The 41,613-nt window shown below is 63.2% G+C and carries 37 protein-coding genes, 1 pseudogene and 1 riboswitch (1 of these 39 only partly in view); of the genes and pseudogenes, 19 read left to right on the plus strand and 19 right to left on the minus strand.

All coding sequences use genetic code 11. The features are described from left to right. The 6 genes from ACSQ84_RS18150 to uvrC form a co-directional block, all read right to left on the minus strand. Nucleotides 1-567, minus strand: the start of a protein-coding gene (locus ACSQ84_RS18150; RefSeq protein WP_436213037.1) for an aspartate aminotransferase family protein. 780 nt of this gene lie to the left of the window's left edge; 567 of the gene's 1,347 nt are visible here — the first part of the coding sequence; it begins with the start codon at nucleotides 565-567; the stop codon falls past the left edge of the window. A 177-nt stretch (nucleotides 568-744) separates the two neighbouring features. Further along, nucleotides 745-1,725 carry a 50S ribosomal protein L3 N(5)-glutamine methyltransferase gene (gene prmB / locus ACSQ84_RS18155; protein ID WP_436213038.1) on the minus strand — a complete coding sequence of 327 codons (981 nt, stop codon included), beginning with the start codon at nucleotides 1,723-1,725 and terminating at the stop codon, nucleotides 745-747. Then, the gene (locus ACSQ84_RS18160; protein ID WP_436213039.1) at nucleotides 1,725-2,192 is read right to left on the minus strand and encodes a molybdenum cofactor biosynthesis protein MoaE; all 468 of its coding nucleotides are present in this window, start codon (nucleotides 2,190-2,192) and stop codon (nucleotides 1,725-1,727) included. The genes prmB and ACSQ84_RS18160 overlap by 1 nt, the downstream gene beginning before the upstream one ends. Nucleotides 2,193-2,300: 108 nt before the next feature. Further along, nucleotides 2,301-2,552, minus strand: a complete 252-nt coding sequence (gene moaD / locus ACSQ84_RS18165) for a molybdopterin converting factor subunit 1 (protein ID WP_436213040.1) — start codon at nucleotides 2,550-2,552, stop codon at nucleotides 2,301-2,303. Continuing rightward, the gene (gene pgsA / locus ACSQ84_RS18170; RefSeq protein ID WP_436213041.1) at nucleotides 2,549-3,163 is read right to left on the minus strand and encodes a CDP-diacylglycerol--glycerol-3-phosphate 3-phosphatidyltransferase; all 615 of its coding nucleotides are present in this window, start codon (nucleotides 3,161-3,163) and stop codon (nucleotides 2,549-2,551) included. Before pgsA ends, moaD begins: the two co-directional genes overlap by 4 nt. A gap of 102 nt (nucleotides 3,164-3,265) precedes the next feature. Then, nucleotides 3,266-5,374 (minus strand): excinuclease ABC subunit UvrC, encoded by a 2,109-nt coding sequence (gene uvrC / locus ACSQ84_RS18175; protein WP_436213042.1) that lies wholly within the window; start codon nucleotides 5,372-5,374, stop codon nucleotides 3,266-3,268. Nucleotides 5,375-5,592: 218 nt separating this feature from the next. Here uvrC and ACSQ84_RS18180 point away from each other — a divergent pair, with 218 nt between their 5' ends. Beyond that, complete coding sequence (locus ACSQ84_RS18180) at nucleotides 5,593-6,216, plus strand: outer membrane protein (RefSeq protein WP_436213043.1); 624 nt, start codon at nucleotides 5,593-5,595, stop codon at nucleotides 6,214-6,216. 252 nt (nucleotides 6,217-6,468) lie between these two features. Here ACSQ84_RS18180 and ACSQ84_RS18185 read toward each other — a convergent pair whose 3' ends face one another. The 4 genes from ACSQ84_RS18185 to ACSQ84_RS18200 form a co-directional block, all read right to left on the minus strand. Further along, nucleotides 6,469-6,684 carry a cold-shock protein gene (locus ACSQ84_RS18185; RefSeq protein WP_436213044.1) on the minus strand — a complete coding sequence of 72 codons (216 nt, stop codon included), beginning with the start codon at nucleotides 6,682-6,684 and terminating at the stop codon, nucleotides 6,469-6,471. Between the two features lie 302 nt (nucleotides 6,685-6,986). Further along, complete coding sequence (locus ACSQ84_RS18190; protein ID WP_436213045.1) at nucleotides 6,987-7,847, minus strand: 23S rRNA (adenine(2030)-N(6))-methyltransferase RlmJ; 861 nt, start codon at nucleotides 7,845-7,847, stop codon at nucleotides 6,987-6,989. A gap of 376 nt (nucleotides 7,848-8,223) precedes the next feature. Next, a complete protein-coding gene (locus tag ACSQ84_RS18195; protein WP_436213046.1) occupies nucleotides 8,224-8,907 on the minus strand; it encodes a ribonuclease T2 family protein in 684 nt (227 codons plus the stop codon). A gap of 164 nt (nucleotides 8,908-9,071) precedes the next feature. After that, nucleotides 9,072-9,530: a hypothetical protein gene (locus ACSQ84_RS18200; RefSeq protein WP_436213047.1), complete on the minus strand. Its 459-nt coding sequence runs from the start codon at nucleotides 9,528-9,530 to the stop codon at nucleotides 9,072-9,074. 163 nt (nucleotides 9,531-9,693) lie between these two features. Between ACSQ84_RS18200 and ACSQ84_RS18205 the strand changes: the two genes are divergently transcribed. Together ACSQ84_RS18205 and ACSQ84_RS18210 are read left to right on the plus strand one after the other, a co-directional pair. After that, nucleotides 9,694-9,984 (plus strand): hypothetical protein, encoded by a 291-nt coding sequence (locus ACSQ84_RS18205; protein WP_436213048.1) that lies wholly within the window; start codon nucleotides 9,694-9,696, stop codon nucleotides 9,982-9,984. Between the two features lie 41 nt (nucleotides 9,985-10,025). After that, nucleotides 10,026-10,571, plus strand: coding sequence for a DUF3617 domain-containing protein (locus ACSQ84_RS18210; RefSeq protein WP_436213049.1), 546 nt, complete (start codon nucleotides 10,026-10,028; stop codon nucleotides 10,569-10,571). A 159-nt stretch (nucleotides 10,572-10,730) separates the two neighbouring features. Here ACSQ84_RS18210 and ACSQ84_RS18215 read toward each other — a convergent pair whose 3' ends face one another. The 3 genes from ACSQ84_RS18215 to ACSQ84_RS18225 are packed head-to-tail and all read right to left on the minus strand — an operon-like array spanning nucleotide 10,731 to nucleotide 13,406. Next, nucleotides 10,731-12,116: an ATP-binding protein gene (locus ACSQ84_RS18215; RefSeq protein ID WP_436213050.1), complete on the minus strand. Its 1,386-nt coding sequence runs from the start codon at nucleotides 12,114-12,116 to the stop codon at nucleotides 10,731-10,733. 1 nt (nucleotide 12,117) lies between these two features. Then, nucleotides 12,118-12,801 carry a response regulator gene (locus ACSQ84_RS18220; protein ID WP_436213116.1) on the minus strand — a complete coding sequence of 228 codons (684 nt, stop codon included), beginning with the start codon at nucleotides 12,799-12,801 and terminating at the stop codon, nucleotides 12,118-12,120. Nucleotides 12,802-12,854: 53 nt separating this feature from the next. Further along, complete coding sequence (locus ACSQ84_RS18225; protein WP_436213051.1) at nucleotides 12,855-13,406, minus strand: MarR family winged helix-turn-helix transcriptional regulator; 552 nt, start codon at nucleotides 13,404-13,406, stop codon at nucleotides 12,855-12,857. A gap of 341 nt (nucleotides 13,407-13,747) precedes the next feature. On the opposite strand from ACSQ84_RS18225, the gene ACSQ84_RS18230 reads away from it, so the two are divergent. The 6 genes and pseudogenes from ACSQ84_RS18230 to ACSQ84_RS18255 all read left to right on the plus strand — a co-directional run bounded on the left by ACSQ84_RS18230 (nucleotide 13,748) and on the right by ACSQ84_RS18255 (nucleotide 19,243). Beyond that, complete coding sequence (locus ACSQ84_RS18230) at nucleotides 13,748-14,824, plus strand: branched-chain amino acid aminotransferase (protein ID WP_436213052.1); 1,077 nt, start codon at nucleotides 13,748-13,750, stop codon at nucleotides 14,822-14,824. Between the two features lie 113 nt (nucleotides 14,825-14,937). Then, on the plus strand, nucleotides 14,938-15,828 hold the full coding sequence (locus ACSQ84_RS18235) for a branched-chain amino acid aminotransferase (protein ID WP_436213053.1): 891 nt from the start codon (nucleotides 14,938-14,940) through the stop codon (nucleotides 15,826-15,828). A gap of 307 nt (nucleotides 15,829-16,135) precedes the next feature. Then, nucleotides 16,136-16,645, plus strand: a complete 510-nt coding sequence (locus ACSQ84_RS18240) for a YegJ family protein (protein ID WP_436213054.1) — start codon at nucleotides 16,136-16,138, stop codon at nucleotides 16,643-16,645. Between the two features lie 146 nt (nucleotides 16,646-16,791). Next, nucleotides 16,792-18,175, plus strand: a pseudogene (gene hisS, locus ACSQ84_RS18245) (histidine--tRNA ligase); the annotation flags it as partial. Nucleotides 18,176-18,482: 307 nt separating this feature from the next. Then, entirely contained in the window at nucleotides 18,483-18,686 is a 204-nt protein-coding gene (locus ACSQ84_RS18250; RefSeq protein ID WP_025590867.1) for a tautomerase family protein, read from the plus strand. Between the two features lie 164 nt (nucleotides 18,687-18,850). Next, nucleotides 18,851-19,243, plus strand: a complete 393-nt coding sequence (locus ACSQ84_RS18255) for a thioesterase family protein (protein ID WP_436213055.1) — start codon at nucleotides 18,851-18,853, stop codon at nucleotides 19,241-19,243. Between the two features lie 129 nt (nucleotides 19,244-19,372). On the opposite strand, the gene proC is transcribed toward ACSQ84_RS18255, so the two are convergent. From proC to ACSQ84_RS18270, 3 genes are all read right to left on the minus strand, one after another. After that, nucleotides 19,373-20,131, minus strand: coding sequence for a pyrroline-5-carboxylate reductase (gene proC, locus ACSQ84_RS18260; protein ID WP_436213117.1), 759 nt, complete (start codon nucleotides 20,129-20,131; stop codon nucleotides 19,373-19,375). A 268-nt stretch (nucleotides 20,132-20,399) separates the two neighbouring features. Then, complete coding sequence (locus ACSQ84_RS18265; RefSeq protein ID WP_436213056.1) at nucleotides 20,400-20,900, minus strand: YbjN domain-containing protein; 501 nt, start codon at nucleotides 20,898-20,900, stop codon at nucleotides 20,400-20,402. A gap of 286 nt (nucleotides 20,901-21,186) precedes the next feature. Then, nucleotides 21,187-21,528 (minus strand): hypothetical protein, encoded by a 342-nt coding sequence (locus tag ACSQ84_RS18270; RefSeq protein WP_436213057.1) that lies wholly within the window; start codon nucleotides 21,526-21,528, stop codon nucleotides 21,187-21,189. 10 nt (nucleotides 21,529-21,538) lie between these two features. After that, nucleotides 21,539-21,696, plus strand: a riboswitch (FMN riboswitch). A 74-nt stretch (nucleotides 21,697-21,770) separates the two neighbouring features. Here ACSQ84_RS18270 and ACSQ84_RS18275 point away from each other — a divergent pair. Beyond that, nucleotides 21,771-22,379 carry a 6,7-dimethyl-8-ribityllumazine synthase gene (locus ACSQ84_RS18275; RefSeq protein WP_436213058.1) on the plus strand — a complete coding sequence of 203 codons (609 nt, stop codon included), beginning with the start codon at nucleotides 21,771-21,773 and terminating at the stop codon, nucleotides 22,377-22,379. A 158-nt stretch (nucleotides 22,380-22,537) separates the two neighbouring features. Further along, nucleotides 22,538-23,347 carry an SDR family NAD(P)-dependent oxidoreductase gene (locus ACSQ84_RS18280; protein WP_436213059.1) on the plus strand — a complete coding sequence of 270 codons (810 nt, stop codon included), beginning with the start codon at nucleotides 22,538-22,540 and terminating at the stop codon, nucleotides 23,345-23,347. Nucleotides 23,348-23,382: 35 nt separating this feature from the next. Here ACSQ84_RS18280 and ACSQ84_RS18285 read toward each other — a convergent pair whose 3' ends face one another. Next, nucleotides 23,383-23,787: a VOC family protein gene (locus tag ACSQ84_RS18285; protein WP_436213060.1), complete on the minus strand. Its 405-nt coding sequence runs from the start codon at nucleotides 23,785-23,787 to the stop codon at nucleotides 23,383-23,385. After that, nucleotides 23,784-24,092 (minus strand): ArsR/SmtB family transcription factor, encoded by a 309-nt coding sequence (locus ACSQ84_RS18290; protein ID WP_436213118.1) that lies wholly within the window; start codon nucleotides 24,090-24,092, stop codon nucleotides 23,784-23,786. Before ACSQ84_RS18290 ends, ACSQ84_RS18285 begins: the two co-directional genes overlap by 4 nt. A 627-nt stretch (nucleotides 24,093-24,719) precedes the next feature. Here ACSQ84_RS18290 and ACSQ84_RS18295 point away from each other — a divergent pair. From ACSQ84_RS18295 to ACSQ84_RS18330, 8 genes are all read left to right on the plus strand, one after another. Next, complete coding sequence (locus tag ACSQ84_RS18295) at nucleotides 24,720-26,468, plus strand: pyrroloquinoline quinone-dependent dehydrogenase (RefSeq protein WP_436213061.1); 1,749 nt, start codon at nucleotides 24,720-24,722, stop codon at nucleotides 26,466-26,468. A 150-nt stretch (nucleotides 26,469-26,618) separates the two neighbouring features. Further along, nucleotides 26,619-26,972 (plus strand): c-type cytochrome, encoded by a 354-nt coding sequence (locus tag ACSQ84_RS18300; protein WP_436213062.1) that lies wholly within the window; start codon nucleotides 26,619-26,621, stop codon nucleotides 26,970-26,972. Then, a complete protein-coding gene (locus tag ACSQ84_RS18305; protein ID WP_436213063.1) occupies nucleotides 26,965-27,771 on the plus strand; it encodes a substrate-binding periplasmic protein in 807 nt (268 codons plus the stop codon). Before ACSQ84_RS18300 ends, ACSQ84_RS18305 begins: the two co-directional genes overlap by 8 nt. Before the next feature lie 501 nt (nucleotides 27,772-28,272). After that, the gene (locus ACSQ84_RS18310) at nucleotides 28,273-29,649 is read left to right on the plus strand and encodes an HlyD family secretion protein (RefSeq protein WP_436213064.1); all 1,377 of its coding nucleotides are present in this window, start codon (nucleotides 28,273-28,275) and stop codon (nucleotides 29,647-29,649) included. Continuing rightward, a complete protein-coding gene (locus tag ACSQ84_RS18315; RefSeq protein WP_436213065.1) occupies nucleotides 29,646-31,592 on the plus strand; it encodes a glycosyltransferase in 1,947 nt (648 codons plus the stop codon). The genes ACSQ84_RS18310 and ACSQ84_RS18315 overlap by 4 nt, the downstream gene beginning before the upstream one ends. Nucleotides 31,593-32,565: 973 nt before the next feature. Continuing rightward, nucleotides 32,566-33,723, plus strand: coding sequence for a helix-turn-helix transcriptional regulator (locus tag ACSQ84_RS18320; protein ID WP_436213066.1), 1,158 nt, complete (start codon nucleotides 32,566-32,568; stop codon nucleotides 33,721-33,723). A 327-nt stretch (nucleotides 33,724-34,050) separates the two neighbouring features. Continuing rightward, on the plus strand, nucleotides 34,051-37,470 hold the full coding sequence (locus tag ACSQ84_RS18325; RefSeq protein WP_436213067.1) for an autotransporter outer membrane beta-barrel domain-containing protein: 3,420 nt from the start codon (nucleotides 34,051-34,053) through the stop codon (nucleotides 37,468-37,470). 245 nt (nucleotides 37,471-37,715) lie between these two features. After that, the gene (locus tag ACSQ84_RS18330; protein WP_436213068.1) at nucleotides 37,716-41,273 is read left to right on the plus strand and encodes a cadherin-like domain-containing protein; all 3,558 of its coding nucleotides are present in this window, start codon (nucleotides 37,716-37,718) and stop codon (nucleotides 41,271-41,273) included. A gap of 142 nt (nucleotides 41,274-41,415) precedes the next feature. On the opposite strand, the gene ACSQ84_RS18335 is transcribed toward ACSQ84_RS18330, so the two are convergent. After that, a partial coding sequence (locus ACSQ84_RS18335; RefSeq protein WP_436213069.1) for a hypothetical protein occupies nucleotides 41,416-41,613 on the minus strand: 198 nt, incomplete at its 5' end.

The following is a 41,613-nucleotide window of genomic DNA, read 5'->3' on the forward strand; positions in this document are numbered from 1 at the left end:
GCGGTCGTAGGTATGGGAAATATGATCGACGCCCGATAGCAGCGAGCCGTAGATCTTGCGGTTGCCGACAATGCCGCCGACGGAGGTGCCGCCGAAGCCGACGCCGTGATAGCCGCGCTCGCGGCCGATCAGCCTGACACGGCCGCCCTGACCGCTGATCTGGTGATAGGCCAGCGCGATCTTGAGCGCGGTATCGGCCGCTTCCGAGCCAGAGTTGCAGAAGAACACATGGTCGAGGCCGGCGGGCGCCAGATCGGCGAGGCGGCTCGCCAGCTCAAAGGCCTGCGGGATGCCGAACTGGAACGGCGGCGCGTAGTCGAGATCGGCCGCCTGCTTGCTGATCGCCTCGGCAATCTGGCTGCGGCCGTGGCCGGCATTGCAGCACCACATGCCGGCGGCGGCATCGATGACCTTGCGGCCGTCGACCGTGAAGTAATGCATGTCCTTGGCGCCGGCGAGCAGCCGCGGGTTCTTCTTGAAGGCGCGGTTCGCGGTGAACGGCATCCAGTGCGCGGCGAGGTCGTTCGGAACGTTGACCTTGGGAGAGTTGGGGCTCTTGTCCAGCATGGCAGGCCTCGTTGGTTTTGAGGGCGCGGGATTGCCTGCCAAACTATCAGTTTTGCGCTGCGCCGGGAACGCCAATAGGCGTGATATTTCCGCGCAATCGAGCGGTTCAGAGCGTTTTCAAGCGAAGTGGAGACCGGTTCGCATAGCAATCAAGTTTACGCAGATTGCGTAGTAACGCTAGAGATCGTCGGCCGTAATGTAGAAGACTTCGGCTTCGGAATCCTCGGTGTCGAGCCACATCAGCGGCAATTGCGGATAGGCCGCTTCAAGCGCGGGCCGGCAACGGCCGATCTCGCAGAGCAGCCCGCCATCCGGTGTCAGATGCTGTTTGGCCTCGTCGAGGATCCGCCGGACGATGTCGATCCCGTCAGCGCCACCATCGAATGCGAGCTTCGGCTCGGCGCGGCATTCGCGCGGCAGCGAGGCCATGCCTTCGGAGTCGACATAGGGCGGATTTGAAATGATGAGATCGTAGCGTTTGTCGCCCAGCGGCTTGAACAGGTCGCCGCGGTGCAGCGTGAGGCGATGCTGCAGCCCGTAGTCGGCAACGTTGCGCGCGGCGACTTCGAGCGCGCCTTTTGAAATATCCACCGCGTCGATTTCGGCGTTGGGAAAACTCCGGCTCGCCAGGATCGCAAGGCAGCCCGAGCCGGTGCAGAGGTCGAGCACATTTTCCACCGCTTCCGGATCCGAGATCAGCGAACCGCCGGTCACGTCCTCGTCACCGCCGAAATGCGAATCGAGCAATTCGCCGATGAAGGAGCGCGGCACGATGGTGCGCTCGTCGACATAGAACGGCAGGCCGCGCATGTAGATCTTGTTGACGAGATAGGCGGTCGGCGTCCGCGTGGTGACGCGGCGCTCGATCAGGCTGAGGATCGCCTTGCCTTCGGCCACCGTGACCCGCGCGGTCGCAAACGCCTCGAACTGGTCGGGGTGAAGATGCAAGGATTCGCAGACCAGGAAGGCGGCCTCGGCGACCGGATCGGTGGTGCCGTGCGCGAATACCAGTTTGGCTTCGATGAAGCGGCTGACGGCATAGCGGACAAAATCCAGCAGCGTCAGCAATTCGCCGGCGCCGACCTTTGGAAATTTCGGCTTGGTTTGTTTCGGCAGAACGCGGCCGCGCTTGACGGTAGCCTTGCTGGGTTTGGCCATCAGGATTTGGTCCAGCGTGCCGCGGCATCGTCGTCGTGTTCGCGCGCGGCGATCCAGCTGGTTCCCTTCGCGCTTTCCTCACGCTTCCAGAACGGCGCATTGGCCTTCAGATAATCCATCAGGAACTCCGCCGCCTGAAACGCGGCCTGGCGGTGCTGCGACGCCGCCAGCACCAGCACGATGTTCTCGCCCGGCGTGATGCGCCCGACGCGATGCACCACGGTGAGGCCGGTCAGCGGCCAGCGCGACATTGCTTCATCGGTGTGCCGTTTGATTTCGGCCTCCGCCATGCCGGGATAATGTTCGAGCGTCAGGGCGGCGATCGGTTCGCCGTTCTCGCTGCCGCGGCAGATGCCGCTGAAGGTCACGACCGCGCCGACATCGTTGCGGCCCTTGGTCAGCGCCGCAATCTCCTGCGCGATGTCGAAATCGGCTTGCTGGATGCGGATGGTCGCGGCGGCGGTCATTGGGCTTTCTTCTTTTGACGCGTTTTTCTTAACGCAGATAAGTCTACGCAATCTGCGAAAACTTGATTGCCTTGCGAACCGGTAACCGTTTCGCTCGAAATCGCTATGCTAACCGCCGGTCATCGGCGGAAAGAACGCGATCTCACGGGCGCCTGATATCATCGCATCCGGCTTGACGTGGGTATGATCGATCGCTGCCCGGATCACCTTCGGCTTCTCGAACGCGTAGGCATAGGTCTCGCCGCGCGTGGAGAGCCACCCGATCAAATCGTCCACCGTGCGCACGCCGGCCGGCGGTTCGACCGTTTCCTCCGCGATGCCGATCCGTTCGCGCACCCAGGCGAAGTATTTGACCTTCATCCCTCATCCTCCTTGATGAGGTGGTGGATGCCGGCGCGGAAATAATCATAACCGGTGTAGATCGTGAAAATCGCCGACGTCCACAGCAGGAATATCCCGATCATGGTGGTGGGAGCAAAAATCTGCTCGCCCGCCTCGCCGGCGATCAGAAAGCCGATCGCGACCAGTTGAACGGTGGTCTTCCATTTCGCGAGCCTGGTTACGGGCACGCTGACGCGGAGCGCCGCAAGATATTCCCGCAAGCCCGAGACCAGGATTTCGCGGCACAGGATCACGATGGCGGCCCACAGGGTCCAGCCATGGATGCTGTTGTCGGCGGCCAGCATCAACAGGCAGGACGCCACCAGCAATTTATCGGCGATCGGGTCCAGCATGCGGCCGAAGGCGGACTGCTGATCCCACATCCGCGCATAATAGCCATCGAGAACGTCGGTCACGGCGGCGGCGATAAAGAGCGCCAATGCGACCCAGCGCAGCCAGAGCGGGCCGTCCATGATGGATTGGGCATAGACGCAGCCGACCACCACCGGGATGGCGGCGATACGGGCATAGGTCAGGATATTCGGCAGGGACAGGCTCTTGGACTGGCCCTTGGTGGTTGCGATGTTCATCCGTCTTACCAATACCGCTCAGGCGTGAAGGTCAACCGTGCAGGCCCAGATGATCTGTCGCAGGCGACGGCCAAATGAAACGCCCATGTGAATCGGCCCCCTTTACCCCGGTTGCGCGTGGAAAAACTCGAAAATCTTGCGGGCGCTTTCGGCGCTGACCCCTGGAACCTTGCCAAGGTCGGCGATCGAGGCCCGCTCGATTTCCTTCAGCGTTCCAAAGTGATGCAGCAAGGCACGTTTGCGTGACGGGCCGATGCCCGGGATCTCCTGCAGACCCGCTTCGCGGATGTCCTTTTTGCGCAGTTTGCGGTGCGATCCGATCACAAAACGATGCGCCTCGTCGCGCAGCCGCTGGATGAAATACAGCACGGGATCGCGCGGTTCGAGCTTGATCGCCTCGCGGTCCGGCATGAACAGCGTTTCGCGGCCGGCGTCGCGGTCCGGCCCCTTGGCCACCGCCAGCAGGGCGACCTGCGTCAGCCCCAGGGTCTGGAAGATCTCCCTGACGGCGTTGAGCTGGCCGCGGCCGCCGTCGATGATCACCAGATCCGGCCATTGCGGAAACGAGTCATCGTCGGCCTTGATCGGCGCCGCATCGCCCTCCGGCGGTTTCAACAACCGCTTGAAGCGCCGCTCCAGCACCTCGCGCATCATCGCGTAATCGTCGCCGGGCGTCAGCCCCTCCGACTTGATGTTGAACTTGCGATACTGGTTCTTGATGAAGCCATCCGGTCCCGCCACGATCATCGCGCCGACCGCGTTGGTGCCTTGGATGTGGCTGTTGTCGTAGACCTCGATGCGCTTGGGTGCATGCGGCAGTCCCAGCGTGGTGACCATGCCCTCCAGCAGGCGGCTTTGGGTCGCGGTATCGCTGAGCTTGCGGCCGAGCGCTTCGCGGGCATTGGTCAGCGCGTGCGCGACCAGCTCTTTCTTCTCGCCGCGCTTCGGCGTCGAGACTTCGACCTTATAGCCGGCCTTGACGGCGAGGGCATCCGCCAGCAACGCGCTTTCCTCGATCTCGTGCGACAGCAGGATCAGTTTCGGCGGCGGCTTGTCGTCGTAGAATTGCGCGAGGAACGAGGCCAGCACTTCCTCCGGCGTGTAGGATTTCTCCGCGCGCGGGAAATAGGCGCGGTTGCCCCAGTTCTGGCCGGTGCGGAAGAAGAACACCTCGACGCAGGAGTAACCGCCCTCCTGGTGGATGGCGAACACGTCGGCCTCTTCGACCGTGCGCGGATTGATGCCCTGCTGCGACTGGATCGCCGACAGTGCGGCGAGGCGGTCGCGGTAGAGGGCGGCGGTCTCGAATTCGAGTTCGGCGGACGCCTTCTCCATTTCGCCGGCCAGTTCCTGTTTGACCAGATGGCTGCGGCCGGACAGGAAGTCGTTGGCCTCGCGCACCAGCTCGGTATAGCCGGGGAAATCGATCTCGCGGGTGCAGGGGCCCGAGCAACGGCGGATTTGATAGAGCAGGCAGGGCCGGGTGCGGCTTTCAAAGAAGCCGTCGGTGCAGGAGCGGATCAGGAACGCACGCTGTAGCGCCGTAATGGTGCGGTTGACCGCGCCCGCGTTCGCGAAGGGGCCAAAATACCGCCCCGGCCGCGACTGCGCGCCGCGGTGCTTGAGAATCTGCGGCGCCCAGTGGTCGCCGGTGATCAGGATATAGGGAAACGACTTGTCGTCGCGCAGTTGCACGTTGAAGCGCGGCCGCAGCTGCTTGATCAGATTGGCCTCGAGCAGCAGCGCCTCGGTCTCCGTCGTGGTCGAGATGATCTCGACTGTCACGGTTGCCGCGATCATGCGCAGGATCCGCGCCGGCAGCGGCGCGTTGACGCGGGCGTAGGAGGCAAGCCGCTTGCGGACGTTCTTCGCCTTGCCGACGTACAGTACATCGTTGCCGGTGTTGAGCATGCGATAGACGCCGGGCGAGGTCGGCGCCAGCCGCACGGCGTTTTCGATCGCGGCATGGCCGACCGCGAGCGGGCCTTCGGCTATGGCCTCGGTGGTGTCCTCCGCGGCTTCCGGCAGGCGGGCCTCGTCCTCTTCCTCGGCCGCAGACGTCGCCGGATCGACGTCGGCGGAGCCAGGTTCCTGTGCAAGATCCTGTGCAAGGTCCTTTGCAGGCAAATCCGGCTGGGAACCCGGCCGCGGCTTGCCCGGGGCCTTTGGAAGGTCCCCGGAATCGGGATGGTTGCTAGAATCGTGATCCATGGGCCCAAATTAAGCGCTGGAAGGCAGCATCGCCAGCGTGCGACGGCGATCGAGGCCGCGCCTGTAACACATTCTTAAGAGTGATGATCGGCCGGTAACCGGGCTTAATGACCCTTTAACTTAAAACTCTCGATAAATCTTACGGGAAAAAACTGGAATTCCGTAACCAAACCGGCCTCGGCCGGAGGGTCACGGCTGTCGCGTGGTGGAGTGGTGTGATGGGCAGCTTGGTTTTGCGAGCGCTGGTGCTGGTTGCTGCAGCCTGGACGATGTCGGCGCAGGCAGCCGATGTGAATTACGGATCGCGCGCGCCCTATACCGTCAATCAGCCGCTCAACGCCTATAGCTGGGCCGGTCCTTATCTCGGCGGCAATCTCGGCTATGCCTGGGGCTCGGTCGACAACAACCCGACCAAGCCGTCGGGCTTCTCGGGCGGCGTCCAGGCCGGCTACAACTGGCAAAACGGGCCATGGGTGTTCGGCCTGGAAGGCGATATCAACGCGACCGGCGCAGCTGACACCTTCGCACCGTGGAAATTCTCCAACCCGTGGTTCGGCACGGTGCGTGGCCGGGTCGGCTACGCACTCAACAACGTGATGTTCTACGGCACCGGCGGCCTCGCCTTCGGCGAGCTGCGCGCCACCACGTTCGGCCTGTCGGAATCTCACACCACGGCGGGCTGGACCGCAGGCGTCGGCGCCGAAATGGGCTTTGCGCCGAACTGGAGCGCCAAGGTCGAATATCTCTATGTCGATCTGTCCAACACCAATTTCGTCATCACCGGAGCATCGAACGGCTATAGCTTCGGACTGGTACGCGCCGGCGTGAACTATCGCTTCTGAGAACAAGAAAACGAAAGAAAACGAAAGAAAACGTCAGATACAGCCTCCCGGCGGCCGCAAGTCGCCGGGATTTTTTTGTTACGCAATTTGTTTCGTAAGTGGCATGCAGCCAAGGCCTATGGGCGTGGCCTGAACGGCTAAATCGCACAGCGACACGATCCGAGGGCACGGGCTTTGCGCTCGGCTGGATTCCTTGCAGGCAAAAATTCAGTCCGCTTTCACCGCGACGTCAGCCCACGATCGAGCGTCAGCTCACGGTGAAATCACCAGGTTGACCGCCTTGGGGCCTTTGCCCTTCTTGTCCGGCTCGACCTCGAATGTAATGCGCTGTCCTTCTGTCAGATCCTTCAATCCGGCCCGCTCGACGGCGGTGATGTGCACGAATACATCGCGGCCGCCGTCATCGGGCTTGATGAAGCCGTAGCCGCGTTCTCCATTGAAGAACTTGACTGTACCAGTCGTGGCCATCGGGAAACTCCTCCCCCGTATTGCTCCGCCGCTACGCGCATGTCGCGTAGCAGCCGACCGGACTTTCGCTGCCGGAAGCTTGGCCACCTGAACCGACCGGGTCACGCCACCGATCAGCCTGGATTTTTTTAGGCCTTGATCACTCCGCCGCAACCATTCGCGGAAGCGGAACGTAAAGCCAGTCTCAACGGCCTGAGCATAATACGGTTTCGCGCAAATTGGCCATGGCTCAATCGCACTTTTCGCCCCCATGCACTGCCTTCAAGGCTTACCCCCAAAGGCTTCCGCTCAAGGCTTCCCGTTCAAGGCTTGGGAGTCTCGAGTCTGAAACGGCCGGCGCCGCCCTGGCCGAGCGGTTTTTCCAATTCGGGTAAAACGGTCTTCAACTCGCCCGCCAGCGTCCACGGCGGGTTGACGATCAGAAGCCCGGTGGAGGTGAGGGGGCCGCCGGCCTGCTGCGGCGCGACGCTGAATTCCAGCCGCAGACATTTCCCGGCCGGTTTGCTGGTTTCAGCCACGGCGGCGACATGTCGCGCCAGGCCGTCGGTGATGCGCCGGCTTTTCACCGGGTACCACAACAGATAGCTGCCGGTCGGCCATTTCGCGTAGGCCTCGGCAAAGCCGTCGGCCAGCTTCTCGAACTCGTTCTTTTCTTCGAACGACGGGTCGATCAGCACCAGGCCGCGCCGCTCGTTCGGCGGCACGAAGGCCGGCAACGCGGTCCAGCCGTCGAGGTCGACCACCCGCGCCTGGGTGTCGCGCCGCAGCGCATCGATCAATTGCTTGTGGGCTTTCGGCTCGATCTCGCAAGCCGTGAGACGGTCCTGCGGCCGCAGCAGCGCGCGTGCGATCAAGGGCGATCCGGGATAGGCTTTCAGCTCGGCTTGCGGGTTGAAAGCCCTGACGATGTCGAGATAGGGCGCCACCAGCGGCAGCGCATTTTCCGAGAACCGCGCCTGCATCACCCGTGCGATGCCGGTCAGCCATTCGCCGCTGCGGCGAGCCTCATCGCCGCTGAGATCGTAACGGCCGGCGCCGGCATGGGTGTCGATGACGCGAAAGGCCGCAGGCTTTTCCTGCAGATAGGTCAGCATCCGCACCAGCACGATGTGCTTGATGACGTCGGCAAAGCCGCCGGCATGAAAGGCGTGTCGGTAGTTCATTAAGAGGAGTTACGACATCGGGGCGAGGAAAGTAACCCATATCGTCGGTCGCGCGCGTGGGCGGAACAAAGATCATTCCCTCGTTGCTCGCAGCGACGGCAACGATGTCATCCGGGTCGGCGGCTTCGGCCGGTGACCGGCGGCACCGGTGAGGATGTCATCAGGGTAACGGGTGAGCTCCACGATCTATTTTGCCAAGGGCGACGGCGCGTGCCTGACGCAGCTTTGGCATAGAGGGGGTCCCGGCCATCCACGTACCCTGCAGACGACAATAAAGCCGTGGATGACCGGGAACGCAGACAACTCTGGACAGTCTGCGCAAGAGAATTGCTATGCCGGATTGCCATGCTTGGGCATGCATGACGGAAGCGGATCTTCAGCTGCCCCGCACCGGCGGCATCACCACTTCGTCGCGACGGCAGGCGCGGCGGTCGATTTCCTCGCAGGCGCGGAATTGCAGGTCCTTGCTCATGCAGACCCTGACTTCGCTGAGGCGCCGGCTGGTGCAGATCACTGATATCGCCGAACTGCTCAGGCCGGGATTGGACTTGATGAAGGCTTCCTCGAGCGCCTCCGGGGCGATCGTCTTCGATTCCGATAATTGCAGGAATTCCTCGGGGATCTTCACCGCCGCGCGCGCCTTGCGGATGTTCTCGAAATAGGCCCGCGCGCCAAGGCCGGAACAAGTGCCGTGCTTGTCCCATTCGTTGAAGATCAGCCCGGGCGCCGGCATCAGATCCAGCATCGACGACATGACGTTGCGGTCGAGCCGGGGCGAGGGCCGCTGGCAATATTCGGGAAAGCCGCGCTCATATTGCGGCCACAGGCCATGGACCACGAAGGAGAACGGCCGCCCGCACTGGATCTGCGCCGAACGTCCGTTGTTGCCGCGTTCGGTGGCCGCCTCGCAGAAGGACGGCGACCACGACAGCGCCAGCACGTAGAAATCGAACTCGCCGGGGGCGTTCTGGCGGCGGTCCTGCGCGGCGGCGTAGCCCGCGGTGATCAAAACAAGTGCCAGCGAAATGAGCAGCCGTGAAACAATGACCGATCGAAACATCAAACGCCCCCTTACTCGGCAAAACTTCGTTTACTCGATGGCGCGAGCCTAGCAGGGAGCCGGAACATTTCAAGAACAAAATTGGCAAGCGCCCCAAACCCGCGGGCCGGCGGCCTCGGCCGGGGATTTCAGGCGCGAATCACGCAGTCCCTTATCGCCGTGATTTAAGGCCGCGCGGCCTTGCAGCCGGGGTTATAGGCCCAGTTGCGGTCAAGCCCGGTGACGCACCACTCGACCCCCTGGCCAAAGCCGGCAAAGCCGCCATCCTCGAGGATCGAATAGTGCACGTGGCGCACCTTGCCGTCGCTCAGCATCACGTCGCCGCTGCAAAAGCGGCGCGGAATGTTGTCGGATTGCCAGGGCCGGAACGCGATTTCGTGGATCCGGCCATAGGCGGTGATGGTGAGGGCCGAATTCCAGAAGGTGCTTTCCTTCTCGCGAAACTGCGAAATGATGGTCGGCAGCGCCTTTTCGCACACCGCAACGCGGCCGTCATAGTCGGGACCGAACAGCCCGAAATTCAGCTCCAGCGGATTGGCCGCCTGCGCCGGTTGGCCGAACGCCAGGATGGCGAGGGCCGCAGCCAGGCCGAGTGCTTTCAACGAAGTGAAGAGGGTGCGCATGGGAATTCCGCCGGTCATCCAACCTGCGGGACCGTGCCGCGAAGCCCGGACAAGGTCAAGTGCAGCGCGGCAACACCTTGCAGACAAGTCGGGGTTCGGCCGCAACCATTCTTTTCACGGCCGCCGGCGCACTCTATGGTGTTGCCAGCGAATGGAGTCTGCGATGCAAAGAATTGGGGCCGCGTGCCTGGTTGCGATGTGCGGGTTGCTGGTGGCTGCGCCGGCGCAGGCCGGCTGGGTGCCGCCGTTCAAGGGCAATGATACCGGCGGCATTATTGCCTATTCGCTGGCGAGACAGGCGGATGCCCGCCAGCTCGCGGTCGATCACTGCGCCGGCTACGGCAAGGTGGTGAAATTCCTCGCGGTGCAGGCTTACGACGGCGGATATGTCTCCTTCGCCTGCCGCTGGGTGCCCTATGGGGCCAACGCCCGGCCGCTGCGCACGCTCTACTGAGCCGGACCACCACGACCGAACGAAATAAGGGGAGCGCGAGCATGGCGCGACAGCTTCATTCATTTTGTCTGGCGCTTGGCCTGCTCGCGTCGTGGCCTGCAAGCCATGCGGGTGCCGTCGAACTGCCGGTGCGCAAGGCCGGCCTGTGGGAAATGAAGGTGCTGAATCCCGGCACGCCCGCGCCCGAGATGACGATGCAGCAATGCACCGATGCGACCACCGACAAGGATATGAGCACCTCGTTCTCGCCGATGGCCAAGGACGTCTGTTCGAAACAGGACATCCAGAAGACCGCGACCGGCTATGTCACTGATTCCGTCTGCGGCATCGGCGGCATGTCGATCAAATCGCATGCGGAAATATCAGGCGACTTCAACTCCGCCTACACCGTGAAGTCGACCTCGAACAGCACGGGCGGTCCGGCCGGCGTGCCGCGCGATTCCACGGCCACGATCGAGGCAAAGTGGCTCGGCGCCTGCAAGCCGGATCAAAAGCCCGGCGACATCATGATGCCGGGTGGCTTCAAGATGAACATCAAGGACATCGAAAAGCTGAAGGGCCTGATGCCGAAGCAGTCGGGGAAGTGACGAAGTCTCGGTGAATCGTCGTCCTTGCGAACGCAGGGACCCATACGCCGTGCCGTACATTTTAAGAGGTCCTGTTCGACGGCTTTTGTTCGACAACCAAGCCCTATGGTTATGGGTCCCTGCGTTCGCAGGGACACGACAACACTGCTTCTGTCGTTCCTACACCGGCACCCTGACCGCCGCCCTTAATCCACCCATCGGACTGTCGCCGAGCGTGATGTCGCCGCCATGCGAGCGGGCGATGTCGCGGGCGATCGCAAGGCCGAGGCCGGTGCCGCCCTCGTCCTGGTTGCGGGCGTCGTCGAGCCGCAGGAACGGCTTGAACACTTCCTCGCGCATGTTGGCCGGAATGCCCGGTCCGTCGTCGTCGATGGTCACCGTCAGGTAGCGGTGGTCGCGATGGCCGGTGATCGAAATCGCGTTGGCGTGCCGCGCGGCGTTGGAGACGAGGTTGCCAAGGCAGCGCTTGAACGAGGCTGGTTTCACGGTCACCACCGGCAGGCCGCGGAACGCCACCGTCGCGGTATGGCCGTTGCGCTCGGCGTCGCTGCGCAATTCCTCCAGCGCCAAGCTCATGTCGGTCGGCTGCGCGACCTCGCCGCTGTCGCCGCGGGCAAAAGCGAGATAGGCCTCGAGCATCCCCGACATCTCGTCGACATCCTTGCGCATGCCGTCGACTTCGGGGCTGTCGCCGATCAGCGCGAGTTCGAGCTTGAAGCGGGTCAGGATGGTGCGCAGATCGTGGCTGACGCCGGCGAGCATCGCGGTGCGCTGCTCGATCGTGCGCTCGATGCGCGCTTTCATCTCGAGAAACGCCTGCGCCGCGCGCCGCACTTCGCGGGCGCCGCGGGGGCGGAAGTTCGGTGCCTCGCGGCCCTTGCCGAAACTTTCGGCGGCGTCGGCCAGCCGCAGGATCGGCCTGATCTGGTTGCGCAGGAACAACACGGCCACGATCAACAGGATCGAGGACGTCCCCAGCATCCAGAAGATAAAAATTTCCGAATTGGAGGCATAGGCCGCGCTGCGTTGGGCGAAGATGCGCATGACAGCGTCATCGAGCTGGATGCGGATTTCGACCAGGTTGGATTTGCCGACGGTATCGATCCAGAACGGCCGGCCGATCTGGCGCCCGATCTGGACCGAGAGCGTCTGGTCGAGCAGCGAGAAAAACGGCTTTGGCCCGGGCGGCGGCATGTCGCCGACGGGAAGAAAATCGACCACCAATTGCAGCCGTTGCCCGATGCGGCGCAGTTGCGCGCGTTCCTTGTCCTGCGGATAACCCTTGTAGACGTCGATCAGGCTCGCAATGTCCTGCACCACCGCGGCCGACAGCCGCCGCGTCACCGTGTTCCAGTGCCGCTCCATGAACACGAACGCGACCACGGTCTGCAGCACCACCATCGGCACGATCATGATCAGCAGCGCGCGGGCGTAGAGGCCGGTCGGCATCCAGCTTTTGAACGCGTTGCCCATCCAGCCATTGACCGCGGAGACGCGGCCCGCGGCGGTGCGGATCATCGTGAGGCCGGTGTCGAGCGTGCTCATTTCAGGGCGACGCCACCAGGCGATAGCCGATGCCGCGTACCGCCTGCAGGAACAGGGGATTGGCGGGATCTTTTTCGATCTTGCGGCGCAGCCGGTTGATCTGCACGTCGACGGCGCGCTCATTGACGGTGCCGCCGCCGGTCAGCGCCGCGCGCGGTACGGTCTCGCCCGGGCTGACGGCGAGAATGCGCAGCATCTCACGTTCGCGATCCGTCAAATGAATGATCTCGTCGCTCTGACGCAGTTCGCCGCGTTCGAGATGATAGACGTAGGGCCCGAACGCGATCTGCTCCAGCGCTTCCACCGGCGGCGGCGCGGTGCGCTTGAGAATATTGCCGATCCGCAACACCAGTTCGCGCGGCTCGAACGGCTTGGCCACATAATCGTCGGCGCCGATCTGCAGGCCCTCGATGCGGGCTTCGGCCTCATGGCGCGCCGTCAGCATGATGATCGGCACCGAGGAGGAGGTGCGGATGAAGCGGGCGAGGTCGAAGCCGGTTTCGCCGGGCATCATGACGTCGAGGATCAGGAGATCGAAATGCAGGCCGAGCAGCTTGGCGCGGGCGTCGGTGGCGCTGGCCGCGGTCGTGACGCGATAGCCCTCGCCGGACAGAAAGCGCGACAGCAAGTCGCGGATACGGCGGTCGTCGTCGACCAGCAGCAAATGCGGGGCGTCGTCGGCCATTTGCCGCGGCGTCCGCACGGTGGCTGCCGCGATGGTTGCTCCTTGCGCCACGGTCACTCCCTTGGTTTTTTGCCGCTGCCGAAGATCGTTTCCAGCACCTTGTCCGGATCGTCCCGATCGATCATCGCGCGCAGGAACTGGCGGACCACTTCCTGGCCGGCGGCATCGATGTCCTGCACGGCGCGGTTGATGCGATCGGTCTGCAGGCCTGCGAGCTTCGCCACCAGGGCCTCGCCCTTGGGCGTGGCATAAAGAAGGCGCTGCCTTCGGTCGTTATTGCCGGTCTTCTGCACGATATAGCCTTCGTCGAGCAATTGCTTGAGCACCCGGCCCAGCGACTGCTTGGTGATGCGCAGCACGTCCAGGAGATCGGCGACCTTGAGGCCGGGATAGCGGTGGACGAAATGCATCACCCGGTGATGGGCGCGGCCGAACCCGAACGCTTCGAGCTCATGGTCGGCATCGCCGACGAAGTCGCGGTAGGCGAAGAACAGCAGCTCGATGATATCCCAGCGCAATTCGCCCGCGCGCGGGCCAGCCGACACGGCGTCAGGTCCCCTCGAATCGGGGTCACCGGGAGACCTTGAGATATTTATGTCAGTCATATTGACATATCTTTGGTTCAATGTTACAAAACTGCCAGCCGCGGCGAAACTTTAAGTCGTTTCGGCCTTGGCTACGTTCAGGCGGCCAGAATAAGCCAGCGATGGCGGCAACGGCCGCAAATTGGACTACCGTGCGATTGTCGAGCGGCATTTCGACAAACATACTGGACTTCGGCATTCCGCAAAAGCATGTCCTTGGACGTGGTGGCGATGGAAACCGGCTGCATAGCAGGTGTAGCTGAGGTCCAGACCAATCAAGCCAGCGGCCCCCTAAGAAACAGGCCGGCCGCGGAAAAGCGCGCCGGTTCGGCCCGCGGCAAACAAGGGCGGGAAGCAAGGACATGAGTTTGAAATTCGAAATCCAGCCGACGCCCTGCCCGACGCCCGAAAAGGAGCGCGCGGCAAAGCTCGTGGACCCTGGCTTTGGCCGGATCTTCACCGATCACATGGCGATCGTCCGCTACAATCAGGCCAAGGGCTGGCATGGTGCGCGGATCGAAACCCGCGCCAATTTCCCGCTCGATCCGGCCGCGGCCGTGCTCCATTACGCGCAGGAGATTTTCGAAGGCCTCAAGGCCTACAAGCGCGACAACGGCGTGAACCTGTTCCGTCCCGACGCCAATGCGAGGCGCTTCAGGGATTCGGCCGAGCGCATGGCGATGGCGCCGCTCCCCGAGGATGTGTTCATCGAAGCGGTCGAACAGCTCGTGCGCATCGACAGCGCCTGGATACCCGGCGGCGAGGGCAGTCTCTATCTGCGGCCGTTCATGATCGCGAGCGAAACTTTTCTCGGCGTGAAGCCTTCTGCCGAATACATCTTCTCCGTCATCGCCTCGCCGGTCGGCTCCTATTTCAAGGGCGGACCAGCGCCGGTGTCGATCTGGGTATCGGAGAATTACACCCGCGCCGCGATCGGCGGTACCGGCGCCGTCAAATGCGGCGGCAATTACGCCGCCAGCCTGCGCGCGCAGGCCGAGGCGATCCAGCACGGCTGCGACCAGGTGGTTTTCCTCGATGCGATCGAGCGCCGCTACGTCGAGGAACTTGGCGGCATGAACGTGTTCTTCGTGTTCGACGACGGCTCGCTGCTGACGCCGCCGCTCGGCACCATCCTGCCGGGCATCACCCGCGATTCGATCATCGCGCTGGCAAAGGATTCCGGCACACCCGTGCGGGAAGAACTCTACACGATCGAGCAGTGGCGCACCGACGCCGCCAGCGGCAAGCTGAAGGAAGCCTTTGCCTGCGGCACCGCGGCCGTGATCTCGCCGATCGGCAAGGTGTGCTCGGCGAGCGGCGATTTTCTCATTAGCGGCGGCGTCGCCGGCCCCGTCGCCATGGGGATGCGCAAGAAGCTGGTCGACATCCAGTACGGCCGCGCGGAAGACCCGCACGCGTGGATCCGAAAGGTCCTGTAACCGGCGGCGGAAATTTTCCGCCGCCTCCTAAGGCAAGCAGCGTTTCATTGATCTGAGCACGGGGCGGCGCGCCTCGTGGAGTCGCGCGTCTGCGCCAACCGAGGAGAGAGGCCATGGGAGTTTCCTTCGATAAAATCGATGGCGTCATCTGGTACGACGGCAAGCTCGTGCCGTGGGCCGACGCCAACGTCCATCTGCTGACCCACGGGCTGCATTATGCGAGCTGCGTGTTCGAGGGCGAGCGCGCCTATGGCGGCAAGGTGTTCAAGAGCACCGAGCACTCCGAGCGGTTGAAGAACTCGGCCAACATCCTCGATTTCGAGATTCCGTATTCGGTGGCCGAGATCGACGCCGCCAAGCAGCTCGTGATCGACAGCAACAATCTGCCGAACGCCTATCTCCGCCCGATCGCCTGGCGCGGCTCGGAGATGATGGGTGTATCGGCACCGTCAAACACTATTCATCTGGCGATCGCCGCCTGGGACTGGCCGAGCTATTTCGATCCGGCCGTGAAGCTGAAGGGCATCCGCATGTGCCTTGCCGAATATAGACGCCCCGATCCGGCGACGATCCCGGCGATGGCGAAGGCCTCCGGCCTCTACATGATCTGCACCATCTCCAAGCACAAAGCCGAGCGCGCCGGCTATGCCGACGCCGTGATGCTGGACTGGCAGGGGCGGGTCGCCGAATGCACCGGCGCCAACATCTTCTTCATCGCCGACGGCAAGATCCACACTCCCGTAGCCGACTGCTTCCTCGCCGGCATCACCCGCGCCACCGCGATGGATCTCGCGCGGCGACGCGGCATTGAGGTGATCGAACGCCGCATCATGCCGGACGAACTCTCGGGCTTTACGGAGTGCTTCATCACCGGCACCGCCGCCGAAATCACCCCGGTGGCTGACATCGCCGAGTGGAAGTTCACGCCTGGCAAAATTTCGGCGCAACTGATGGCGGATTTTGCGGACGAAGTGCAGCCGAAGGGCAAGGCGGTTGCGGCGTAGGGCAGGCACTCGCTCTTTCCAACTACCTCGTCCCACTTGCTCGATGCCCTCTCCCCTTGTGGGAGCGAGACGAGCGAAGCTCGCTCTTGGGGTGGCTTCGCGAAGCGAAGACGGGTGAGGGGTTCTATCCTCACGTAAGATTTCGAGATGGGGATAGAGACCCCTCATCCGGCGCGCTGCGCGCGCCACCTTCTCCCACAAGGGGAGAAGGGAAGGCGGCGGCGCTCGCGACGCGGCCGTGAACTGTTTCGCTCCTTTGTGCGACCAACTCCGGACTTGCGGATAAATTGTTCGTGGAAGGCTCGCAATGCGCTCGGCTCCGTCAAAATGTTTTGATCGCATCAGGCTGGCCACCATCGTGGCGGCGTTCGCGGCTCTCTCGGCTACGGCCAGGGCCGAGGATCGCTCGCCCGTGATCGACTTTCGCAACGGCGACCCGGAGATCAATGCCGCGATCGCACAGGCGCGGACCACACTGCCGAAATTCTGGGCCTCCTATGAGGCGCCAAAACCGTCGGAGACCGGTCACTCCCTCAAGGCGCGGTTTCCCTATGGCAGCAATAGTGGCGAGCACATCTGGATGGCCGACGTGAAGAAGATTGGTGACGGCCGCTATTCGGGCAGGTTTGCCAACGCGCCGCGCCATTTACCCGGCAAGCGAGCCGGCGACACGGCCGAATTCAGGGAGGCCGACATTTCGGACTGGATGTACTTGCGGAACAGCAAGATCGTCGGCGGCGAGACCATCAAGCCGATGTTGAAATTAATGTCGAAGGCCGATGCCGATGCGCTTCGCGCGAGGATGGAGTCGCCTTGAGGCAAAGTAAGACGTTCTGGTCAAAACCGGCCCGGTGGGCTATGTGCGTGGGATGGGGCAAGCCAGGCTTGCCCGTCTGATTTTTTTCCGGTGAGTGCGGCGCCAGAAGCGGCGTTGCCCGCCCTACACAAGTTGCAAAGCCCGCTATGGCCGACAAATCCAAGAAACCCCAGAAGCTGAAGGCGCGCTTGCCGCGCGGGCTGGAAGACCGTGGTCCCGCCGCGATCTCGGCGACGCGGCAGATGGTCGAGAAAATCCGCGAGGTCTATGAGCGCTACGGTTTTGAGCCGGTGGAAACCCCGGCGATGGAATTCACCGACGCGCTCGGCAAATTCCTGCCCGACCAGGACCGGCCCAATGAAGGCGTGTTTTCGTTCCAGGACGATGACGAGCAGTGGATCTCGCTGCGCTACGATCTGACTGCACCGCTGGCGCGCTATGTCGCGGAAAATTTCGATTCCCTGCCAAAGCCCTATCGCAGCTACCGCGCCGGCTACGTCTACCGCAACGAAAAGCCCGGCCCCGGCCGCTTCCGCCAGTTCATGCAGTTCGATGCCGACACGGTCGGCTCGGGCTCGCCGGCGGCCGACGCCGAGATGTGCATGATGGCGGCGGACACCATGGAAGCGCTCGGCATTCCCCGCGGCAGCTATGTCGTGAAGGTGAATAACCGCAAAGTGCTCGACGGCGTGCTTGAGGCGATCGGTCTCGGTGGCGAGGAGAACGCGGGGCGTCGTCTTACGGTGCTGCGCGCAATCGACAAGCTCGACAAATTTCCCGCCGACGAAGTTCGCAAGTTGCTCGGTCCCGGACGATGGGACGGCGGCGAGGAAGGCAAGGGCGATTTTACCAAGGGAGCCGGCCTTGGCTCTGATGATGCCGACATCGTTTTGGCGGTCACGCAAAAGCGTGACGACTGGAAAGAGGCGATTGCAGCTGCGGATACCTATCTCGCCAAGAGCGCGGTTGGTCAGGCCGGCGTCAGCGAACTTGAAGAGATCGCCAAACTGGTCACGGCATCCGGCTATGCATCGGATCGCATCAGCATCGACCCCTCCGTGGTGCGCGGCCTCGAATATTACACCGGCCCGGTCTACGAGGTAGAACTCACGCTCGAAACCAGGGACGAGAAAGGCCGCCCGGTGCGCTTCGGCTCGGTCGGCGGCGGCGGCCGCTATGACGGTCTCGTCTCGCGTTTCCGCGGCGAGCCGGTGCCGGCGACCGGATTTTCCATCGGCGTGTCGCGGCTGCAGGCGGCGCTAACCATGCTCGGCAAGGTCGATACCAAGCCGGCCTTCGGACCTGTCGTGGTGACTGTGTTCGGCGGCGAAATCGCGGATTATCAAAAAATGGTCGCGACGCTGCGCAACGCGAACATCCGCGCCGAACTCTATCTTGGAAACCCGAAACACAGCCTCGGTCAGCAGATGAAATATGCCGACCGGCGCAACGCACCCTGCGCGATCATCCAGGGCTCGGACGAGCGGGCGAGCGGCAAGGTTCAGCTCAAGGACCTGATCCTCGGGGCGGGGCTCACTGAGATCAAGGACCGCGAGGAATATCTGAAGAAGCAATCCGAGGCCCAATATGAGGTTGATCAGACCAGGCTCGTCGACGCCGTGCGCGAAGTTCTGGCGCGCCATGACGTGAAGTGGAACTAAGCCCTCATGGTGAGGAGGCGCCCTTGCGCCGTCTCGAACCATGAGGACAATAGGCCCATCCTTCGAGAAGCGGCCAGGAGGCCGCTCCTCCAGCAATAACGGCGGAGCCGTTATGCAGGGATGAGGACTGAGTTTGTGGCGACAACGATTAGCAAGAGCAAAGGGAGAAGAAGAAAATGCCCGAGATCACCGTGAGCATGGCCGCCGGCCGCACCGACGAACAGAAGGCCGGCATGATGCGCGACATCACGCAGGCGCTGGTGAAAAACCTCGGCGTCGACGCCGATGCGGTCGTGATCCAGATCAACGAAGCGCCGCTGGCCCACAAGATGAAGGGCGGCAAGACCTTTGTGGAGCGTGCGGCGGCTGCGAAGAAGTAGCTCCATCCGTCGTCCCTGCGAACGCAGGGACCCATACCGCGTTGTGCTCTCGATTGAAGTAAGGTGGCTGACACCTTCAGCAACGACAACGTTCGGTGGCTATGGGTCCCGGATCGCGCTTCGCTTGTCCGGGACGACGGCTTGTTGTTTCAGGGGGACCACCCATGGACGCACGCGACTTCCTCACAATCGGCATGTCGGCCGAGCGCACGCTGGTGGTGCCGCCCGAGCGCACCGTCGGGCATTTCGTGCCCGGGATGCCGATGGTGTACGCGACGCCGATGATGATTCTGGAAATGGAGATGGCGTCGGGCGATGCGATCCGCGGTCACCTGCAGCCGGGCTGGGTCACGGTCGGCACCGAGGTCGACATCCGCCATATCGGAGCCTCGCTGGTTGGCTCATTGGTGCGCACCACGGCGAAAGTGATAGCTGTGGAACGCCGCGTGATCCGCTTCGAGGTTGAGGCGTTTGAGGGCGAGCGCAAGATCGGCGACGGCCGCCACGCCCGCGGCCTCGTCAATGTCGAGAGTTTTAACCGGCGGCTGGCGAAGTAGCCGCGAACTCAGACGTCATCCTGAGGTGCGCGCTCTTGCGCGCCTCGAAGGAGGGCCACGGGCCGTATCATCCTTCGAGGCTCGCCGAAGGCGGCGAGCACCTCAGGATGACGGAGAGAGTAAAACCTCCTACTTCGCCAGATCCTTCGAACGCTGCGTCGCCGCCGCGACCGCGCGCGTCATCAGCTTCTCCAAGCCGTCAGAACCCATCAGCACTTCGAGCGCCGCAGCCGTGGTACCGCCGGGCGAGGTGACGTTCTGGCGCAACGTCGCCGACGACAACTCGGAGCGATGCAGCAATTCGCCGGAGCCGGCGACGGTTTCGCGGGCGAGCCTGGTGGCAAGCTGCTCCGGCAGTCCGGCCGCCACACCGGCGCGCGCCAGTTCTTCGGCGAGCAGGAATACGTAAGCCGGGCCGGAGCCCGACACCGCCGTCACCGCGTCCATCAAGCTTTCCTTGTCGACCCATTCCACCGAGCCCGTCGCGCGCAGCAGCGCGTCGGCGATGCCGCGCTGGGTAGCGCTGACTTTTTTCGCCGCGACCGCGACCGTGATGCCGCGGCCGATCGCGGCCGGCGTGTTCGGCATCGCGCGAACCACGCTGCCGCCGACGACAGCGTATAACGCAGCGATCGGTATACCGGCCATGATCGAGACCACCAGCGTCGATGATCCCGCAAACGCCTTCAGCGCCGCGCCGGCTTCGCGGAACGATTGCGGCTTCACCGCGACCACCAGCGTGTCGACTTCGCCGGCATCCTTCGGCGTCGGGTTGAGGCGAATGCCTTGCAGCGCTTTGATCTCGTCGGAGGGATGCGGCTCGATCACCACGACGCGTTTGGGATCGAGTCCCTGCGCCAGCCAGCCGGTCAGCATCGCGCCGCCCATCTTGCCGGCGCCCGCCAGCGCGATGGTGCCGTGGAGGTTTTTCAGTGCGTTGGTTGTGCTCAAGTGATCACCACGAATTCGCTGTTGTCCCTGCCTAGTGCGCAATTGCGCACGGGCGCAGGGACCCATAACCACAGCCGGTTCTAGTGAAGCGAAGGACAGGCCACAAGCAGTTTACTTTGAGCCATGATGTCACGGCGGAGGGATATGTCGCTGCTGGTCTGGCTCAAGGCCGAGACGACACTGCGTATATGGAAGGAGCGCCGGCCTACGCCTCTCCCTCGGTGTCGAACATCGCCGCGCTCATGGCGTCCGCGGCGGTCTTGCCGGCCCAGACCACGAACTGGAACGCGGGGTAATAGCGTTCGCAGGCGTGGATGGCGCCGACCAGCATGGCCTCGCATTGCGCGGTCGAGGCGGTGAGGCCGTTCGGCAGCACCAGCGCCTGGCGGTACATGATCATGCCGGTATGGGTCCAGATGTCGAAATGGCCGACCCATAATTGCTCGTTGATCGCAGCGATCAGCCGCTGCACCTCGGGCCGTCGTGCGGCCGGAATTTTCATGTCGAAGGCGCAGGCCAGATGCAGCGCCTCGATCTCGGCCATCCAGGTGAAGGAGAGCTGATAGTCGGTCCAGTCGCCCTTGGAGACGATGGTCACCTCGTCTTCGCCGGAACGCTCAAACGCCCAGTTGTTATCGGTGGCGATGTCCTCGACAACCGCGAGCGGGTTGTTCGGGGAATCGATCATGCCTTCGAGGAGGGACATTCCGTCTCGACCTTGCCATTTCACGTGAGTTGATACGCACACGGGGACCGGCGCGCGCGGGAGGTGGTGCGTCGCTGCCGACTGCAATCCCCGGATTATTCCTGATCGTCTTTGGGGCTTGCCGGCTCAAGTGATGTGATTTGCGGAATCGGCGCAACCGACCGCGGAGTCCGTCCACAGCCAATGCGCAGGCCGTCCACAGCTCTTCGCCGCCATATCGATTAATTTGGAGAACAAACCGGAATCGGATTGGGCTCCGTCGGAGTCCTTTGCCTGTGGAAGGCCGCTAGCTCGCCACAATCGTTAATTTTCCAGACGAGACTGACAGCCAGACCGTGGTGACATTCTCGAAGCGTTTGCGATCTCCGCAAACATCGATGGCCTGCATCGCCGTCTCGCTTCGGTCGGAGACCGCTGGCAGGCAAGCCGGCAGGAGCATGATCCGGAAAAGGGAGCACCTGTTTTCCGAAAAGATCATGCTGACACAAAACGATAGGCCGGCATCGGGCACTGTACCGGGAAGCCGCCGCTGCCCTGTTCCGCCGTCATGGGCATCATGCAGATTCCCGGTGCGAAGGCGCTTGCTGACGCCGCCGGCTTTGGTCATATTTGCCGGCAGGTCGTCCATTCCGGGCGGCCGATGTTCTCAGGGCGGGGTGAAAATCCCCACCGGCGGTAAGGGTGACGTAGCCCAAGCCCGCGAGCGCCTTCTGACCGGAATTTCCGGGAAGAAGGGTCAGCAGATTCGGTGTGATTCCGAAGCCGACGGTTAAAGTCCGGATGAAAGAGAACGGTTGCGGCGGCCCGCGCTTTTGCGTGGGTCAATCGTCGTTCCGTGTGCCCTGATTCTGGTCCTGAAAGAGGAAAGCCATGAATCAGATGTTGCAAGAGCCTGAAGCCCAAACCCAGCTAGCGGAGCCCCAGGAAACCCAAGTGAGGGTTCCCGAACGCGACAGCGTTCCCGACACGCCCGAGCGTCCGCCGGAGCCCGCGCATCCGCGTTTCGTCAAGCCGCAGCGGATCGCCTTCGTGCAGGCGTCCTGGCACCGCGATGTGGTCGAGGAATGCCGCATCGCCTTCCTCGAAGAGATCGAGGCGCGGCATATTTCGCGTTCGCAGGTTGACCTGTTCGAGGTGCCGGGCTCGTTCGAGATACCTCTACACGCCCAATTGCTCGCCAAGACGCGGCGCTACACCGCGATCGTGGCGGCGGGGCTGGTGGTCGATGGTGGCATCTACCGCCATGAATTCGTCGCCGACACCGTGATCAAGGCGCTGATGGACGTGCAACTGAAGACCGAGGTGCCGGTGTTTTCGGCGGTGCTGACGCCGCAGCAATTCCATGAGAGCGCCGTGCACCACGATTTCTTCCGCAAGCATTTCGTCATCAAGGGCATCGAAGTCGCCGAAGCCTGCGCCAACACCTTGCACAGCCTGGAGCGATTGCGCGGCCAGGTCGCGGCGGGGATTACAGGGTAGCGATCGTGTAGGGTAGGCAAAGCGGCTTGTCTCGCCGTAGCTCGAAGAGCGAAGGCGGATAGCGTGCCCACCTCTTCTCTATCTTCAAGAATAGTGGTGGGCACGGCGCAAGTGCGCCTTTGCCCACCCGACATAACAAAAAACGAATGGGAGTCATCATGACCGGACAAAACCCAGACCATTGGCTTGGCCTGTCAGGCCGCGTCTGCGTGGTGACGGGCGGAGGCGGCGGCATCGGCCGCGCCACGGCGCTCAGCCTCGCGCAGGCCGGCGCCCGCGTCGCCGCGATCGACCTCGATGAGCGCGGCCTTGAAACCACCCGTGCGGAGCTGCGCGAACTCGGCGTCGAGCACTTCATCGGGCGCTGCGACACGGCGAATGCCGAGAGCGTGGCCGGAGTTGCCGAGGCGATCGAGCAATCGCTCGGGCCATGCGGCGTTCTCGTCAACACCGCCGCGGTGCTGCGGCCGGGCGGGCTGGAGAACCTGACACTGGCCGAATGGAATGCGGTGCTGGCGGTCAATCTCACCGGCTACTTCCTCTGCGCGCAGAGCTTTGGCCGGCAGATGCGTCAATTCGGGCGCGGCAGCCTCGTTCATGTGTCGTCGATCGCCGGCAGCCACGCGCAGGGCCAGAGCGGCGCTTACAGCGTCAGCAAGGCCGGCGTCATCATGCTGTCGCGCCAGCTCGCCAGCGAATGGGGACCGGCAGGCATCCGCAGCAACGTCGTCAGCCCCGGCATGGTGATCACGCCGATGAGCCAGTCGTTCTACGATACGCCCGGGGTTACCGAGCGCCGCTCTGCCGTGGTGCCGTTGCGGCGGGTCGGCATGCCGCAGGACATCGCGGACGTCATCCTCTTCCTCGCCAGCGACCGCTCGTCCTATGTCAATGGCGACGAGATCACCGTCGACGGCGGCTACGCCAACATGCTGATGAACCTGGTGCCGCGGCCGGGGTTTGACTGACGAAGAGAAGATCGGCTCCGGCGACTGACACGAAATTACGCGGCAACGGGTGCTTCGACCATTTCGACGAGCTGGATGAGATTTCCGCAGGTATCGTCAAGGACGGCCATTCTGACGGTACCTGCGTCCATCGGCGCCACGGTGAATTTGACATCCAGCTGGCGCAATCTCTCGAACTCCTTGTCGAGGTCATCCACTTTGAAGGAGGCGGCAGGAATGCCGTCGTTGACCAGCGCAGATTTGAACGGCCCGGCGGCAGGGTGCTCACTCGGCTCGAGCAGGAGTTCAGTTCCGTCCGGTGCCTCCTGCGACACGACGGTCAGCCAGCGATGCTCGCCCATCGGGATATCGTGCTTGACGACAAAGCCCAGCTTCAGCGTGTAGAAACCCAGGGCTTTGGCCTGGTCGTCGACCAAAACGCTCATGACATAGATCCTCATGTGGCATTCCCTTTTTTCAGATGCTTGTTGAGCCAGGCGGCCGCGGCCTTCTGCAGGGGCACATTGTCGAAGGCGTGCATCTTGGTGCGTCCACTCCAATGTGTCTGGATCAGTCCAGCCCGCTCCAGCATGTCGAGGTGCTGCGAGATCGTTTGCCGCGACAGGCTCTTGCCATCCTCTGCAAACGACGCAGCGCAGATCTCGAACAAGGACTGTCCCGGTCGCTTCGCCAGGCGGTCAAGGATGCGGCGGCGCAAGGGATCACCGAGCGCCTTGAAGATATTGTCGAGCTGGTCGTCGTCCACGTCGGTCAATATGCAGTAATTTTACTGCATGTCAATCTGCGCCGAAACCCGTGCGGTTCACTGACGTGAGATGGCGCGCCGGCGTGATAACCGCGCGCGCGAGCCAAATTTCCAAAGAAGCCGACAGGATATTTTTACGGCAGGCCCGTGCCTGGCGCGTTGTCGCCGGCCGCTCGTGCGCCGCTTGCCGGAGTGACCAGGCAATTCAGTCAGGGTTGCCAAGCCCAACGACGTTCCACAAAAAAACAACAATCCGGTCAGCTAATGGCGGTGCGCATCGAGGGACATGTCATGGTGCAGCGCACCGACGTCACTGGGGGCTGTTTGGGAAAGGCAAGCCCAGACGATGACCGCGTGTGCCGCCGGGCGCTGAAACGGCCCCCTTCTCAAGACCAATCTTTTACCCGGACGCAATCCTTCACCCGGACCTTGCCCGCCCGGTCCAGCGGCGTGAAATGCCATTGTCTGCTCGCGACGGCAGTCCCCGCAGTCCATGCCATCCAACTCGAACCACCGACCCTATGAGGCTTTGACACCAGAACATCCTGCAAAAGTCGCGGCGAAAATTTCGGCCCAATAAACAGAAAATTTCGACCCAATCAACAAACGACAAAAGGGAGGAAGCAGATGACGTTCCATGGACGATATCCTGGCTGCGCCGCGCTTGCGGTGGCGGTCCAAATCGCTGTCACGGTCGCGGTCTCGCCGGCGCGTGCGCAAGTGCCGACGCAGCCGCAAGACGCCGCGCTGAATGCCGAGGCGGCCATGAACGACTGGCCGACCTATCACGGCACTTACAAGTCCTACCATTATAGCGGCCTCGACCAGATCAATACCGGCAACGTCAAGAATCTCGAAGTCGCCTGGATGCATTTCCCGGAGCGCGCCACCCGCGGTCTGCAGTCGACGCCGCTGGCCCTTGATGGCGTGCTGTATTATTCGGGCTCCTACAGCCGCCTTTACGCGCTGGACGGCGCGACCGGCAAGACGATCTGGGCCTACGCGCCGGAGCTCGACGAAGAGCTGGTCGCCAAGCAGACCCACTCGCCGTACAACCGCGGCATCGCCATCGGACATGGCAATCTCTATGTCGGCACGGTCGACGGGCGCTTGATCGCCGTCAATCTGAAAACCGGCAAACCGGTGTGGGACACCAAGCTGCTGGATTCCAAGAAAGTGACGGTCGGCTTCACCGGCGCGCCGCTGGTGGTCAAGGACATGGTGATCATCGGTGCGCAAGGCGGCGAATGGACCGGTCGCGGACCGATCTTCGGCGTCGACGGCAAGACCGGCCAGAAGAAGTGGGAGTTCTTCACGGTGGCCGGTACCGAAGAGGCGATGAAGACCTGGGGCGGCGACTCCTGGCGGACCGGTGGCGGCGGCGGCTGGATGCCCGGAACCTATGATCCGGAAACCAATTCGGTGTGGTGGGGCACCGCCAACCCGGCGCCGCTGTACGACTGGTCGGGCGCCGACTGGAAGAAGAGCGGACCGCGGCCGGGCGACAATCTCTACACCACATCGGTCATCGCGCTCGATCCCGATACCGGCAAGCTCAAATTCTACCATCAGGAGCTGCCGCACGATGCCTGGGACTTCGACTCGTCCGTGGGCGAATTCGTCATGATCGAGCGTGGCGGCAAGAAGCTCGTCGTGCACGCCAACAAGAGCGGATACGTCTTCGTCTATGACCGTTCCAACGCCAAGGTCGAGAACGTCTGGCCGCTGGTGAAGAACATCAACTTCGTCAAGAGCATCGATCCGAAGACCGGCGAGCTGATCGGTCGCCGCGACCTTTCGGAAGGCAAGGTGGACCCGCCATTGTGCCCGGCCATCGCCGGCGGCATCAGCTGGAACTCCGGCGCCTACAGCCCCAAGAACGGGCTGTTCTACCGGATCGGGCAGGAATGGTGCATGGAGTTGACCGTCGAGAAGACCACGCCGATCCTGGAGCCGATGGCCCAACTCAACCTCGGCGCCACGTTCAAGATCGTGGCGCCGCCGGACGGACCGGCCCGTGGTCATCTTAGCGCCCGCGACCCGGTCACCGGCGCCAAGAAGTGGGAGGTCGCCTACAAGCAGCCGCCGCTCGCCAGCGTTCTCGCCACCGCCGGCAATCTGGTATTCGTGCCTGATGCCGAAGGCATCGTGCACGCCTACAATGCTGACACCGGCGAAGAGCTCTGGTCGCGCAACAACGGCATCGGGCACAACGCCGGCATCATCAGCTACATGGCCGGCGGCAAGCAGTACGTCGCCGTGCCGGCGGGCTGGGGCAGCCTGGTGGCCGACGAGTTCGTCGCGCTGTACGGCGAACCCTTCAAGAGCATGTCGAAGAATACCGGCGCTTTGATTGTCTACGCGCTCAGACAGTGAAGGATGGCGCGGGCGGCAGGGATTTCCCTTGCCGCCCTTGCCAGTTACTTTGCCGCCCTTGCGGTCAATACATTGCCGCCCTTGCGGTCAATACATTGCCGCTCTTGCGGTCAATACATTGCCGCTCTTGCGGCCAAGACGGATGCTGGAATGCGAGTACTGTTGCTGATTGTGTCGGCCATCATCTGGCCATTTCTGTCGACCGCCTCATTGGCCCAGCAATCCATCCCGGCGGGCGCGCCAAATCCGCTGCCGCAGGCCGAAGCCTCGCCTGATGACATCGAGGGCGGGAAAATGTTCGCCACCACCTGCGGCTTTTGTCACCAGGATGGCGGCCGACATGCGGGCAGGGGTCCGAAACTGTCGAAGTCCGAACGCAGCGACGAATACCTCGTCGAGCGCATCAAGAAGGGCAAGCCGGGCGCCATGCCCGCCTATGGTTCGGTGTTCAGCGACGGCCAGATCATCGCGATCCTCGCCTACATTCGAGGGCTGGATGACTAAAGCGTCTTCAGCGGCGCGGAAACTGCGCTATCGCCTCGGCCGATACGCAGCAAGCCTCGCGTTGCTGATGCTCTGGAATGCGCCAGCGGATGCCCGCTCGCTGGAAGCCGTCATCGAGCGCGGTGCGTTGACGCTGTGCGCCAGCCCCAATGCGTTGCCGTTTGCCAGCAAATTCGGGCCGGTCCCGGGATTTCAAATCGAACTCGGCGAGAAGATTGCCGAGCAACTCGGCGTCAAGCTGACGCGGGAGTGGGTGATCAGCGCGATCCAGTATCGCCGCGCCGATTGCGACCTCGTGCTCGACGTCATCGCCCGCACGGACACGCCGCCCGCCGGCGGCGTGCGAGCTTCGCGCCCCTACCATCGCAGCGGCGTCGTGCTCGCGGTGCGCGGCGATTCACAGGCCTCGTCGCTGGCCAGTCTAGGTCCCGATCAGCGGGTCGGGGTACCCGTGAATTCAGTTGTCTCCATGACGCTCGCCAAGGGCGGCGCCGCCACATCCCCGTTCGCGTTCGAGGACGATATCGTTGCAGCGCTCGCCAATCGCGAGATCGAGGCCGCCGCCGTCACGCCGATGACGGTCGGCTGGTTCAATCGGCAGCATGCCGACACGCCGTTGCGGTTGATTCCGGCGTTCGACAACGATCAGGATTTGAACTGGAATATTGCCGCGGGGCTGCTCCGCCCCGACGACAAACTGCGAGCGCGCGTCGATGCCGCGATCGAGGCGCTGCTGGCCGACGGCACCATCGCGCGGATCTATGCCCGCTACGGCATCGAGCTGCGAGCGCCGCAGTGAGGCGCGCTTTCGCGCGATATGCCCGCCGCTTGCCCGACGGGAAAACACTCGCGTGTTTTTACGTATGGAGAGTCAAACGACGCTGCGGAAAATGCCTTGCTTTGGCCGTCAGGCAAAACGTTTCTGGCACTTTTCGGACCTGGATTGCCGAGCCGATGATGTCCGTTTGCCGGGGTAAAGCGGACCACACAGATGCAGGCGCCGAGTTCCGAAAATGGACCCACACCGGGCGTGGACTATCCGGTTCCATCGCGTCGTGCCAATCGTGAAGTTCCAACTAATCAGCGCGCATCATTGGCGTCTCATTAACCTCTTCGGTCGTTAGCTGGATTGGTTCGGCTGACGACGGCGTGACAAGCGAGATGCTGTCGCCATCGAGGTTCCACCGTCGCGGGGGTCGCCTGCGACGATGCGTTAGTCCTGTTCAGTTCGGGATAGACCGCGCTGACTCGAAGGGCGGCAAGTCAGGTCCGCTCACTCACAGTATCGGAACTCGCTGCCATGAAGCGTGCGCAAAAGAACCAATTCACTAGTGGACACTTCCCCTCACCCGCTGCAGAGGGAGGTGTTCAATCCTTCGAGCTCGACCACGGCGCCAAAGGTCTGCAGCGCGATCTGGAAGACCGACTGAAGCCCGATGTCGACGAGCCGGTAAACCGCGGTTCGTCTGATCAGGAAACGCTCCCGCGCTCCTATCGAACCGTCCGGCGGGTGCTGAAGATCGCTGCCGGTCTCGCCATCGTTGCCGTGTTCGGATGGCTGCCAGTCAGAGCAATCTGGCAGACCTCCAGCGTCGAGGCGGTGGTCAACGCCAGGCTCGTGACGCTAAGGTCGCCGATCGATGGCGAAGTCAGATCGAGGCCTGACCAGACGACGGCGTCGAGCGCGGTGAATGAAGGTGGCGTCATCCTTCGCGTCGTGAACGCGCGGGGCGATCGATCCCGGCTGGATGACCTGAGACGACAGATGTCGCGACTGGACAACCAGCGTCCAAGTCTGGCGACCAAACTCGCCTCGGCTCAAGCCGCGCAGCAGGATCTCGCCCGACAGGCCGCCCAATTCAGGGAAGGCCGCATTCTCCAACTCGACGCACGCATCGCTGAAATACAGTCGGTGATCGAAGCTGCCGCGTCTCGACGGGAAGAGGCGACCGCGGCGGTAGAGCGGGCATCGTCGCTGATCAAGTCGGGCAGCGTTTCCACCGTGGAATTCGCCCGCTTGACCCGGGAACATTCGGTGGCCCAGCAAACCGAGATCGGCGCCCGGCGAAGACTTGATGCAGCCAGGGTCGAACTCACTGCCGCACAGAAGGGCACGTATCTGGGCGACAGCTACAATGACCGCCCAAGTTCGGTCCAGCGCGAAGAAGAGATGCGGCAACGCGCGAATGATCTTAAAGCCGATCTGGCGCATGCGGATGCCGAGATCGAGTGGCTCGCCAGCGAGATCGCGTCCGAGCAGTTGCAGTATATCAGTCGATCGGAAGCAGACATCAAGGCACCGGTTGCCGGCCGGATCTGGGAGATGATGACTTCGCCAGGCGAGGATGTCCGGGCCGGTCAGGCGCTGATGAAGCTGCTGGATTGCAGCGGCGCTGTCGTAACGGCGAATGCCACCGAAAGTGTCTATAACCGGCTCCAGCTCGGTAAGCAGGCGAGTTTTGAACCAAACGACGGCAGTCCGGCGATCAAGGGCGTGATCGTGAATCTCACTGGCGCGTCTGGTGCGCCCGCGAACCTGGCCATCAATCCCGACGCGCTTAGCAAAGAACCATATCGTGTGACGGTCTCGCTGCCCAGTTTCGAAGCCACCGCCAAAGACTGTGCAGTGGGGCGCACTGGACGGGTGGTGTTCGACCGCGGCGCTTCCAAGCCATGATCGACGCGCTCGCACCAGGCCTCGTTGCTCTCGGTGTCTGTCTCGCAATCCTGCCGATGCTGAGGCGCGACAGCACAATCGCCCGGTTGTTGATGACCGGAATGTGCGTTGCCTTGCTGATCCGATACCTCGTGTGGCGCGTCACGCAGACGCTGCCGCCGCCAGGCCTCACTGCCGACTCTCTCGTCGGATATCCGTTCATGCTGGCCGAGACGGCCTCGTTGCTTGCCGTCTGCCTGTCGCTATTGTTTCTCAGTCGAACGATCGATCGCTCGGCCGACGTGAAGGCTGGAATAAAGGGAGCCGCTGCTGCTGCGCCGGCTCCGCTCGTCGATGTCTTCATCTGCACGTACAATGAGGAGAAAGCGATCCTGGAGCGCACGATCATCGGTGCCACGGGATTGAAACACGGCAACTATCGTGTCTGGGTCCTGGATGACGGAAAGCGGCTGTGGCTCAAACGCCTTACCGAAGAACTGGGCTGTCACTACCTGACTCGTCCGGACAATCGGCACGCGAAAGCGGGTAACATCAATCACGCATTGCGCCACGTAGCTGGATTGCGCAACAAACCGGAGTTCGTTGCCATCCTGGATGCCGACTTCGTCCCCATGCCGGAGTTCCTCACGCGCACTACCGGATTGATGGCAGACAAGACCATTGGCGTGGTGCAGACCCCGCAGCACTTTATCAATGCGGATCCGATCCAGTCGAATTTGTCCGCCACAGAAGTGTGGCCCGATGAGCAGCGTTTCTTTTTTGATATTCTGATGCCGGCCAAGGACGCCTGGGGTGTCGCCTTCTGCTGCGGAACGTCATCGGTGATCCGCTATTCTGGGCTCATGGAAATTGGCGGATTCCCGACGGAATCGGTGACCGAGGACTATCTCGTCACTTTGCGCCTGAAGGAGCAGGGTTACCTCACGGTCTATCTGAACGAAAGGCTTACGCTCGGATTGGCACCCGAAGGCATCAAGGAGTACATCACCCAACGCAGCCGATGGTGCCTCGGCTTCATGCAAATCGTGAGAGGCCGCAGCGGTCCGTTTTCACAGCAATCAAAGCTCACCTTGATCGATCGGCTTTCGCTCGTCGACGCTTTCATGAGCTGGGCCGCGGGTTATGGAATGAAGGCGCTCGGCCTTGTCGTGCCGTGGCTCTATCTCATGTTCGGGATCAAGGCGGTTTACGCCGATCTCTTCGAGCTGCTGAAGTACTTCTTGCCTTTCTACGTCTGGCACGCATGCACGATGGGCTGGATTTCCCGGGGCCGCTCCCTGGCGATCATGACGGACGTCTCGCAGTACATCGCGGCCCCAGCGGTCCTGAAAGCCATTGTCGTGGGCCTGATCAGGCCAAAAGGCCACAAGTTTCAGGTCACAGCCAAAGGTGGCGATCGCAATCAGAAATTCATCGAGTGGCCACTGCTGCGGCTATACGGATCCGCGCTGCTGATGACTCTGCTGGCGATCGCTTACGCGTTCATTATTAATCCGCAGGGCGATAGCCTCGCTTACGGCGGACTGGCGCTTGCCTGGAGTTTGTACAACTGCGTCATCCTGGCGATCGTGTGCCTCATTTGCTTCGAGCAGCCCCGTCGTCGCAAGGCCGAGCGGTTTGACCGTAGTGAACCGGTTCTCATTCACGAGGCAAGCGAGCCGCGGCTGGTTCGCATGGCGGACATCTCGATAACCGGGGCCAGGTTCATCGATCCTTCACCACCCCCGGTGGGGACTATTCTCAAGTGCAATGTGTATGGACAAAACATGTCCGCTGCGGTGGTGCGACACACGACCGATGGCTTTGGCGTCCGGTTCGAAGAAAATGTCTCGACGCGGGTCGGCATAGTACGCGCCTTTTACGCAGGAGAGTATGTTCGCGCCTTTCACAGCGTTCGAGCAGTTCCTGTCGGTAAAGCCCTTCTGTTGCGGTTGTTTAATTGAATACAGAATTGGGAAAACGACTGGGCGACCATCGCAGCACCAGCCGCGGCCCAAGACTCAGGCGAGCATCGCAGCTGCTCAAACACGAACACGGGAAGGTTCGCGGATATCCATTTGGATTGAAAACGGAGGTGAGACTCTCCGGCCGACGGGCGGAGGAAATACTAATGATTAAGAACTGCGTCACATATACGCGATGGAGGCTCCATGACCGATCGCATCAAGTCATCTGCTCCAAATGCCGCAAGAATTTTCACGAGCGCGCGCAGCGACTGAAGCCAGGCTATCAGATCCAATGTCCTCATTGCATGAAGCTGATCACTTTCGACAGCGGTTCTGAAGACCCAGATATTCGACGTCCGCTGAAAGCTGCACGAGATTTCCGTGCTGGGGCCGAGGAGGCACTCGCACTGGCCCGAATGGCTACTCAGGGGCAGCGGCGCGATCCTGCATATTAGTTAAGCTCGGCGGGCGCCGTATGTCAGCCTTGCGCCCCCTACGCGACGCAAGCCTCTTCTCGTGACACGAAACGGGCGGCGGAATGGTCGCTGCCGGTAATCTCGCGGACGCCTCCGAAGCTATGTGTGGTGCTTAGGTGAGGTTCGATCAATGGGACACGACGGCACATTTCGGACCTCATGCCATGCCTGAACTGAGTCTGCAGTGCGCGGTAAAGCGGGCGTCCGGTGATCGCTTGAATTATGAGTCCACCCCGCAATCCACCGATGTCCTGCGAACTGCGTCGCCTCGTGCGCAACAACCATCTGGATCAACGGGCGCGACAGGCGCCAGCGCTGCAGCGGCGCACTATTTTGGCTGCGCATGAGCGAATTGCGCGCAATACCGTTTGACCCGGCTTCCCAAACCTGAAACGGTCGTTTCAGTTTGGAAACTCTATGAAGTGTAAAGCTATTTTGCTGCACGCGGTCCGTGCGCGGCGTCTTCGTGCAGCGAAGACAGCGGTTACCTCAACGTGATTGACCTTGAGGGCGTCTCCGCTCAAGCGCTGTCGGACACGATCGGCGCGATCTATGACTGCGCGCTCGATCCGCAGCTTTGGCCGGAGACCTGCCGGAAGATTGCCGATCTCTGTGAGAGCACGGGCGGCGGCATTTGCGTGCACGACATGCGGCACGTGCAGAATGATCAGCTGTTCGTGTTCGGATACCAGCCGGAATTCCTCGACAAACTCGGAAGCCAGTATGCGCAAAGCCCGATGGCGGCGGCGGATATCGTTGCCGGCATCGGCGACGTCAACATCCTCTCCACTGATCGCCAGGAGTTGCTCGAAAGCCGGTTCTATCAAGAAGTGCTGGCTCCGTTCGGGCTGACCGACATGATCTGGTTTCCGGCGTTGCGGACCGGCGGCCGCATGGCTTCGATGCACGCCTCCCGGAAGGACGAGGCGCCGCACTACCAGGAACTCGAGATCGGGCTGTTCAAGCTGCTTTCGCCGCACGTCCGTCGCGCGCTGACGATTTCGGATGCGCTCGATCTGCGGACGCTGCACTCGGAGATGCTGGAAAAGACGCTCGATGTCCTCGCCGCCGGCGTTTTCCTCACCGCCCGCGACGGCCGGGTCGTCTACATGAACGCCGCCGCCGAGCGACAGGTCACGATCGGCACCTCGATTCGCATCCTGAACAACCGCCTCGATCCCGTCGATGCCGCCGCCCGCGCAGCGTTGTCGAAGGCAATCGAGCGATCGGCGGCTGATGACGTTGACGGGACTGCCGGCGAGCGTTCGCTCGCCATCCCCGACGAAAACGGTGCCGGGTATATCGCAACCCTGCTGCCGGTGCAGCGCGGCCACCGCCGCGACATCGTGGCGCCGTTTGCGGCCTCCGCCGCCATCTTTATGCAGGATCCGCTCGAAGCCCCGTTGATGCCGGGCGAAGCCTTTGCCAGGCTGCACAAACTGACCGGCGCGGAATTGCGCGTCCTGCTGGCGCTGGCCCAGGGGCTCGGCGCCAGGGAGGCGGCCGACATGCTCGGTATCGGCGAGCCCACCGTGCGCAGCCATCTGCAGCACATGTTCGCGAAAACCCATACGCTGCGGCAAGCCGACCTGCTGCGCCTGTTGCAGAGCTCGACGCCGGCGGTTCGCGCGCCGCAGCCGGCTGATCTTTAGATGCCGGATTTGGGCATCGCGGACCGGGTCGGGCAAATAAAAATAATACTAGCAGATTATCATCGGCCTCATTGGTTCCGATGATGCGCAACGCGGCCCGTTATACCAGCATCGCCCATCTGAATTTCTGGGCCACCGCCACGAAATCAATTCACAGCTGAACCGCAGGCCGAACTGTCCCGATGGGGTCCGGCGAGCGTTGGCGCATGTCGCTGCGTTGCATAATAGGACGAAATCGCTATGGCAAACCGGCTCATAAAAATCAGAACCGCAGATCTCAACTCACTTCACGTTGCTGAATGGTCAAGGTCAGGACGGCGGCATCGCTTGCTCGCCGGCACGGCCTTCACTGGCGCGTTCATCGCAGTGATCGCTGCCTTTCCCCAGGGCGCGCTGGCGGCATGCGCCGGCGTCGACTCGGCGAGCGTCAGCTGCGACCTCGCCAATCAGGCGGCGGCCGGAACCCTCGCCACCACATTCAACGGCAGCACGGTCGTGAACGTCGGCAATGGCGGCAAGATCGATGCCGGCGGGGCCACCGCCACCGTGACGGCGCCGGGCGACCTGACATTCCACAACAATGACGCGACCTACGGCATAAGGAATCTTGGCTTCGGGGCGGGCACGGCTGTTACGCTCACAAACGATTTCGGCAATATCACCTATGTCGGCAACGCCAACGTGACCGCCACCGGCGGCGTGACCGGAGACGGCATTCATGCCGAAATCAATGCCGGCGCCGGCAATATCAGCATCACCAACAATAGCACGGTGAGCGGCACGGACGGTGGTATCTTCGCTGACAATCAGGGCTCCGGCAGCGTGCTGGTGACAGGGACTGGCGCCGTGAACGGAAGCGTTGGGATCTGGGCGCAACAGACCGGTGTCGGCCCCGGCGCCGGCACCAATGGTGTCGCGATCATCGGCAGCGGAACTGTCGCCGGGTCCTTTGGCGCCGGCATCGGCGGGATCGTCGCCGGCGGCGCGTCCAATGTTCTGGTCGACTGGTCCGGCCCGGTGAGCGGAAGCTCCGGCAGCGCCATCTTCGCCCGGAACGACGGCACCGGAAACGTCGTCGTCAACGGCAGCGGCTCGGTGACCGCCTTCGATCCCATTACTTTGATGGCAGTGGACGGCATCACGGCGCGGCAAAACAATGGTGTCGTCGGCACCAACGGCAGCGTATCGGTTGGCGGTTCCGGCAATGTCAGTGCCACCGGCACCGGCATTGATGCCAACGTTATCGGTGCCAACAACACCGGCAACGTCACCGTCACGCGCACCGGCACGGTGACCGCGGCCTTCATCGGCATTAATGCGGCGGCTGCCGGCGGCGGTAACGTCACGGTGACTGGCACCGGCAATGTGAGTTCGTCCTTCTCCGTTGGCATCAACGCCGTAGCCTCCGGCGGCAACGGCAATGTCGTGGTCGCGCCCGCCGGCACCGTCTCCGCCCAGGCACCCGGGATCAATGCGAGCGCCGTCGGCACCGGCAACATCACCATCACGATATCGAACGACGTCACCAGCTCGCAGGCCCGCGGCATCACTGCAAACGTGGTGGACGGCCATATCACGCTGAACGTGCAGAGTGGCACGGTCCGCGGCGGTGCGGCCGGCTTCCTGCAGGATGGTATCCAGGCCGGCGCATCGGGAACAGGCGGAGTCACCCTCACCATCAGTGCCGGCGCGTCCGTCATCTCCGACCAGCTCTACGGTCTCGACGTCGACGGGCACAACAATCTCATCACCAACCACGGCACCATCCGGGGCTTCGGCGGCGTCGCTACCCAGCGGACGTCGCTCGTCAATGCCGGCGCGATCATCGCCACCGGCGGCGCCGCCGTGAGCTTCTTCGGCGTCGGCAACACCCTGACCATGGAGGGGCCAATGGCCACGCTGACGGGCCAGGCCATCGCCAGCGTAGCCGGCACCGATACGTTCCGCTTCGCCGGCGCCGGCACCAACAGCTTCGACGTCAGCCAGATCGGCGGCACTGACTGGGCATTACTCGACAAGACCGGCAGCTCGAACTGGAGCCTGACCGGCACCGGCACTTACGCAGGCCCGGTCACGGTCAATGGCGGCACCCTCAGCGTCAACGGCGACCTCACCTCGGCGAGCAGCCTTACGGTGAATCCCGGCGGCGCGCTCGGCGGCAGCGGCATCGTCGGCAACACCGCCATCAACGGCGGCACGCTGGCGCCCGGCAATTCGATCGGCACGCTCACCGTCAGCGGCAGCCTGACGATGACGGCAGCATCGACCTATCTGGTGCAGATCTCGGGCCCGTCGTCTGACAAAACCGTCGTGACCGGCACCGCCAATCTTGCCGGCAAGGTCACGGTCGATCCGTTGGCGCGCGTCGCAGCAACCACCACCTACACCATCCTCGGTTCGACCGGCACGACCGGCAGCTTCTCCGCAGCCCAAATGGCCAACAACTTTGCACGCAATCCGCGGCTGAGCTATGTCGGCAACGATGTGCTGCTGACGCTCGATCAAGGCCTGTTGTTGCCAAGCCTGCCGGGCAACGCCAACAACAACCAGAAGAAGGTCGCCGCCGGAATCGACAATGCGCTCATCGCCGGCGGCGTCATGCCCACCGGCTTTAACGCGCTGTTCGCGCTGGTCGGCGATCCCCTGCTGAATGCGCTGACACAGGCGGCCGGCGAGACCGCGACCGGATCGCAGCAGTCCACCTTCAACGCCATGAACCAGTTCATGGGCGTGATGATGGACCCGTTCATTGCGGGACGGGGCGACGGCGCTACTGCCGGCGGCAACGCGCCGGGCTACGCCGACGCGGAAGCGCTGGCCTATGCCGCCAAGAAGCGTAACCCGGACGACGCGCTGGCGGCGATCTACACCAAGGCGCCGCCCATGGTGCCGTTCCAGCAGCGCTGGAGCGTCTGGGCAGCGGGTTTCGGCGGCTCGCAGACGACGGACGGCAATACCGCGGCTGGCTCCAATACGGCGACGTCGCGGATCTATGGCACCGCCATCGGTGCCGACTATCGCTTCTCGCCGTTCACCATTGCCGGCTTCTCGCTGGCCGGCGGCGGCACCAATTTCAGCGTCGCCAATAACGGCACCGGGCGTTCCGACCTGTTCCAGGCCGGCGCGTTCATCCGGCACAACATCGGCGCCGCGTATTTGTCCGGCGCGCTGGCCTATGGCTGGCAGGACGTCACCACCGACCGCACCGTCACCGTCGCCGGCGTCGATCAGCTGCGCGCGCGGTTCAACGCCAATGCCTGGTCCGGCCGGGTCGAAGGCGGTTATCGCTTTGTCGCCCCCGTGATCGGCGGGATCGGCTTCACGCCGTATGCGGCGGGCCAGTTCACGACCTTCGAACTGCCGGCCTATGCGGAAGGCGTTATCTCCGGCGCCAACACCTTTGCACTGGCGTACAGCGCGAAGAGCGTGACGGATACGCGCAGCGAACTCGGTCTGCGCACCGACAAATCGTTTGCGATGCAGACCGCGATCCTGACGCTGCGCGGTCGCCTGGCCTGGGCGCATGATTTCAACCCCGACCGCGGCATCGGCGCGACCTTCCAGACGCTGCCGGGCGCCAGCTTCTTCGTCAACGGCGCGGCACAGGCGGCCAACTCCGCGCTGGTCACCGCCTCGGCGGAAACCAGGTGGATGAACGGCTGGTCCACGGCCGCCACCTTCGAGGGCGAATTCTCCAACGTGACCCGCAGCTACGCCGGCAAGGGCGTGGTGCGGTATGCGTGGTAGGCACCTCGCGTAAGGCGGCTTTGCTATAAACCATCGTTTCGATGCGCGCTGGCGCGCCGCCGCCGCTCAATTGGCAGGCATCGGGGCCTGGCGCATCCCCGCGCCGGTCCTCGCCTACAAAATAATTCAAATCACAAATCATCGATCTCATTGGTTCCGATGATGCGCAATTGCGCCAGCCGTTCCAACCTCCCCCTCTGAATTTATTGGCCGCAAGCGCATTTCCCCTGTCGAAAGAATTTCAAATGACCACCGTCACCAGCATTGCCCAACTGAATGCCGCCATCGTCGCAGCGGCCGGCGTCACTGCGCCCGGAACCGTCACCATTACGCTCGGCAGCAACATCACCTTCAGCGCCACTGCGCTGCAAGCGATCAACCTGCAACCTGGCGTCACGCTGGTGATCGAGGGCGGTGGCCACACGCTGAACGGCGGCGGCGTCCAGCGCGGCTTTTTCGTCTACGCCGGCACGGTCGAGATCAACGACCTTCTCGTCAACAACATGCTGGCGCGGGGCGGCGACGGCGGTACTTCGGACGTCGGCGGTGGCGGCGGTGGCGGCGCCGGCCTCGGCGGCGGGCTTTTCGTCGGCGCCAATGTGGCCGGCAACCCCGGAAACGTGACGCTGAGCAACGTCAATTTCTCCCAGAACACGGCTGAGGGCGGTCAGGGCACGATCAACGCACTCATCGCAAGCGCCCCCGGGGGCGGCGGTGGTCTCGGCGGCAATGGCGGCGCCGTGGACATTCTGTTAGGCGGCAGCGGAGGCGGCGGCATCGGGGGCGACGGCGGCACTGCCACTGTTAGTCAGGGTGGCAGCGGCGAGACCGGCCTGGTTTCCGGCGCCGCCGGCGGTGCCAGTGGCGGCCAAGGCGGACTTGGGAATCCGGGGGCTGGCGGCTTGAACGGCGGTGGCGGCGGCGGCGGCGGCGACGCCGACGATATTATGGCGGGCTGGCAGGTGGTTGCTGGTGTGCCCAATACCCTCGGGCCCGGCGGCGGCGGCGGCGGCGGCGTCGGTGGCGCTGCGGGCAGCATGTTTCACGGCGGCGACGGCGGGTACGGCGGTGGTGGCGGCGGCGCCGGCGGCGACGGCGGGTTTGGCGGCGGCGGCGGCGCCGGCGGCGCCGGCAGCGGCGGCGATGGCGGATTTGGCGGCGGCGGCGGCGGCTCCTTCACGAACGGTGCAGCCGGGTTTGGTGGCGGCGGGACGCTGGACGGGGGCTACGGCGGCGGCGGCCTTGGGGCGGGTGGCGCCATCTTCGTGCAGGAGGGTGCCTCGCTAAGCTTCGCCGGCTCGACGCTAATGCTCTTCAATTTGGCCAAGGGAGGCGGCACCCGCAACCTCGATGCCATGGTTCAGGCAGGCGAACCTCTGGTCATCGCCGGCATTCCGAAAGGCCAGGCCTTCGGCAGTGGCATCTACCTGCAAGGCAACAACACGCTGACCTTCCGGCCGGACGGCCTGGCACTCGGCCAGCAGGTCAACCAGGGCCAGGTTATCAGCGACGTGATCGGTGACGACGCTGGTTCCGCCGCCGCCGCGGGATATGCCGGCGCGGCGGGCTACACGATGGGCCAGACCGGTATCGTCGTCGACGGCACCGGCGAACTCGTGCTGCTGGGGAACAATACCTATTCGGGCGCGACCACGGTGGCGCACGGCACGTTGTACGTAGGGGGCTCGATCGCGAGATCCGCCGTCACGGTGCAGAATGGCGGCACACTTTCCGGCATCGGCACCACCGGCGCGGTCACGGTCCAAAGCGGCGGCGTGTTCGATCCCGGCGCGGGCGATATCCACACCGGCAGCCTGTCGTTTTCGTCGGGCGCGAGCTTAGCGATTCAGCTCGGTGGCAATCAGGCGGGCGTTTTCGATCAGGTCGTCGTCAACGGCGCCGTCGCGCTGGGCGGTGCGACGCTCGACCTGTCACTGTTCAGCGGGTTCACGCCCACTGTCGGCAACAGCTTCCGCATCATCGATAACGACGGCACTGCGGATGCGGTGAGCGGCACCTTCGCGGGTCGCGCCGAGGGAAGCTCATTCTTCGCCGGCGCTGTCAGGTACGCGATCACCTATCACGGTGGCGACGGCAACGATGTTGTCCTGACGACGCTGACGCCAAACATTGCACCTGTTGTCACCGGCGCCGTCACACTTGCCTCTATCGTCGAGGACTCCGGCGCCCGGTTGATCACGCAGGCGCAGCTGCTGGGCAACGTCACCGATGCCGACGGGCCGTCGCTCACCGCGACCGGTCTGACGAAGGTGGCCGGCTCGGGTACGCTGGTCAACAACAACAACGGAACCTGGAGCTACACGCCCGCGCTGAACAATGACACCTCGGTGTCGTTCTCCTATCAGGTCACCGACGGCTTCACCTCGGTCGCTAACAGCGCCACGCTGGACATCACGCCGGTGAACGATGCGCCCGTTGTTACCGGTGCGGTGACACTGAGTGCGATTGCCGAGGACTCCGGCGCCCGGCTGATCATGCAGGCGCAGCTTTTGGGCAACGTCACCGATGTCGACGGGCCGGCGCTGACGGCGAGCGCACTGGCGATCGCGGCCGGCGCGGGCACGCTGGTCAACAATAACGACGGGACCTGGAGCTATACGCCGGCACTGAACGACGACACCTCGGTCTCGTTCGCCTATCAGGTCAGCGATGGCACGCTTTCGGTGGCCGACAGCGCCACGCTCGACATCACGCCGGTCAACAACGGACCGGTGGTCGGCGGCGCAGTGACCTTGAATGCCATCGGCGAGGACTCCGGCGCCCGGCTGATCACGCAGGCGCAGCTTCTGGGCAACGTCACGGATGTCGACGGACCGTCGCTGACCGCGACCGCTCTGGCGATCACGACCGGCGCGGGCACGCTGGTCGACAACAACGACGGGACTTGGAGCTATACGCCGGCATTGAACGACAACACGTCAGTATCGTTCTCCTATCTGGTGACCGACGGCGTTGCGGCGCCGTTCGCCGACAGCGCCACGCTCGACATCACGCCGGTGAACGATGCGCCCGTCGTCGCCGGTGCAGTCACACTCACCGCAATGGCCGAGGACTCCGGCGCCCGGTTGATCACGCAGGCGCAACTGTTGGGTAACGTTACCGATATCGACGGGCCGTCGCTGACGGCAGTCGGTTTCGCGATCGCCACCGGTTCGGGTTCGCTCGTCAACAACAACAACGGCACCTGGAGCTACACTTCGGCGCACAACGATGACAGCTCGGTGTCGTTCTCCTGGCAGGTCACCGACGGCACGGCATCGGTCGCCGACAGCGCCACGCTCGACATCACACCGGTGAACGATGCGCCGGTAAACACCATGCCGGCGTCCCGGAAGGTCGCGGCCAATACCGATGTCGTGATATCGGGGCTCGCCGTCGGCGACGTCGATTCGACATCGCTGACCACCACGCTTCACGTCGATCACGGCACGCTGAGCATCGGAACCGTCGGCGGCGCGACGGTCGCCGGCAGCGGATCGTCCACGGTGACGCTGACCGGCAGCGCGGCGCAAATCGACGCCGCGCTCGGTGCTGCCAATAACGTGCTCTACCACAGCACGTTCGATTTCAGCAGCGTCAATAACCTGACCATGACCAGCAGCGATGGATCGCTCAGCGATACCGACGTCCTGAACCTGCCGATCTCGAGCGGCCTGCCTGACTCCCAGCTGGCTCCGGAGGTACAATTCACTCTGTACGGCGCGGCGTTCCAAGCCACGGCCCATCTGTTCGGCACGCCCGGCAACCCGCTCTACCATCACGGGTTCGATTTCATCCCATGAACAGGCCGCGCTGGGTCGCTCAGCGATACCGACGTCCGGTATGCCGAACCACCGCCATCGACGCCATATCCGCCGGTGGCCACCACATCGCTTCTGCTATTCGGAAGTCGTGTCAAGCCCCAAAATAAAAAATATTTCGCTTTTACAGAATCAAAATCAGAGATACATATTCGGCCATCCCGTCCTGGTCAGAAGGGCGTCGGCCGTGGTCACGGACGTTGGACGGGTAGCGGTGGACGTGACGGTGCCCTTGACCAAAGGCGCCGAAGCGTACGGTGAAGACGAGTGGTCCCGACGTCGCGGTGCTGGCGTCAATGCACCTGGAGGCAATAGCTTCCAG

This window comes from Bradyrhizobium sp. LjRoot220 (assembly GCF_964252915.1).
Taxonomy (GTDB): Bacteria; Pseudomonadota; Alphaproteobacteria; order Rhizobiales; family Xanthobacteraceae; genus Bradyrhizobium.

Bases quoted from the DNA above. Each gene is read 5' to 3' on its own strand.
- ACSQ84_RS18285 (WP_436213060.1), bottom strand. From the start codon at position 23,787: ATGAGGATCTATGTCATGAGCGTTTTGGTCGACGACCAGGCCAAAGCC.
- ACSQ84_RS18275 (WP_436213058.1), top strand. From the start codon at position 21,771: ATGAATCAGATGTTGCAAGAGCCTGAAGCCCAAACCCAGCTAGCGGAG.
- proC (WP_436213117.1), bottom strand. From the start codon at position 20,131: ATGGGCGGCGCGATGCTGACCGGCTGGCTGGCGCAGGGACTCGATCCC.
- ACSQ84_RS18265 (WP_436213056.1), bottom strand. From the start codon at position 20,900: ATGTCCCTCCTCGAAGGCATGATCGATTCCCCGAACAACCCGCTCGCG.
- ACSQ84_RS18195 (WP_436213046.1), bottom strand. From the start codon at position 8,907: ATGTTTCGATCGGTCATTGTTTCACGGCTGCTCATTTCGCTGGCACTT.
- ACSQ84_RS18205 (WP_436213048.1), top strand. From the start codon at position 9,694: ATGCAAAGAATTGGGGCCGCGTGCCTGGTTGCGATGTGCGGGTTGCTG.
- uvrC (WP_436213042.1), bottom strand. From the start codon at position 5,374: ATGGATCACGATTCTAGCAACCATCCCGATTCCGGGGACCTTCCAAAG.
- ACSQ84_RS18240 (WP_436213054.1), top strand. From the start codon at position 16,136: ATGCGCTCGGCTCCGTCAAAATGTTTTGATCGCATCAGGCTGGCCACC.
- ACSQ84_RS18230 (WP_436213052.1), top strand. From the start codon at position 13,748: ATGAGTTTGAAATTCGAAATCCAGCCGACGCCCTGCCCGACGCCCGAA.
- ACSQ84_RS18280 (WP_436213059.1), top strand. From the start codon at position 22,538: ATGACCGGACAAAACCCAGACCATTGGCTTGGCCTGTCAGGCCGCGTC.
- ACSQ84_RS18305 (WP_436213063.1), top strand. From the start codon at position 26,965: ATGACTAAAGCGTCTTCAGCGGCGCGGAAACTGCGCTATCGCCTCGGC.
- ACSQ84_RS18255 (WP_436213055.1), top strand. From the start codon at position 18,851: ATGGACGCACGCGACTTCCTCACAATCGGCATGTCGGCCGAGCGCACG.
- ACSQ84_RS18160 (WP_436213039.1), bottom strand. From the start codon at position 2,192: ATGACCGCCGCCGCGACCATCCGCATCCAGCAAGCCGATTTCGACATC.
- ACSQ84_RS18235 (WP_436213053.1), top strand. From the start codon at position 14,938: ATGGGAGTTTCCTTCGATAAAATCGATGGCGTCATCTGGTACGACGGC.
- ACSQ84_RS18270 (WP_436213057.1), bottom strand. From the start codon at position 21,528: ATGGACGACCTGCCGGCAAATATGACCAAAGCCGGCGGCGTCAGCAAG.
- ACSQ84_RS18330 (WP_436213068.1), top strand. From the start codon at position 37,716: ATGACCACCGTCACCAGCATTGCCCAACTGAATGCCGCCATCGTCGCA.
- ACSQ84_RS18225 (WP_436213051.1), bottom strand. From the start codon at position 13,406: ATGACTGACATAAATATCTCAAGGTCTCCCGGTGACCCCGATTCGAGG.
- moaD (WP_436213040.1), bottom strand. From the start codon at position 2,552: ATGAAGGTCAAATACTTCGCCTGGGTGCGCGAACGGATCGGCATCGCG.
- ACSQ84_RS18185 (WP_436213044.1), bottom strand. From the start codon at position 6,684: ATGGCCACGACTGGTACAGTCAAGTTCTTCAATGGAGAACGCGGCTAC.
- ACSQ84_RS18220 (WP_436213116.1), bottom strand. From the start codon at position 12,801: ATGGCCGACGACGCCCCGCATTTGCTGCTGGTCGACGACGACCGCCGT.
- ACSQ84_RS18295 (WP_436213061.1), top strand. From the start codon at position 24,720: ATGACGTTCCATGGACGATATCCTGGCTGCGCCGCGCTTGCGGTGGCG.
- ACSQ84_RS18215 (WP_436213050.1), bottom strand. From the start codon at position 12,116: ATGAGCACGCTCGACACCGGCCTCACGATGATCCGCACCGCCGCGGGC.
- ACSQ84_RS18190 (WP_436213045.1), bottom strand. From the start codon at position 7,847: ATGAACTACCGACACGCCTTTCATGCCGGCGGCTTTGCCGACGTCATC.
- ACSQ84_RS18210 (WP_436213049.1), top strand. From the start codon at position 10,026: ATGGCGCGACAGCTTCATTCATTTTGTCTGGCGCTTGGCCTGCTCGCG.
- ACSQ84_RS18250 (WP_025590867.1), top strand. From the start codon at position 18,483: ATGCCCGAGATCACCGTGAGCATGGCCGCCGGCCGCACCGACGAACAG.
- ACSQ84_RS18300 (WP_436213062.1), top strand. From the start codon at position 26,619: ATGCGAGTACTGTTGCTGATTGTGTCGGCCATCATCTGGCCATTTCTG.
- ACSQ84_RS18200 (WP_436213047.1), bottom strand. From the start codon at position 9,530: ATGCGCACCCTCTTCACTTCGTTGAAAGCACTCGGCCTGGCTGCGGCC.
- pgsA (WP_436213041.1), bottom strand. From the start codon at position 3,163: ATGAACATCGCAACCACCAAGGGCCAGTCCAAGAGCCTGTCCCTGCCG.
- ACSQ84_RS18315 (WP_436213065.1), top strand. From the start codon at position 29,646: ATGATCGACGCGCTCGCACCAGGCCTCGTTGCTCTCGGTGTCTGTCTC.
- ACSQ84_RS18180 (WP_436213043.1), top strand. From the start codon at position 5,593: ATGGGCAGCTTGGTTTTGCGAGCGCTGGTGCTGGTTGCTGCAGCCTGG.
- ACSQ84_RS18310 (WP_436213064.1), top strand. From the start codon at position 28,273: ATGAAGCGTGCGCAAAAGAACCAATTCACTAGTGGACACTTCCCCTCA.
- prmB (WP_436213038.1), bottom strand. From the start codon at position 1,725: ATGGCCAAACCCAGCAAGGCTACCGTCAAGCGCGGCCGCGTTCTGCCG.